At 59.3% G+C, this 57,671-nt stretch carries 41 protein-coding genes (1 of these 41 running past the window's edge); 25 read left to right on the top strand and 16 right to left on the bottom strand.

All coding sequences use genetic code 11. The features are described from left to right. Nucleotides 1-7,740, bottom strand: partial view of a GH36-type glycosyl hydrolase domain-containing protein gene (locus PL597_RS12135; protein ID WP_271365240.1) — the 5' portion only. 756 nt of this gene lie to the left of the window's left edge; only the first 7,740 of its 8,496 coding nucleotides appear in the window; it begins with the start codon at nucleotides 7,738-7,740; its stop codon lies beyond the left edge, outside the window. Nucleotides 7,741-8,316: 576 nt separating this feature from the next. Between PL597_RS12135 and PL597_RS12130 the strand changes: the two genes are divergently transcribed. Next, nucleotides 8,317-9,495: a M20 aminoacylase family protein gene (locus tag PL597_RS12130; RefSeq protein ID WP_271365239.1), complete on the top strand. Its 1,179-nt coding sequence runs from the start codon at nucleotides 8,317-8,319 to the stop codon at nucleotides 9,493-9,495. A 76-nt stretch (nucleotides 9,496-9,571) separates the two neighbouring features. On the opposite strand, the gene PL597_RS12125 is transcribed toward PL597_RS12130, so the two are convergent. Then, nucleotides 9,572-9,715 carry a hypothetical protein gene (locus tag PL597_RS12125; protein WP_003505150.1) on the bottom strand — a complete coding sequence of 48 codons (144 nt, stop codon included), beginning with the start codon at nucleotides 9,713-9,715 and terminating at the stop codon, nucleotides 9,572-9,574. A 229-nt stretch (nucleotides 9,716-9,944) separates the two neighbouring features. On the opposite strand from PL597_RS12125, the gene PL597_RS12120 reads away from it, so the two are divergent. After that, complete coding sequence (locus PL597_RS12120; RefSeq protein WP_271365237.1) at nucleotides 9,945-11,048, top strand: NAD(P)/FAD-dependent oxidoreductase; 1,104 nt, start codon at nucleotides 9,945-9,947, stop codon at nucleotides 11,046-11,048. A gap of 8 nt (nucleotides 11,049-11,056) precedes the next feature. Here PL597_RS12120 and PL597_RS12115 read toward each other — a convergent pair whose 3' ends face one another. From PL597_RS12115 to denD, 4 genes are all read right to left on the bottom strand, one after another. After that, complete coding sequence (locus tag PL597_RS12115; RefSeq protein ID WP_137412315.1) at nucleotides 11,057-12,031, bottom strand: threonine ammonia-lyase; 975 nt, start codon at nucleotides 12,029-12,031, stop codon at nucleotides 11,057-11,059. 112 nt (nucleotides 12,032-12,143) lie between these two features. Then, nucleotides 12,144-13,928 carry an IlvD/Edd family dehydratase gene (locus tag PL597_RS12110; RefSeq protein ID WP_269824802.1) on the bottom strand — a complete coding sequence of 595 codons (1,785 nt, stop codon included), beginning with the start codon at nucleotides 13,926-13,928 and terminating at the stop codon, nucleotides 12,144-12,146. A gap of 9 nt (nucleotides 13,929-13,937) precedes the next feature. Next, nucleotides 13,938-14,840: an NAD(P)-dependent oxidoreductase gene (locus PL597_RS12105; protein WP_269826570.1), complete on the bottom strand. Its 903-nt coding sequence runs from the start codon at nucleotides 14,838-14,840 to the stop codon at nucleotides 13,938-13,940. After that, nucleotides 14,837-15,823, bottom strand: a complete 987-nt coding sequence (gene denD, locus PL597_RS12100) for a D-erythronate dehydrogenase (RefSeq protein WP_271365236.1) — start codon at nucleotides 15,821-15,823, stop codon at nucleotides 14,837-14,839. The genes PL597_RS12105 and denD overlap by 4 nt, the downstream gene beginning before the upstream one ends. A 215-nt stretch (nucleotides 15,824-16,038) precedes the next feature. On the opposite strand from denD, the gene PL597_RS12095 reads away from it, so the two are divergent. From PL597_RS12095 to PL597_RS12070, 6 genes are all read left to right on the top strand, one after another. Beyond that, the gene (locus PL597_RS12095) at nucleotides 16,039-17,484 is read left to right on the top strand and encodes an FAD-binding oxidoreductase (protein ID WP_271365235.1); all 1,446 of its coding nucleotides are present in this window, start codon (nucleotides 16,039-16,041) and stop codon (nucleotides 17,482-17,484) included. 116 nt (nucleotides 17,485-17,600) lie between these two features. Beyond that, nucleotides 17,601-18,317 (top strand): FadR/GntR family transcriptional regulator, encoded by a 717-nt coding sequence (locus tag PL597_RS12090; protein WP_077981316.1) that lies wholly within the window; start codon nucleotides 17,601-17,603, stop codon nucleotides 18,315-18,317. 201 nt (nucleotides 18,318-18,518) lie between these two features. Next, complete coding sequence (locus PL597_RS12085; protein ID WP_271365234.1) at nucleotides 18,519-19,679, top strand: fumarylacetoacetate hydrolase family protein; 1,161 nt, start codon at nucleotides 18,519-18,521, stop codon at nucleotides 19,677-19,679. A 21-nt stretch (nucleotides 19,680-19,700) separates the two neighbouring features. Next, complete coding sequence (locus PL597_RS12080; protein WP_077981314.1) at nucleotides 19,701-20,231, top strand: TRAP transporter small permease; 531 nt, start codon at nucleotides 19,701-19,703, stop codon at nucleotides 20,229-20,231. A 4-nt stretch (nucleotides 20,232-20,235) separates the two neighbouring features. Then, nucleotides 20,236-21,513 carry a TRAP transporter large permease gene (locus tag PL597_RS12075; RefSeq protein WP_077981313.1) on the top strand — a complete coding sequence of 426 codons (1,278 nt, stop codon included), beginning with the start codon at nucleotides 20,236-20,238 and terminating at the stop codon, nucleotides 21,511-21,513. A 41-nt stretch (nucleotides 21,514-21,554) separates the two neighbouring features. After that, on the top strand, nucleotides 21,555-22,562 hold the full coding sequence (locus PL597_RS12070) for a TRAP transporter substrate-binding protein (RefSeq protein WP_137412319.1): 1,008 nt from the start codon (nucleotides 21,555-21,557) through the stop codon (nucleotides 22,560-22,562). Nucleotides 22,563-22,668: 106 nt separating this feature from the next. Here PL597_RS12070 and acs read toward each other — a convergent pair whose 3' ends face one another. Continuing rightward, complete coding sequence (acs, locus tag PL597_RS12065; RefSeq protein WP_077981324.1) at nucleotides 22,669-24,621, bottom strand: acetate--CoA ligase; 1,953 nt, start codon at nucleotides 24,619-24,621, stop codon at nucleotides 22,669-22,671. Between the two features lie 230 nt (nucleotides 24,622-24,851). On the opposite strand from acs, the gene PL597_RS12060 reads away from it, so the two are divergent. Beyond that, a complete protein-coding gene (locus tag PL597_RS12060) occupies nucleotides 24,852-25,553 on the top strand; it encodes a DUF1013 domain-containing protein (RefSeq protein WP_162520501.1) in 702 nt (233 codons plus the stop codon). 59 nt (nucleotides 25,554-25,612) lie between these two features. Here PL597_RS12060 and PL597_RS12055 read toward each other — a convergent pair whose 3' ends face one another. Continuing rightward, complete coding sequence (locus PL597_RS12055; protein ID WP_269824800.1) at nucleotides 25,613-26,272, bottom strand: YggS family pyridoxal phosphate-dependent enzyme; 660 nt, start codon at nucleotides 26,270-26,272, stop codon at nucleotides 25,613-25,615. 193 nt (nucleotides 26,273-26,465) lie between these two features. On the opposite strand from PL597_RS12055, the gene leuS reads away from it, so the two are divergent. From leuS to holA, 3 genes are read left to right on the top strand one after another with little or no spacing between them, the layout of a single operon-like run. Next, nucleotides 26,466-29,096 carry a leucine--tRNA ligase gene (leuS, locus tag PL597_RS12050; protein ID WP_142912926.1) on the top strand — a complete coding sequence of 877 codons (2,631 nt, stop codon included), beginning with the start codon at nucleotides 26,466-26,468 and terminating at the stop codon, nucleotides 29,094-29,096. After that, nucleotides 29,089-29,634 carry an LPS assembly lipoprotein LptE gene (gene lptE, locus PL597_RS12045; protein WP_162520500.1) on the top strand — a complete coding sequence of 182 codons (546 nt, stop codon included), beginning with the start codon at nucleotides 29,089-29,091 and terminating at the stop codon, nucleotides 29,632-29,634. The genes leuS and lptE overlap by 8 nt, the downstream gene beginning before the upstream one ends. A gap of 11 nt (nucleotides 29,635-29,645) precedes the next feature. Next, the gene (gene holA / locus PL597_RS12040) at nucleotides 29,646-30,683 is read left to right on the top strand and encodes a DNA polymerase III subunit delta (RefSeq protein WP_142912925.1); all 1,038 of its coding nucleotides are present in this window, start codon (nucleotides 29,646-29,648) and stop codon (nucleotides 30,681-30,683) included. 74 nt (nucleotides 30,684-30,757) lie between these two features. Here holA and fdxA read toward each other — a convergent pair whose 3' ends face one another. The 4 genes from fdxA to PL597_RS12020 all read right to left on the bottom strand — a co-directional run bounded on the left by fdxA (nucleotide 30,758) and on the right by PL597_RS12020 (nucleotide 36,472). Next, nucleotides 30,758-31,096: a ferredoxin FdxA gene (gene fdxA, locus PL597_RS12035; RefSeq protein ID WP_035222116.1), complete on the bottom strand. Its 339-nt coding sequence runs from the start codon at nucleotides 31,094-31,096 to the stop codon at nucleotides 30,758-30,760. A gap of 158 nt (nucleotides 31,097-31,254) precedes the next feature. Beyond that, nucleotides 31,255-31,671, bottom strand: coding sequence for an RNA-binding S4 domain-containing protein (locus tag PL597_RS12030; protein WP_077981306.1), 417 nt, complete (start codon nucleotides 31,669-31,671; stop codon nucleotides 31,255-31,257). Nucleotides 31,672-31,675: 4 nt separating this feature from the next. Continuing rightward, nucleotides 31,676-34,741, bottom strand: a complete 3,066-nt coding sequence (locus tag PL597_RS12025) for a helicase-related protein (RefSeq protein ID WP_271365233.1) — start codon at nucleotides 34,739-34,741, stop codon at nucleotides 31,676-31,678. A gap of 456 nt (nucleotides 34,742-35,197) precedes the next feature. Continuing rightward, nucleotides 35,198-36,472, bottom strand: coding sequence for a ubiquinone biosynthesis hydroxylase (locus tag PL597_RS12020; protein WP_416372226.1), 1,275 nt, complete (start codon nucleotides 36,470-36,472; stop codon nucleotides 35,198-35,200). A gap of 26 nt (nucleotides 36,473-36,498) precedes the next feature. Here PL597_RS12020 and tesB point away from each other — a divergent pair, with 26 nt between their 5' ends. The 6 genes from tesB to PL597_RS11990 all read left to right on the top strand — a co-directional run bounded on the left by tesB (nucleotide 36,499) and on the right by PL597_RS11990 (nucleotide 43,952). Next, nucleotides 36,499-37,383, top strand: a complete 885-nt coding sequence (gene tesB, locus PL597_RS12015; protein ID WP_271365231.1) for an acyl-CoA thioesterase II — start codon at nucleotides 36,499-36,501, stop codon at nucleotides 37,381-37,383. A 212-nt stretch (nucleotides 37,384-37,595) separates the two neighbouring features. Next, nucleotides 37,596-37,946: a P-II family nitrogen regulator gene (locus PL597_RS12010; RefSeq protein ID WP_004444057.1), complete on the top strand. Its 351-nt coding sequence runs from the start codon at nucleotides 37,596-37,598 to the stop codon at nucleotides 37,944-37,946. 29 nt (nucleotides 37,947-37,975) lie between these two features. Continuing rightward, nucleotides 37,976-39,322: an ammonium transporter gene (locus tag PL597_RS12005; protein ID WP_089153197.1), complete on the top strand. Its 1,347-nt coding sequence runs from the start codon at nucleotides 37,976-37,978 to the stop codon at nucleotides 39,320-39,322. Between the two features lie 214 nt (nucleotides 39,323-39,536). Next, entirely contained in the window at nucleotides 39,537-42,209 is a 2,673-nt protein-coding gene (locus PL597_RS12000; RefSeq protein ID WP_271365230.1) for an FtsK/SpoIIIE family DNA translocase, read from the top strand. A 50-nt stretch (nucleotides 42,210-42,259) separates the two neighbouring features. Then, a complete protein-coding gene (locus PL597_RS11995) occupies nucleotides 42,260-42,985 on the top strand; it encodes an outer membrane lipoprotein carrier protein LolA (RefSeq protein ID WP_165691077.1) in 726 nt (241 codons plus the stop codon). 163 nt (nucleotides 42,986-43,148) lie between these two features. Further along, nucleotides 43,149-43,952 carry an exodeoxyribonuclease III gene (locus PL597_RS11990; RefSeq protein WP_137412327.1) on the top strand — a complete coding sequence of 268 codons (804 nt, stop codon included), beginning with the start codon at nucleotides 43,149-43,151 and terminating at the stop codon, nucleotides 43,950-43,952. Between the two features lie 15 nt (nucleotides 43,953-43,967). On the opposite strand, the gene PL597_RS11985 is transcribed toward PL597_RS11990, so the two are convergent. Next, nucleotides 43,968-44,423, bottom strand: a complete 456-nt coding sequence (locus PL597_RS11985) for a cyclic nucleotide-binding domain-containing protein (RefSeq protein WP_006310945.1) — start codon at nucleotides 44,421-44,423, stop codon at nucleotides 43,968-43,970. Between the two features lie 139 nt (nucleotides 44,424-44,562). Next, nucleotides 44,563-45,246 (bottom strand): response regulator transcription factor, encoded by a 684-nt coding sequence (locus PL597_RS11980; RefSeq protein WP_077981300.1) that lies wholly within the window; start codon nucleotides 45,244-45,246, stop codon nucleotides 44,563-44,565. 286 nt (nucleotides 45,247-45,532) lie between these two features. On the opposite strand from PL597_RS11980, the gene PL597_RS11975 reads away from it, so the two are divergent. Continuing rightward, nucleotides 45,533-46,036: a L,D-transpeptidase family protein gene (locus tag PL597_RS11975; protein WP_089153196.1), complete on the top strand. Its 504-nt coding sequence runs from the start codon at nucleotides 45,533-45,535 to the stop codon at nucleotides 46,034-46,036. Between the two features lie 72 nt (nucleotides 46,037-46,108). Here PL597_RS11975 and PL597_RS11970 read toward each other — a convergent pair whose 3' ends face one another. After that, nucleotides 46,109-46,678, bottom strand: a complete 570-nt coding sequence (locus tag PL597_RS11970; protein WP_003505223.1) for a CarD family transcriptional regulator — start codon at nucleotides 46,676-46,678, stop codon at nucleotides 46,109-46,111. 541 nt (nucleotides 46,679-47,219) lie between these two features. Between PL597_RS11970 and PL597_RS11965 the strand changes: the two genes are divergently transcribed. Continuing rightward, a complete protein-coding gene (locus PL597_RS11965) occupies nucleotides 47,220-51,980 on the top strand; it encodes an NAD-glutamate dehydrogenase (protein WP_271365228.1) in 4,761 nt (1,586 codons plus the stop codon). A gap of 104 nt (nucleotides 51,981-52,084) precedes the next feature. Continuing rightward, nucleotides 52,085-53,461 (top strand): MFS transporter, encoded by a 1,377-nt coding sequence (locus PL597_RS11960; RefSeq protein WP_271365227.1) that lies wholly within the window; start codon nucleotides 52,085-52,087, stop codon nucleotides 53,459-53,461. A gap of 56 nt (nucleotides 53,462-53,517) precedes the next feature. Here the strand turns inward: PL597_RS11960 and phaR are convergent, their stop codons facing one another. Then, nucleotides 53,518-54,093 (bottom strand): polyhydroxyalkanoate synthesis repressor PhaR, encoded by a 576-nt coding sequence (phaR, locus tag PL597_RS11955; protein WP_003520279.1) that lies wholly within the window; start codon nucleotides 54,091-54,093, stop codon nucleotides 53,518-53,520. Nucleotides 54,094-54,336: 243 nt separating this feature from the next. On the opposite strand from phaR, the gene PL597_RS11950 reads away from it, so the two are divergent. From PL597_RS11950 to bfr, 4 genes are all read left to right on the top strand, one after another. Next, nucleotides 54,337-55,518, top strand: a complete 1,182-nt coding sequence (locus PL597_RS11950) for an acetyl-CoA C-acetyltransferase (protein WP_142912917.1) — start codon at nucleotides 54,337-54,339, stop codon at nucleotides 55,516-55,518. Nucleotides 55,519-55,689: 171 nt separating this feature from the next. Next, the gene (phbB, locus tag PL597_RS11945; protein ID WP_003520276.1) at nucleotides 55,690-56,415 is read left to right on the top strand and encodes an acetoacetyl-CoA reductase; all 726 of its coding nucleotides are present in this window, start codon (nucleotides 55,690-55,692) and stop codon (nucleotides 56,413-56,415) included. A 266-nt stretch (nucleotides 56,416-56,681) separates the two neighbouring features. Further along, nucleotides 56,682-56,993, top strand: a complete 312-nt coding sequence (locus PL597_RS11940; protein ID WP_077983626.1) for a (2Fe-2S)-binding protein — start codon at nucleotides 56,682-56,684, stop codon at nucleotides 56,991-56,993. After that, nucleotides 56,959-57,444: a bacterioferritin gene (gene bfr / locus PL597_RS11935; RefSeq protein ID WP_131829419.1), complete on the top strand. Its 486-nt coding sequence runs from the start codon at nucleotides 56,959-56,961 to the stop codon at nucleotides 57,442-57,444. Before PL597_RS11940 ends, bfr begins: the two co-directional genes overlap by 35 nt. The last annotated feature ends 227 nt before the right edge of the window (nucleotides 57,445-57,671 follow it).

Genomic DNA, 57,671 nt, shown 5'->3' with positions numbered 1-57,671 from the left:
ATTGCGCAGCCTTTCCCGATGCGACGACCATTTGGCGACGCGGTCAGTATCGCCACGCTTCTCGGCGATCTCGACGAAGTCTCGCAATGCGCCTGACAGGAACCAGCCGAGCCAGACGCTCGTGCCCTTGCCGCCAACGCCGACACGGTTCATGCCGTCGTTCCAGTCTCCGCCGAGGATCAGCGGCAGGCCGTTCTCCCCGGTACGGTGAATGGCGAGATCAAGCGCTAGCGCCGCATGTTCGTAAAGCGTGACGGACCTGTCGCTCGTCTCCGGCTGGAAGAAAGCATCGTGCTGGCCGGGCATCAATGCCGGGCCCTTCAGGAAGGGAATGCTCTCATCGAGGATGGCGACATCGCCCGTGGCTGAGACGTACTGGTTGATCGCATAAGCGAGCCAGACCACATCGTCCGAGATGGTCGTGCGGACACCGGCACCAGTCAGCGGCAGCCACCAGTGCTGTACATCGCCTTCCGGGAACTGGCGGCCAGCCGCGCGCAGGATCTGCTTGCGGGCAAGCTCCGGCTGGTAGAGCAGGAAGGCCAGCGTATCCTGCAACTGATCGCGGAAGCCGAAGGCGCCGCTCGACTGGTAGAAAGCCGTGCGCGCCAGAATGCGGCAGGCCAGCGCCTGATAGGGCAGCCAGTTATTGACCATGTGGTTGAAGCCCGCATCAGGCGTGGAAACCTGCAACTGGCCGGTAAAGCCCGTCCAGAATTCCTTGCTCGCGTCTAATACCGTCTGGAAGTCCGCCTGGCGGGCATCCTTCACCAGTACTTCGGCCTCTTCCGCATTGTCGGCATCGCCGAGAATGAAGGTCATGTGCCGTTCTTCGCCGGGCTTCAGGTGGATTTCCTGCATCAGTGCCGCGCAGGGATCGCCATCGACCTCGGTGGTGCCACTTAGCGCCGCACCGGACACGATGCCCTGCGGCGCCTGTGCCGAACCGAAACGACCGATGAATTCCCGGCGGCTGGTGGTAAAGCCGCTTGCCTCGCTATCGAGTGTCAGGAACGAAGTGCGGGCGCTATAGTCGATGCTGTAGGGATTCGACGCGAAGATCGCGTTGCTGCCCGCATCATGCCTGCTCAGGATGAACGGCGCGGATTTCTGGCCGTTATTGCCGAGCACCCACTCGACATAGGCATAGACCTTGAGACGGCGGCTTTTCGAACCCTTGTTGCGCACGATGACCTGCGAGAACTTGACCGGTTTTTCACGGTCAACGGTCTGCGTCAGCTCGACTTCGAGCGTATCCGCCACGCCGGTCAGGATCGAATAACCGAGACCATGGCGAGTTTCGAACATGGCTGCAGGATCGCGCGACAAGGCGGCACAGGGCGTATAGAGCTTTCCTGTTTCCACATCGGCGACATAGAAGGCCTCGCCCGGCCGGTTGATAACAGGGTCATTGATCCAGGGCGTCAACTGGTAGTCACGCGAATTGCGGCTCCAGCTGAAACCGGCGCCTTCGGCCGAAATATGGAAGCCGAAACTCTCGTTCGAGATAACGTTGATCCATGGATGCGGCGTGGACTGCCCGCCATTCAGACGCACCACATATTCCTGGCCGGTTTTGGCAAAGCCGCCGAAACCATTCCAGAAATCGAGATCGCCGGCGTCCTCGACCGGTTCCGTAACAGGGAAGGCCGGGACCGGCAGACGGGCCTGTGCCGCGTCACTCGTGCCATCCGGGCCGCGATGGGCCGCAAACAGCGAGACTGCGCGGTTGATCTGGTCAACGATCTTGCCGTTGCGAACATGCAGCACGACACGCGACGCGGCGAGAAGCGCATTCCATGTTTCCTCGTCCATCAGGTCGCGGCGTACCGAGAAGACATGTGGGCGTCCGCCATCGGCAGGATTGATACGACGCTGCGCCTCGGAGATATGATCGAGCGCATGCTGCATGTCCTGGGCATAGGACGCAGCGCGTTCGTTGACGATGACGAGATCGAAGATCACGCCGCGTGAACGCAGATATTCGTGGGCGCTCAGCGCCTCACGGGCGATATCCATGTCCATGTCGTCGTTGATGCGCAGGCTGAAGATCGGGAAATCGCCCGAAATGGCAAGCGGCCACAGAGAGCGCTGCGAGGCGAGGCCTGTTTTCAGCGTTTCCGAATCCGCACGCAGATGCATGTCGGGATAGGTCAGATAACGGCCGAGATGTTGGAAGGCGGCCGCCTGCTGCGAGGTGACACCCACATGGCGCATCTGCACCTGCGTGCGTGTCCAGGCATGCACGAGTTCATGGGCGAAAGCGTCCGGATGACGATAGCGATCGATCGCCTTGTCGACTTCCTCGCGGCTTGGCGCGGCAATCGTCCAGAAGATCACGCTCACCTTCTTGCCGGCCGGCACGCGCACGGTGCGCCGAAGGGAGAGGATCGGATCGAGCGTGAAACCGTCGGTGCTGGAGAGCGTTGCACCGGCATCGAAAGCCGCGGCTTCGCGCAGCGACCGTCCGCGACCGATGAACTTGGCGCGATCCGTTTCGAATTCCGTCGGGCGCGACGGGCCGGCATTGTCGGCGGCCAGATGCGCGATGACGGTGCCAGGCTCGTTCGGGCTGCGACGGTTGCGCCAGGCGCGGATGACGTCGCCGCGGCGGCCGATTTCCGTCTGCACAAACATGCGCGAGAAGAGCGGATGAGCGTTGTCATCATCCTCAGACGCGATGACCGGCTCCATATAGGATGTCACTTCGATGTAGCGATCCTCGGAACCGACGTTCAGCAGGGTGATACGGCGGCCTTCGGCATCATGCTCAGTGGCGACGATGCATTCGACAACACTCTGCAGATCGCCTGTTGTCTTGTGGAACTCGGCCTTGTCATCGGTAAAGATCGTCTTGGTCTTTTCACCCTCGATGACACGCGGCTCCGCCGTCGCACTCCACCATTGTCCATTGGTGGTATCGCGCAGGAAGATGAAGGTGCCCCATCGATCGTCTGTCGGATCCGCCTTCCAGCGGGAAATCGCCTGTCCGTTCCACTTCGAATAACCCGCACCCGTCGAGGTGAGCATCGTCGAATAATGGCCGTTCGAGAGGAACACCACTTCGCGGTCGCGCACCGCCGGATCGGCAATGGAGCGCACTTCCGCACGCAACAGGTCGGCCTGTTCCTTGCCGGGGGTTTCCGGCTCGTATTTGGCGCTCATGACGGGCACTTCGCGTGGCGCCTTTTCCTGCAACAGCAGTTCGGCCGCCTCGATCACCGGATCGGAATGGAAGAGTTCGCGCAGCACGCCGTCGAAAGCGACGTTGGCGACGGCCGCAATCGACATGCCGTGGTGGTGAGCATAATAGTTATAGACCACCGCACAGACCTTGCCGTCCGGTACGCGCGTCGGCGTGAAATCCACCGCATCATGGAAACCATATTGTCCAAGCGCGCCCAGCTTGCGCAGCTTGTCGAGGTTTTCGAGTGCACCGTCGGGATCGTACTGGCTGGCGAGGATCGACGCATAAGGCGCGATCACCGCATTCTGGCCGAGACCACGCTTGAGGCCAAGGGTCGGTACACCGAAGTTGGTGTACTGGTAGTTCATGTTGTGATCGCGGGCGTTGAACGCCGCTTCGGAAATGCCCCATGGCGTGCCGAGACGGCGGCCGTGGTTCATCTGTTCCTTGACGATCAGATTGTTGGTCTGGTTGAGAATGCCGCCCTGACGCTCCTGCATGACGAGCGGAGGCATCAGATATTCGAACATCGAACCCGACCACGACACCAACGCGCCCTGCGCACCGATTGGCACGACCTGACGGCCAAGACGATACCAGTGTTCCGTCGGCAGATCGCCTTTTGCGATGGCAAACAGGCTGGTCAGGCGGCATTCGGAAGCCAGAAGGTCGTAGCAGGCCTCGTCGAGCTCCTTGCTTTCGACGCGGTAACCGATCGACAGAAGACGGCGATCCTTGCGGTAAAGGAACGTGAAATCCATCGAGAAGGCGAGGTTGCGGCTGCGGTCGCGCAGCGATGCGAGACGCTGTCGCAGCGGCTCCATGTTGGTGAGGTCGATGGCGCTGTCTGAAATATGCGCCTCGCAGCAATCGACGAGCAATTGCGCCCAGCGCGTCACTTCCGCGCTCTGCGCGGATTTCACCTCGTGATCGACGTTGGTGGCGAGTTTCTGGATATCACGCGCAAGAACCGCGAGATTGATGACACGGATCGAGGCGAATTCATGCTCGCGCTTGACGGACGCAAGGGCGTTCGAGAAGCCGATGATGCGCTCTTCAAGCCGGCGATGCAGCGGTCGCAGGTTCTTGCGATCGTCCGGCAATGCCTTCAGCGTTTCGCGCAGAATGCCGGCAAGATCACCAATACCGTCCAGATTACCCTGAAGATGCGCGGACGGCGCCTCCGCCCAATCGCGGCAGGCGGACGAAACCGCAATCAGATGGCCGGCGAGGTTGCCGCTATCCACTGCCGAAACATAACGCGGCCCAAGCGTCTGCAAGGTGTCGGTATGATACCAGTTGTAGAGATGGCCGCGATACTTCTCCATCTTCTCGACGGTCTGGATCGTGTTCTCGATCCGCTCCAGCGTATCGGCAAAGCTGATCCAGCCGAACTGGCGCGCCGAAATGATGGAAAGCAGATAGACGCCGATATTGGTGGGAGAGGTACGCGAAGCGACAATCGGCTCCGGCGTTTCCTGGAAGTTGTCCGGCGGCAGGTGATTTTCCTGCGCTGTCACGAAGGTCTCGTAATAACGCCAGGTGCGACGCGCGATCTTGCGAAGTTCGAAGGAGACATGCTCCGAAACGAACAATCGGTCTTCGGTTTCAGCAGACTGGCTGACATACCAGGCGACGGCCGGGGACAGAACCCAAAGAAGCGTAAAAGGGATACCGATCAGGAAGGCGTTGTCGCCCGGCAGCGACGCAAACAACAGCCCCAGCATGGCCACGACAGGCGCATGCCACATCTGGCGGTAATAATCGACGATGCCGCCCTGTGCGCTCGACTGCATGCTGGCGGCGGTGCGCCATTCCAGCATCAGCTTGTGGCTGACGAGCAGGCGGTACAGCGAACGTGCAATCGCATCCGTCATCATGCAGGCGGCATCGGCGATGAAGACGATGCGCAGCGCAACCTGTGCGTTGGTGGCGCGGATTTCGGACCAGATGGTGTGGAAATGCGCCTGTGGCACGATATCGGTGGAGCGCGGCACGAGTCCGGACAGCAAGGAAAGCGTGGGCGCGACGAACAGCGAGAAGATCAGCAGAATCTGCCAGATCAGCGCACCGAGCGGATCCATGAAATACCAGCCGAGGATCGAGGCGAAGAACCAGGCGATCGGCGTCAGCGAGCGACGCAGATTGTCGACCATCTTCCAGCGGCCGATGGCGGTAACGCCACGGGCACGGTCAAGGATGAAGGGAAGCAGCTGCCAGTCGCCACGCGCCCAGCGATGCTGGCGCGAGACTTCAACCTCGTAGCGGGTCGGGAAATCCTCGACCAGCTCCACATCGGTCACCAGCGCGCAGCGCGCGAAGGAACCTTCGAGCAGATCGTGGCTGAGGATGGAATTCTCCTCGATCCGGCCCTTCAGCGCCGCTTCGAAGGCGTCCACATCGTAAAGACCCTTGCCGGTGAAAGTGCCTTCGGAAGTCAGGTCTTGATAGACGTCGGAAACGGTGAAGACATAAGGGTCGATACCGCGATTGATCGAGAAGACGCGCTGGAAGACGGAGGCGTCCTTGCCCGTCGTCAGCGAGGGCGTCACACGCGGCTGCAGCAGACCGTAGCCTTCGACAACTCGTCCGGATTCCGGATCGATCCTCGGGCGGTTGATCGGATGGTGCATCTTGCCGACGAGCTTGGTCACCGCATCGCGCATCAGGCGCGTGTCGGCATCCAGCGTCATGACATATTTGACATCGGTCGGCACGATGTTCGCACCGCCAAGGAAAGTCGTATCCTTGTCGCCGCGCAGCAGCATGTTCAGCTCATGCAGCTTGCCGCGCTTTCGCTCCCAGCCCATCCAGCAGCCTTCGGCCGGATTGTAGAGGCGGCGGCGGTGCAGCAGGTAGAAGCGCGTCTTGCCGTCAAAGGCATAACGGCTGTTCAGCGCCGCAAGCTCGCGCTTGGCATAATCGAGAATTTCGAGATCGTCGTCGGACTGTTCATATTGCGCATCACGCCAGTCGCCCACCAGCGAGAAGTAGATCTCGCCATGCGGATTGGCGAGATAATGCACCTCGATATTGCGCATCATCTCGTCGACGCTATCGCGGCTGGTCAGCATGCAGGGCACGGCAACCAATGTGCGGGCATCCTGCGGGATGCCATTCTTGAACTCGTATCCGACAAGCCGGAACGGTTTCACGAAGAAAGTGACGAGCGTGTTGAAGAGGCCGGTTGCGCCTTCGGATGCGGGCAATGCGAACATCAGCAGGAAGGCGGTCACAACATACCAGGGCATACCGGCTTGCGCCAGGAACCAGCCGACGGCGAGCATGGCGAGCGCGGTGATCAGCAGCACCGGCGCCGCAATCGCGAGCCAGTTGAACTTGCGCATGGCCCGGACAATATGCTGCGACACCAGGGGCCGGTACCCCAAAGCCTTTTCGAGTTCGAAGCGGCGCTGGCCCACAAGCACGGAGCCGACATTGACGCGATGGGTTTCATCCGCACCGGCCGGCGTCTCCGAACGCGCCATTTCGACAGCGGCGCGCGCAACCTCGACTTCGGTCTTGGGTGAGCGACGCGCCAGAAGCTCGATTGTATTGCGGTAGGTGTTGCGTGAACCGAAATCGAGAACCTCGTAGTCGGTCTCTTCGCGCAGGACCTTGTCGATGTGGCTGACTTCCTCGAACCACACCGACCATTCGGTGTCGTCGATTTCACGCAGGCTCTTAACGATGTTGCCCATCGTCACATTGCCGGATGCTAAGCGATTATGTTCCGACATCATGATGTTTTCGGCGTCGGTACCGGCAGCATGAAGACGCTCTTCAAGCCAGGCAACGGCAAAACCTGAGGTTTGCGAGCCGTTCCTCAGACGATAAAGGAACTGCGTCGCGAAAGTCGGGTCGTCGACCAGCGAATCGACCTGCTTGAGAAGCGCTGCCGAGGCTTCCGCATCGTTGAGGCGAATGATTTCATCGACGACTTCATTCGCCTTCTGGCGCATGCGACGCGAACGTTCCACACGGATGGAAATGCGGCGAAGATTTTCGATGAGCACAAAACGGATGATCGACGGCAGAGCCCACAATTCGCCGATCTGCAGCGTCTTTGACGTCTGGTAGCCATCCACCAGCGCCGTCATGTTCTCGCGCGAAACCGTGCTGTGGGTATGGGCGACATAAAGCCAGCCGAGCGCCACAACCCGCGGGACAGTCACCCCGCCAACCGTCATCGTCGGCAGCTGGCGATAGAACTTGCGCGGAAAATCGCGACGGACTTCCTGGATCGCCTCTTCGATGACGTAATGGTTGTCGAGCAGCCATTCCGCCGCCGGCGTTATTGTCGCGCCATTTTCCGCATCGACGGCAGTCGTACGATAGACCCTGAGGATTTCCTTCTCGTTCTCGCGGTGACGCTCGAAGAAATCGAACTCCATGAAGCCGGGAAGGCTGTCGGCGCCATCGCGCGAAAGCGCGGCGCCCGCATCATGCAGTTCCTCGACCGTCATATAGGACGCGCGGATCGAATCGTTGTGATCGATCTGCTTCGTCTCTGAATCACGGGCGGCGGCGGTCGGGGTAATATGAAATGACATCGGGCTCGTATTCTGAACTTTATGGAAACTGGTTCAACTTGACCGGCAATTCGTCCGTGGCGGGAACACACACGAAAATCGGGCCACGCTATATTTATGACTTATCCTGAACCTTCGGTGAACCGGACCAGACGCTGTGCGGAACGGATCGTCAAGCGCATAACATCCGCAGGCACATCATGCTGCAGCGTCATTATTCCGGGATGTGTGCGAAGCTGGAGATCGACGCGGACGGGGCGCTTTCGATGAAGAGAAGAAAGCGGCGTCGTTCGGCCCGGCATTGCCGTTCCGACCGGATTTCGCACCCTCCCCGATGGCGAAAATTGTTGGCGCAACGTCCGATAATCCCCCGTTGACAACCTGAAAGGCAACACGAACCGAGAAGGTCCGCGCCACATCCGAAAGAAGCTAATGCCCCAGGACGTCAATAGTTCCATGCCACCTGTCGCGGCACGATGCAAGCGCTGAATTTCAGCGCGTTTCAGGGCAGGCCACGCCCCTTACGCATGGTTGCATATGCTGCTATGTCATTTGCAAAAGGCGCCGGAAAAACGGCCGAACCCGGGACTTTAAAAAATGACCAAACAGACCGCAAATCTCGTATCCTTTGCCAATCATATGGCGGATGTGGTGGCCATTCGCCGCCACCTGCACCGCAATCCCGAAATCGGCCTTTCGGAGTTCAAGACGTCGGATTTTATTGCCGAACAGTTGGCCGCGCTGGGCTATGAGGTTACGCGGGGGCTGGCCGGAACGGGTGTCGTTGCTACCCTGCGCAATGGCGACAGCACCCGCACGCTCGGCATCCGCGCCGATATCGACGCCCTGCCGATCCACGAGGAAACCGGGGTGGATTATGCGAGCGCCAATCAGGGCGTAATGCACGCCTGCGGCCATGACGGCCACACCGCCATGCTGCTCGGCGCGGCGAAGATCATCGCGGAGCGTAAAAATTTCAACGGAACCCTGCATCTGATTTTCCAGCCCGCGGAAGAGAATTTCGGCGGCGCCCGCATCATGATCGAGGACGGGCTGTTCGAACGTTTTCCCTGCGATGCGGTTTTTGCCCTGCATAACGATCCCGGTGTGCCCTTCGGGCAATTCGTGCTGCGTGACGGGCCGATCCTTGCCGCCGTCGACGAGTGCAAGATTACCGTCAACGGCTACGGCGGCCACGGCGCCGAACCCCAGGATGCAGCCGACCCCATCGTTGCCGGCGCAAGCATCATCATGGCGCTGCAAACCGTGGTGTCACGCAACATCCATCCACAATTATCGGCGGTCGTCACGGTTGGCGCGTTCCATGCCGGTGCTGCCAGCAATGTCATTCCCGAAACGGCGGAAATGCTGCTGACCATCCGCTCCTTCGATCCGGGCGTGCGCGACGAGCTGGAAAAGCGCATCCGGGCGATAGCCGAAGGCCAGGCCGCCAGCTACGGCATGAGCGTCACCATCGACTATGAGCGCGGATATAACGCAACGATCAACCACAAGACGGAAACGGACTATGTCGCCGATCTCGCCCGGCGTTTTGCCGGGGCTGACAAGGTGGCGCAGATGCAGCGGCCGTCGATGGGTGCGGAAGACTTCGCCTATATGCTGGAGAAACGGCCCGGCTGTTATTTCTTCCTCGGCACCGCCCGCACCGATAACGACCCGCCGCTGCATCATCCGAAATTCGATTTCAACGACGATATCCTGCCGATCGGAACCGCATTCTGGGTCGATCTGGCGGAAGATTACCTGAAGGCGTGAATGGGCATGAAAAAGGCCGGTCGGAGGAGCGACCGGCCTTTTATTCTCAAATTACCTGATGAGAAAATCGGGAGGATTAGGGAACGAGACCGAAGATGACGGCGGCGACAAAAGCCACACAGACGCCGACAAGAGCCGCATGTACCGAATCTTTCCAGTTGCGCGGCGACTGGGGCTGCGAGACAAAGTCTTTTACTTTTCCTGCCTTGGAATAAGACATTGTATACTCCTTGCCTGCTCGGCCCTTCAAAGCGGGCATTGCTTATCTCGCTTGTAAAATAGCTTTATTCCCCACTGTTTCCGTAGAGATAAAATTCCATAAGATTGGCGCATCGGGAAAAATACCGATTGCGACTTGCCCACCGGCAAGCATCAATCTACCCATGGCGCAGGATCAGCGCGGCGGAGGGCATCTCCTCTCAAAACCACTGGCGGGCACGGAAAACACCATGACGGATATCGACGCCATCATCATCGGAGCCGGGGTGATAGGGCTGGCGACAGCGCGCGAACTGGCGATACGTGGCCTTTCCGCCATTATCCTCGAAAGCGGGAAGGAATTCGGCTCGGCCACCTCCTCCCGCAACAGCGAAGTCATTCACGCCGGGCTCTATTATCCAACCGGAAGCCTCAAGGCCCGACTTTGCGTGGAGGGCAAGGAGCGGCTTTACGCCTTCTGCCAAAGCCACAGCGTTTCACATCGCCGCTGTGGCAAGCTCATCGTCGCCACGCGCGATGAAGAGGTGGCCATGCTCGCCGCCCTGCGCGAAAAAGGCATAGCTAACGGCTGCGACGACCTCGAGCTAGTCGATGCGCGACAGGCGCTCCTGCTCGAACCCGCACTCGCCTGCGTCGCAGCCCTGATATCGCCCTCGACCGGTATCATCGACAGCCATGGTTATATGCTGGCGCTCCTTGGAGACGCGCAGGATCACGGCGCTGCCCTTGCCCTGAACGCACCCTTCGAAAAGGCAGAAGTGATCCGCGATGGTTTCCGGATTCACGTCGGAGGCGCAGAGCCCACCAGCCTGACATGCCGGCTGCTCGTCAATTCTGCCGGCCTTGTCGCACCGATGGTGGCGAGGAAGATCGAAGGAGTGCCGGACGAAGTGATCCCGCAGGCGCGTTTCGCCAAGGGCAGCTATTTTTCGCTGGCTGGCAAGTCGCCCTTTTCACGGCTGATCTACCCCGCGCCGCACACCCATGGTCTCGGCGTGCATCTCACGCTCGATCTCGCTGGCCAGACCCGTTTCGGGCCGGATGTGGAGTGGGTGGACACAGTCGACTATGCCGTCGATCCCCGCCGCATGGAGGGTTTTGGAGACGCTATAAGGCGCTATTGGCCAGGTCTTCCCGATCACGCGCTGATCCCGGCCTATTCCGGTATCCGGCCAAAGATTTCCGGTCCGGACGAACCGGCCATGGACTTCCGCATCGATGGGGCGGAAACACACGGTCTTGCCGGCCTCGTCAATCTTTTCGGCATAGAAAGCCCCGGACTTACCGCCTCGCTGGCAATTGCCGGGGAGGTCGCAGCACGCTTCGAGGCCTGATCTCAACCTCACCCGAAACGGGACAGCGCGCCGGCCATGATCTGCGGATCGATATTGCCGCCGGAAGCAACTGCGATCACCGTTTCGCTTTCCAGTTCATCGCCATGAAATAGCGCCGCCGCCAGGGCCACCGCGCCGCCGGGTTCAACAACGATCTTCAGCCGGTTGAAAGCGAGAACCGTCGCACGCAGCGCCTCATCTTCGGTCACGACGACGCCTTTTCCGCAAAGCCCCGCCATGATCGGGAAGGTGATATTGCCGGGCTGCGGCGTGACGATCGCGTCGCAGATCGAACCCGAGGTCGTGGCGTTACGCTCGATCCTGCCCGAGGCAAGGGAGCGGGCCACATCGTCGAACCGTTCCGGTTCTGAAGTTCTGACCTTGTAGTTCGGCGCTTTTGCCGAAAGCGCAAGGGAGACGCCGGATGTGAGGCCACCGCCACCGCAAGGCACCAGAACCTCCGCCGCATCGATGCCCAGTTCCGCGCCCTGTTCAGCAATCTCCAGTCCCACTGTTCCCTGCCCGGCAATGACCAGCGGTTCGTCATAGGGCCTTATAAGCGTCAGCCCACGCTCGTTCGAAAGGCGATCTCCAATGGCATCGCGATCTTCGTTTGCCCGGTCATAAAGCACGACCTCTGCGCCATAAGCGCGGGTATTTTCGATTTTGATCTTCGGCGCATCCGACGGCATGATGATAACGGCAGGAACATTGTGCAGCTTCGCGGCAAGCGCCACACCCTGCGCATGGTTGCCGGAGGAAAAGGCGATCACGCCCTTGGCGCGCACCTCCGCCGGAAGGCCGGAGACGGCCGACCAGCCGCCGCGAAACTTGAAAGAACCGGTTCGTTGCAGGCATTCAGCCTTCACGAACAGCTTTCGCCCGGCAATTTCGTCCAGAAAAGAGGATGAAAGAAGCGGTGTGCGAACCGCATGGTTGCCGATGCGCCCACGCGCGGCTTCTATCATCGAAATATCTGTCATGTCATGCCCCTGTGATGCGGATTTGCGGGTACATTAAGAGGTCGCACTCAATTGCGAAACCGCCTGGAAAAGAAAAATCCCCAGGCATGGCCGGGGATTTTGTCCTATGCGATCAATGATTGTGCCGGGGCATCTTCTCGGCAATCCGGCGGAAATCTGCGGCACCTTCCAGAACCGCGCCATCCGAAAGCTGGGTTACGGATTTACGATAGATGCGCTGCCATGGTGTCGCATCCGCGGGAACAGCGGGAATGCCGTCAGCCTTGCGCGCTTCCAGCTCCGCCTCCGCCACCAGCGCATTGCACTCGCCTTCATTGAAATCGATGCGGATCACATCGCCGGTGCGCAGCCATGCCAGTCCGCCGCCCGCCGCGCTTTCCGGCGAGGCGTTGAGGATGGACGGGCTGTCCGCCGTTCCCGACTGCCGGCCGTCGCCGATCGTCGGCAGGCTGGTGATACCCTTTTTCAACAACGCATCCGGCGGCTGCATGTTGACGACCTCAGCCGAACCCGGCCAGCCGAGCGGCCCCGCACCGCGAATGACGAGAATAGTGCGCTCATCGATATCAAGGGACGGATCGTTGATACGGGCGTGATAGTCTTCCGAACCGTCGAACACCACACATTTGCCCTCGAAAATTCCCTCGCGGCCCGGCTCGCTCAGATAGCGCTGGCGGAATTCCGCCGAGATAACGCTCGTCTTCATGATGGCGAAATCGAACAGATTGCCCTTGAGAACGAGGAAACCGGCCCTTTCTTTGAGTGGCTTATCGTAAGGCAGGATCACGTCACGGTCGGTGGATTCCCGGCCTTCAAGATTTTCCGCCATGGTTTTGCCGGTTACGGTCGGACAGCCTCCATCGAGCTTGCCTGCGTTGAGAAGCTCCCACATGATGGCGGGCGTGCCGCCGGCGCGGTGATATTTCTCTCCCAGCCATTTACCGGCCGGCTGGACATTGGCAAGGAGCGGAATGTCGTAGCCGTGAACCTGCCAGTCCTCCTCGCGAAGCTCCACGCCCGCATGTTTCGCCATGGCCGCCAGATGTGGCTGGGCATTGGTGGAGCCGCCAATCGCCGAATTGACGCGGATCGCGTTCAAAAACGCCTCGCGCGTCATGATGTCGGAGGGCTTGATGTTCTCGACAACCAGCTCGACGGCACGGCGGCCGGTGCGATAGGCCATCTGGCCGCGTTCACGGTAAGCTGCAGGGATCGCGCCGCAGCCGGTGAGCGACATGCCGAGCGCCTCCGCCATGGCATTCATGGTGGACGCGGTGCCCATGGTGTTGCAATGGCCGACCGAAGGCGCGGATTCGAGCGCCGCCTGCAAGAATTCCTCGCGGGTGATTTCGCCAGCACCGTATTTACGGCGCATGCGCCAGATGACGGTGCCAGAACCGACCAGATCGCCGTCATGATAACCGTCGAGCATCGGCCCGCCGGATAGAACGATGGCTGGAATATCCACCGTGCTTGCCGCCATCAGCGCCGAAGGCGTAGTCTTGTCGCAGCCCGTGGTCAAAACGACGCCGTCGAGCGGATAACCGTAAAGCACCTCCACGAGGCTCAGATAGGCAAGATTGCGGTCGAGCGCCGCTGTCGGGCGCTTGCAGTTTTCGAACATCGGATGGGTCGGAAACTCGATGGGAATGCCGCCCGCGTCACGAATACCGTCCCGCACCCGCTTGACCAGCTCCACGTGGACGCGGTTACAGGGCGTCAGGTCGCTGCCGCTCTGGGCGATGCCGATGACCGGCTTGCCGGAGCGCAGTTCTTCCGGCGTCACGCCGTAATTCATGAAACGCTCCAGATAGAGCGCCGTCATGTCGAGATGGTCGGGATTATCGAACCAGTCCTGCGACCGCAAACGGCGCATCGGTGTCTTGTCGTCGCTCATGAGATCGCTTCAGCCCTGTTCCCGGTTGTTCAGTTTTTCGAGGTAAAGCAGGATGCCGCTATGATCGATATCGGCCCCGCCGTCACCGACGAAATCATCAAATTCCCGCGTGACTTGCTGGGTGAGCGGCAGGGTGAGAGCGAGATCCTTGGCCGTCGCCAGCACGCCGTTCAGATCCTTGAGCTGGAACTTGGACGGACCGCCCGGCACAAAATTGCGCTTCACCATGCGGTCGCCATGCAGTTCCAGGATCCGGCTTTCGGCAAAACCGCCGCGAATGGCGTTACGGAACCCTTCACGCGATGCGCCGCCCGCTTCCACCAGCATCATCGCCTCGGCAACCGCGCCGATGGTGATGGCGACGATCTGCTGGTTGGCGAGCTTGCACAGTTGGCCGGCACCCGAGGGACCGACATAGGTGAGCCGGCCCATCGGCGCGAAAACATCGGCAAGACCCGAGATCAGCGTCTCGTCCCCACCGGCCATGATGGCGAGCGTACCGGCCGTCGCGCCCGGCACACCGCCGGAAACCGGCGCATCGACGTGATGGATGCCCAACGACTGAAGCCGGGAGGAATGTTCTCGCGCAATCGGCGGCGCAATCGAGCTGCTGTCGATCACGACAGCACCCTTTTTCAGCGCTTCGGCCACGCCAGCCTCGAAAAGCACCTCGCCCACGGCCTTGCCGTCGCTCAGCATGGTGATGACGATATCGGCGCCCCTGGCTGCCTCCGCCGGCGATGCAGCGACGACCGCGCCATCGGCAACAAGCGCCTCGGCCTTATCGGCGCTACGGTTCCAGACGGTGACCGAAAAGCCGGCGCCCAGCAGACGCCGGGCCATCGGCCCGCCCATCAGGCCCGTACCGATAAAGGCGACAGACCGCTTCTTCTCCTCCCCGCCAGCACTCATTTCAGTGAACCTCCCAGTTCGTCCTCGATATGAACCTGAATGATTTCTTCGAACGAGCTTTCAGCCGTAAAGCCGAGTTCGCGGGCGCGCTTGGCTTCGAAACCGGGGGCCCAGCCTTCACACATGCGCATGATCATTTCATTCGGCTCGCGGCGGATGAGGGCAACGGCCTTTTCGCCGGCGACCTTGCGCAGCGCTTCGATCTGCTCGCCGACGGTGGCGCTGAGGCCTGGCATCGACAGGTTGCGACGCGGGCCGACCTTTTCCACGTCAATCGTTGCGCCATGGATGAGGAAGCCGACGGCGGAACGCGGCGAAGCGTGCCAGTGGCGAATGCTCTCAGGCACCGGCAGCACCGCTTCCTGGCCGACCAGCGGCTCGCGCAGAATATTGGAGAAGAAGCCGGAGGCGGCCGCATTCGGCTTGCCGGGGCGGATGCAGATGGTCGGCAGGCGAATGCCGATACCATCGAAGAAACCGCGACGGCTGTAATCGGAAAGCAGCAGCTCGCAGATCGCTTTCTGCGTGCCGTAGCTGGTCAATGGCGTGGAGTGGAACTCGTCCGGGATCGGATAGGGCAGCGGCGCGCCGAAGACGGCGATAGACGAGGTGAAAACCACGCGCGGCTTGTAACCATCCTTGCCGTTGGCGATGCGGATGGTGTCGAAGAGATAACGCGTGCCGTCGAGGTTGATGCGGTAGCCCTTGTCAAAATCGAGTTCAGCTTCGCCGGAGACGATGGCGGCAAGGTGGAAGATGACGTCCGGCCGGACTTCGACCAGCTTTTCAGCCTCACCCGGTGCGGAGAGGTCGGCCGCGCGTGCATCGACAGCACCAGAAAAGCCGGTAGGCGCTTCAGGCTGGAACACGTCGATAAGCGTGAATTTCTCGACCGGCTTGCCGCCCAGCGATCCATCCTTGACGAGACGCTGCGTCAGCTTGCGGCCAACCATGCCTGCGGCGCCGATGATTGCGATATGCATGTCTTCCTCCTCTTTGTCCCGACCATTCTCCCGAGACCGAAAAAACATCATCGGCCGACCGACCGATAAATTAGCTTGTAAGGTTGTCTGATAACCTTATATGATCGAGTTGAAAATAGTATTTTTTTACAAACTGGAAAAAGCAAGGGCGCCGGCAAAATCAAGGCACGTCCCTTGCCCGGGCACTTTAGGGCGGATTGGACGGAGAGGGTGAAATGACGATCGTGAGCGAACACGACATCGAGGAACTGCGGTTCTCGCTGAAGAACAGGCTGGGCGAAGCTTTGCTGCTGACATCGCAAGAGGACATGCTGCGCTATTGCCGCGACTGGCATGGCGACGTCACCAGCTCGGCCGTGGCCGTTATCCGCCCCCGTTCGACGAAGGAAGTTTCCGACACGGTCAGCGCCTGCGCCGAACTCGGCCTCTCCATCATCCCCCAGGGCGGGAATACCGGTCTGGTGCTCGGCGGCATTCCCGATGCCCCCAAGCGTCAGGTCGTATTGAGCCTCGAGCGCATGAACGCCATCCGCACCATCGATAGCGACGATTTTTCCGCCGTCGTGGAGGCCGGCTGCATTCTCTCGGAATTCAAGGATGCGGTTGAGGAAAAGGGTATGTTCTTCCCGCTGTCGCTCGGCGCACAGGGCAGCTGCCGCATCGGCGGCAACGTCTCCACCAATGCGGGCGGCATCAATGTCCTGCGCTACGGCATGACCCGCGAACTCGTGCTGGGTCTGGAAGTGGTCCTTCCAGATGGCACCATCTGGAACGGGCTTTCGACGCTGCGCAAGGATAATCGCGGCATCGATCTGAAGCAGCTCTTCATCGGCGCGGAAGGAACGCTCGGCATCGTCACAGCCGTTGCCGTCAAGCTTTACCCTAATCCTGAACATGTCGAGACGGCGCTGCTCGGCCTCGATTCGCTTGATGATGCCATCAAGCTTTACCGCCGCGCGCGCCGCGAATGCTGCGACCTGATGTCCGCCTTCGAATTCATGCCGCCTGTCGCCTTCACGCTGGCGATCGAAGCTATACCCGACCTGAAAATGCCGATTGCCGGCGATTACCCCGCTTACGTGCTGATGGAAATTTCAGGCTCCGGTCTGGTGGACACGGCCGACCTGATGGGCCGCTTCCTTGAGGGTGTGATGGAAGACGGCTTGGTGCTGGACGGCGTGATCGCTTCTTCACGGACACAGGCGCAATCGCTGTGGCTGTTCCGCGAAGGCATGAACGAAGGGCAGGCGCTGCGCGGCGCACATATGCGCACCGACATTTCCGTGCCCTTGTCGAAACTCGCCGCTTTCGTGGCAGAAGCCGAGGCGGAACTGGCGGAAAAACTGCCGGAGTGCCTGGCGGTTTCCTACGGCCATGTCGGAGACGGCAACGTCCACCTCAACGTGCTGCCGCCGAACGGTTCGACGCCGGAAGAGCGCGAAGCATTTATCTACAAGTCCAAGACACTCGTTAACGAGGTCCTCGACCGCTACATCGGCAGCATCAGCGCCGAACACGGCATCGGCCGCCTGAAACGCTCTGATTTCGAAAGCCGGCTATCTGATGTGCAGCGCCGGATGATCACGGGTCTGAAAAACGCCTTCGACCCTGATTTGCGGATGAATCCCGGTTGCCAGATAACCCTGCAACCGGATAGCTAATCGAGGACGGCGAAGGCGGCTGAAAGCGCCGCCTTTGAAAACCCCGCGGACGGCGAAGGAGGAAGTCGCCTACCGCGGGAAAACGAACCAATCGTTTCTGTGGAACGGGAGCAACCATGACGCTGGAGTTCAGTCAGATTCATCGCAACGACCATCTGCCCGGCCGGATCGCTGCGGAGATTGCGCGCGAAATCAATGATTCGAAGCTCGGACCGGGCGACAGGTTGCCAACCGAACATGTTTTGGCAAAAACCTTCGGGGTCAGCCGCTCGGTCATCCGCGAGGCGATCGCGCAATTGCGCAACGAAGGTTTTGTTGAAACCCGGCAGGGCGTTGGCGCATTCGTCACCGATCCCCGGCAAAGACTGTCCATCCGAATCGAGCGATCGCGGCTGAATGATCCGGAAAATTTCCGCGATCTTTTCCAGCTTCGCATGCCACTGGAAATAGAAGCAGCCGGGCTGGCCGCACTGCACCGCAGCCCGCAGCAGTTGACGCGGCTGGCGGCAGCTTTGGAAAAGATGAAAACCGCCGACGATTGGTCGACGGAAGGCGTCGCGGCCGATCTTGACTTCCACCGCATTCTGGCGGAAGCGACTGAGAACGAATATTTCCTGATGTTCCTCGGCTTCATCGCGGAACGCATCAGCTCCGCCATCAATATTGCTTTTTCGCGTGCAGTTTTTGGTGAAATTCTCGAGGTGACGATCGCCGAGCATGTGGCAATCTACGAGGCCGTCGAGAAGGCCGATGCCACAGCTGCCAAGAACGCCATGCGCAAGCACCTGATCGGTGCTGCAAGTCGGGTCAATCTCGAACTCGACATCTTCTGAGCCGCAAATGAGCAGGCCGGAAAAGCTATAGGACAGGTTTACGATTTTCCGGTAATTGAGGCACGGAACACGATAATTTTGTCGGCGTAGCCGCTAGACTCGCAGCAAAAGTCATACTAAGAAGAATGGGATTAGGTTGTCAGACATCCAGACAATAAGACCGCAGGAGGCGGCCTGTGGGGTGCTGAAGGGGAGAACTACATGACCGGAAAAAGGTCCATCGACGCTGCCGCAATTTTGCCTGAAGATTTCGAAAACGCGCTGCTCGTCGGCCGCGTCTGGTCGAAAAGCGAAGACGGCCCCTGCCCTGTCCTGCTGAAGGGCGGCGTGCTTTATGACCTCACTTCGATTTCCCCAACCATGTCCGAACTTCTGGAAAAGACGGATCTGGTGGCGCGGCTCGCCGACACCGGCTCTCTTGTCGCACTCGGCGCGCTGGAAGCGTTTCTGGACGGTTCCGCCGGCGAACTCCTTGCCCCCAACGATATTCAGGCGGTCAAGGCCGCCGGTGTCACTTTCGCCGACAGCATGCTGGAACGCGTGATCGAGGAGCAGGCCAAGGGCGATCCGCTGCGCGCGCAGGAAATTCGCGGACGGCTGGCGCCGGTTCTCGGCGACAATCTCAAGGGACTTGAGGCCGGCTCCGAAAAAGCTGCCGAAGTGAAGAAACTGCTCCAGGAAATGGGCCTCTGGTCGCAATATCTGGAAGTGGGCATCGGCCCGGATGCGGAGATATTCTCCAAGGCGCAGGCCATGGCTTCTGTCGGCTGCGGAGCGCTGATCGGCGTTCACCCGAAGTCGCAGTGGAACAACCCGGAGCCGGAAGTGGTGCTCGCCATCACCTCAGACGGCCGCATCGTCGGCGCAACGCTCGGCAACGACGTCAACCTGCGCGACTTCGAAGGTCGTTCCGCCCTGCTGCTCAGCAAGGCGAAGGACAATAACGCATCCTGCGCGATCGGTCCCTTCATCCGCCTGTTCGACGGAAACTTCACCATTGAAGATGTGAAGAGGTCGCAAATCTCGCTTTTGGTCGAGGGCGAAGACGGTTTCACCATGACGGGCGTCAGCCCGATGGAGGCGATCAGCCGCACGCCGGAAAACCTTAGCTCCCAGCTCTTGAACCGTAACCACCAATATCCTGACGGCGCCGTCTTCTTCCTCGGCACGATGTTTGCGCCGGTCAAGGACCGCCATGGCCCAGGCCTCGGCTTCACCCATTCGAAGGGTGACCGTGTCGAAATCTCCACGCCCAAGCTCGGTAAGCTGATCAACTGGGTCACGACGACGGACGAATGCCCGGAATGGACGTTCGGCACCGCGGCCCTGATGCGCAACCTGGCGAAACGAGGGCTGCTCTAGATATTTCTTCGGGAGGGGAAAATGCAGAAGATCATCAATCTCTTTTACCGGATTCTCGAAATCATTCTCGTCCTGCTGCTTGCCGGCATGGCGATCATGGTCTTCGTCAACGTCGTCATGCGTTACACGATGAATTCGGGCATAAACGTCTCGGAAGAATTGTCACGCTTCTTTTTCGTGTGGCTCACCTTCACCGGCGCCGTCGTCGCCTTCAGGGAACATGGTCACATGGGTATCGAAACCATGGTGATGTTCCTGTCGCGCCGCGGCCGCATCCTTTGCATGATCTTATCAAACATTGTCATCCTCACCTGTTCCGCCATCTTCTTCTGGGGGACGTGGAAGCAGTCTGGCATCAATGCCAGCATGCATGCGCCAGTCACCAAGCTATCGATGATCTGGGTCTACGGCATCGGTATGTTCACCGGCGCCCTGATGTTCATCATTGCGCTGGAACGTCTGTACCGGCTCGTTACGGGCCGCGTGACGGAAGACGAAATCGCCCAGTTCGCGGGCGAAAACATGACGATCGAACAGCTTTCGGAGCGCTGATACCATGACACTCCTCGTTTTTGTCGGCTCTCTGCTCGGCGCTATGGCGATTGGCGTTCCCGTCGCTTTCTCGCTGATGTTCTGCGGCGTTGTGCTCATGTGGTATATGGGCATGTTCAATACCCAGATCATCGCTCAGAACATGATCGCCGGCGCGGATACATTCACGCTGCTCGCCATCCCTTTCTTCATTCTGGCCGGTGAACTGATGAACTCTGGCGGCCTCTCCCGCCGCATCATCGATTTTGCGATCGCCTGCGTCGGTCATATCAGGGGCGGTCTCGGGATCGTCGCCATCATGGCGGCCATCATCATGGCCAGCATCTCCGGCTCGGCCGCAGCCGATACCGCGGCGCTTGCCGCAATCCTCATCCCGATGATGGCGAAGGCCGGTTACAACGTGCCGCGCTCGGCAGGTCTCATTGCTTCCGGCGGTATCATCGCTCCGGTCATCCCCCCCTCCATGGCCTTCATTGTTTTCGGCGTTGCCGCCAACGTCTCGATCACCCAGCTCTTCATGGCGGGGATCGTACCGGGCCTGCTGATGGGCCTTTCATTGGTCGCAACCTGGTTGTTCGTCGTCCGTAAGGACAACATAACGCCGCTTCCGAAGACCACGGCCAAGCAACGCATGCGGGCAACAGCACGTGCCGGGTGGGCGCTCGGTATGCCGGTTATCATTCTCGGAGGGATCAAGGCCGGCATCATGACCCCGACAGAAGCCGCTGTCGTGGCCGCTGCCTACGCCCTGTTTGTCGGCATGGTGGTCTACCGCGAACTAAAGCCGAGTGAGCTTCCGCACGTGCTCCTGCGCGCAGCCAAGAGCACCTCGATCATCATGTTCCTGGTCTGCGCCGCACTCGTCTCCGCATGGCTTATCACGGCTGCAAACATTCCGAACGAGGTTGTCGGTTACATCGAACCGCTGATCGACCGTCCGATGTTCTTGATGTTTGCGATCATGGTCCTGATCCTGGTCGTCGGTACTGCGCTCGACCTGACACCCACCATCCTGATCCTGACGCCCGTTCTGATGCCGATCATCAAGCAGGCGGGCATCGACCCAGTCTATTTCGGCGTCCTCTTCATTATGAATACCTGTATCGGTCTCATCACGCCCCCTGTTGGCGTCGTGCTGAACGTCGTCAGCGGCGTCGGTAGGGTTCCGTTGGGCCGCGTCACGGCGGGCGTACTGCCTTTCCTGCTGACACAGGTCGCCGTGCTGTTCCTTCTGGTGATTTTCCCGGACATCGTCCTCGTACCACTGCAGTATCTCCGTTAACCCGCAACCCGCTTCTCGCAAACAATCCAAGGGAGGATATTATGAGAAAGCTTCTTCTGACCACCACGGCAATCGCTTTCGCAGTTGGCACTGCTGCCCCGGCAATGGCCGAATTCAACAGCCGCAACATCCGTGTTTCCAACGGCATCAACCAGGACCATCCGGTCGGCAACGGCATCAAGGCCATGCAGGCCTGCCTCGACGACAAGTCGGGCGGCAAGCTGAAGCTAACCGCATTCTGGGGCGGCGCGCTCGGCGGCGACCTCCAGGCGACCCAGGCCCTGCGCTCCGGCGTTCAGGAAGCGGTCGTAACGTCCTCGTCGCCGCTCGTCGGCCTGATCCCGTCGCTCGGCGTCTTCGACCTGCCGTTCCTGTTCTCCAACGCCAAGGAAGCCGATGCCGTCATGGACGGCGCCTTCGGCGACATGATGAACAAGAAGCTGGAAGAACAGGGCCTCGTAAACCTGGCCTACTGGGAAAACGGTTTCCGCAACCTGTCGAACTCCAAGCGTGCCGTGAACAAGTGGGAAGATTTCTCGGGCCTCAAGGTCCGCGTGATGCAGAACAACATCTTCCTCGACACCTTCCAGAACCTCGGCGCCAATGCAACGCCGATGGCCTTCGGCGAAGTCTTCTCGGCGCTGGAAACCAACGCGATCGACGCGCAGGAAAACCCCTATGTGACGATCGACACCTCCAAGTTCTACGAGGTGCAGAAATACGTCACCGAGACGAACCACGCCTATACGCCGTTCCTCTTCCTCTTCTCCAAGCCGATCTTCGACAGCTACACGCCCGAAGAACAGGCCGCCCTGCGTGAATGCGCGGTCGTCGGCCGCGACGAGGAGCGCAAGGTCATCCGCGAGCTGAACCAGAAGTCGCTGGAAAAGATCAAGGCGGCTGGCCTCGAAGTGAACACGCTGTCTCCTGAAGAACAGGCGCGCATTCGCGAAAAGTCGATGGTTGTCTACGAAAAGCACAAGGCTGAAATCGGCGCCGACATCGTCGACGCCGTTCTGGCGGACCTGAAGAAGATCCGCGGCCAGTAATCCTGACTGAATACAACTAAAAACACCCGGAGGTTCCGCCTCCGGGTGTTTTTGTTTGTGAAAATCGCCAATAGAAAAAAGGCTGCCGGAGCAGCCTTTCAACAGATCACGCCGTACGGTTCTGCCGGTTGGCGATGAGGTCGTCGACAACGGCCGGATCGGCGAGCGTCGACGTATCTCCCAGCGCACCAAAGTCATCCTCGGCGATCTTGCGCAGAATACGCCGCATGATCTTGCCGGAACGGGTCTTCGGCAGACCCGGCGCGAACTGGATTTTATCCGGTGTCGCAACCGGGCCGATTTCGTTGCGGACGTGCTTCACCAGCTCCTCGCGCAATGAATAATCGCCGTTCTGGCCCGCCATCAGCGTGACATAACAATAAATGCCCTGCCCCTTGATGGGATGCGGATAACCGACAACGGCTGCCTCCGAAACAAGGTGATGCGACACCAGCGCCGATTCCACTTCAGCGGTGCCGAGACGGTGGCCCGACACGTTCAGAACGTCATCCACGCGGCCAGTGATCCAGTAATATCCATCCTCGTCACGACGGCAGCCGTCACCGGTGAAATATTTGCCCTTGTAGGTGGAGAAGTATGTATCGACGAAGCGCTGGTGATCGCCATAGACGGAGCGCGACTGGCCCGGCCAGCTGTCGATGATGCACAGATTGCCGTCCGCCGGTCCTTCCAGCACATTGCCTTCGGCATCGACCAGCTGCGGCTGCACGCCGAAGAACGGCCTTGTGGCCGAGCCGGGTTTCAGATCGGTCGCGCCCGGCAGCGGCGAAATGAGAATGCCGCCGGTTTCCGTCTGCCACCAGGTATCGACGATCGGGCTCTTGTCCTCGCCGACCACATGGTAATACCACTCCCAGGCTTCCGGATTGATCGGCTCGCCGACCGTGCCGAGAAGCCGCAGGCTGCTGCGCGAGGAGCGCTTCACGAACTGGTCGCCCGCCCCCATCAGCGATCTGAGCGCTGTCGGCGCCGTATAGAAGATATTGACCTTGTGCTTGTCGATGACTTCCCAGAAGCGGCCCTGATCCGGGAAGTTCGGAACGCCTTCGAACATCAGCGTCGTCGCGCAATTCGCAAGCGGCCCGTAGACGATATAGGAATGGCCGGTGACCCAGCCGACATCGGCCGTGCACCAGTACACCTCGCCGTCCTTGTAGTCGAAGACATATTCATGCGTCATCGACGTATAGACGAGATAGCCGCCCGTGGTGTGCAGCACGCCCTTCGGCTTGCCGGTGGAGCCAGACGTATAGAGGATGAACAGCGGATCTTCCGCGCGCATCTTCACCGGCGGGCAATCCGGTTTCACGGTAGCGATTTCCTGATGGTACCAGATGTCACGGCCCGGCGCCCAGCCGGTCTTGCCGCCGGTGCGGCGTACCACCAGAACCTTGTTAACGATGACATATTGCTTGGCGGCAATATCGATCGCCTTGTCGGTGTTTTCCTTGAGCGGGATCGGCTTGCCGCCGCGCACGCCTTCATCGCAAGTGATGACGAAGGTCGATTCGCAGTCGACGATACGGCCGGCCAGCGCTTCTGGCGAGAAGCCGCCAAAGACGACGGAGTGCACCGCACCGATGCGCGCGCAGGCGAGCATCGCATAGGCCGCTTCCGGAATCATCGGCATATAGATCGTGACGCGGTCACCCTTCTTGACGCCGTGCTTCTTCAGCACGTTGGCCAGACGGCAGACATAGTCGTAGAGCTGATTATAGGTGATCTTCTTGTCGATATAGGGGTTGTCGCCTTCCCAGATGATCGCCGTGCGCTCGCCATGCGTCTTCAGATGCCGGTCGATACAGTTATAGGAAACGTTGGTCAGGCCATCCTCGAACCACTTGATCGGCACGCGCCCCTTGAACGACGTATTCTTGACCTTGGTATAAGGCTTGAACCAGTCGATCCGACGGCCGTGCTTGTCCCAGAACTTTTCAGGATCCTCGACGCTCTCCTGGTACCATTTCTGGTAACGCTCATTATCGATGAGCGTGCGGGCTTTCGCCGACTTGAGCACCGGGTAGATTTTGGCAGACATGAACTCCTCCTGGAACCGGGTATGGCTTCTGACGCGGCCCGAGACTCCCACCTCAGGCATGTGTTGAATTCATAGCAGGTCAATTGCGCACGGCAATTAGACAAAGGTCATTTGTTTCGCAAAGAATTGCAATTATGATGCAATCCGGTTATAGAGCGGCAATATCCCGGAAATCAGTGGTTGATACCACGCCCGCGACACCGGCGCGGACGGACAGAAGGACTGTATCTATGGCTCAACAATTGCTCATGCCAAAGGCAACGGCTGTATGGCTGGTTGACAACACCGCGCTGTCGTTCGATCAGATCGCCACGTTCTGCAAACTGCATCCGCTCGAAGTCAAGGCCATTGCCGACGGTGAAGCCGCGCAGGGCATCAAGGGTCTCGATCCGATCGCGACCGGACAGCTCTCCCGTGACGAAATCGCCCGCGCGGAAGGCAATCCGAACCACAAGCTCAAGCTTTCCGAGCCTAAGGTTCGCGTGCCGGAATCCAAGCGCCGCGGCCCGCGCTACACCCCGGTTTCCAAGCGTCAGGATCGTCCGAACGCTATTCTCTGGCTCGTTCGCAACCACCCGGAACTGAAGGATGCGCAGATTTCGCGTCTCGTCGGCACCACAAAATCGACGATCGAACAGATTCGCGACCGCACCCACTGGAACTCGGCCAACCTGACGCCGATGGATCCTGTGACGCTCGGCCTCTGCAGCCAGATCGATCTCGACCTCGAGGTCGAACGCGCCTCGCGCGGCCGTCCGCTGCCGACTGCCGAAGAACTGGATAACACGCTGCAGCCGGCAACGGCGACGGAAGGTCTGGACTACAGCTTCCAGCGCGAGGAAGACGAGCAGATCGACGCCGATGCGGTCTTCAAGAAGCTCAGCTCGCTGAAATCCACGCAGAAGGACGAAGACGAGGACGATCACTACTGATCGGACGTCTTTTAGAGTTTAAAAACCCGGCCTCAGCGCCGGGTTTTTAATTTGCAGCCTTATCGCGCACCGAAGATCGCCGAACCCACACGAACACTCGTCGCGCCGAATTCCACGGCAGTTTCGAAATCGCCCGACATGCCCATGGAAAGCTTCTCAAGCCCACATTGTTTGGCAAGCTTCGCCAGAAGCGCAAAATGCGGGCCCGGATTTTCATCCGCCGGCGGAATGCACATCAGTCCTTCGACCTGCAATTTCAGCTCATCCCGACAAAAATCCACGAAAGCTACGGTCTCACGCGGGTCGATACCCGCCTTTTGCGGCTCAAGGCCAGTATTGACCTGCACATAAAAACGAAGGCTGCGACCCTGTTTACGGCATTCTTCGGCAAGCGCGCGGGCGATCTTCTCCCGGTCGACACTTTGCACCACATCAAACAGCGCCACGGCGTCCGCCGCCTTGTTGGACTGTAGCGGGCCGATCAGATGCAACTCGATATCAGGCGTCTTCTGCTTAAGCGCCGGCCACTTGCCCTGCGCTTCCTGCACGCGGTTCTCGCCGAACGCGCGCTCACCGGCATCGATGACCGGCTGGATCGCCTCCGCGTCGAAGGTCTTCGAGACCGCGACGAGGGCAACATCCGCCGCCTTGCGTCCGGATTTTTCCGCAACATCGGCAATGCGCTGCCTGACATCCTCGAGACGTGCTTCGATTTCCATCACAAGACCTTCATTTGAACCATTCGCAACGCTAACTAGCCACCGATTGCCTTGATGCCAAGCGCCTTTAGCACCATTTGAGGCACGCTGGCCAAGATTGAACGTCCGAACGTCCCGCCAAACTTGACGCCCCGGTCGTTTCATGGTGAAGGTCAGCGCACATTTTTCCCCTCGATACCCGGAATTTTAGACAATGGCCATCGAACGTTACAATCCTCGCGACGCCGAGCCGCGCTGGCAGCAAAAATGGAACGAGGACAAGGTTTTCGTCACCGACAACAGCGATCCGCGTGAGAAGTATTACGTTCTAGAGATGTTTCCCTATCCGTCGGGACGCATCCATATGGGCCATGTCCGCAACTACGCGATGGGCGACGTCGTCGCCCGTTACAAGCGCGCCCGCGGTTTCAACGTCCTGCACCCGATGGGCTGGGACGCCTTCGGCATGCCTGCCGAAAATGCGGCCATGCAGAACAAGGTTCATCCCAAGGACTGGACCTACCAGAACATCGCCACCATGCGCGGCCAGCTGAAATCCATGGGCCTGTCCTTGGACTGGACCCGTGAGTTCGCCACCTGCGATGTGGAATATTACCATCGCCAGCAGGCGCTGTTCGTCGACTTCATGGAAAAGGGCCTGGTTTACCGCAAGCAGTCGAAGGTCAACTGGGACCCGGTCGATCACACGGTTCTGGCCAATGAACAGGTCATCGATGGCCGCGGCTGGCGCTCCGGTGCGTTGGTCGAACAGCGCGAACTGACGCAATGGTTCTTCCGCATCACCGATTTTAGCCAGGACCTGCTGGACGAGCTGGATACGCTCGACCAATGGCCGGAAAAAGTACGCCTGATGCAGAAGAACTGGATCGGCCGTTCCGAGGGCCTGTCGCTGCGCTGGCGGACGGTTGCCGACACGGCGCCGGAAGGTTTCTCCGACATTACCGTCTATACGACACGCCCCGACACACTGTTCGGCGCCTCCTTCCTGGCGATCGCCGCCGACCACCCGCTGGCCAGAGAACTGTCCGCGAACAATCCGGCGATTGCCGAGTTCTGCGACGAATGCCGCCGCCATGGCACCTCGCTCGCAGCGCTCGAGACGGCTGAAAAGAAGGGTATCGATACCGGCGTCAAGGTCGTGCACCCGCTGGACCCCAGCTGGGAACTGCCGGTCTATGTCGCCAACTTCGTACTGATGGACTATGGCACCGGTGCGATCTTCGGTTGCCCATCCGGTGACCAGCGCGATCTGGATTTCGCCCGCAAATACGGCCTGCCGGTCGTGGCCGTCGTAGCCCCTGAAGGCCCCGATGCCGCAAACTTCACCATCGATGATACCGCCTTCACCGATGACGGCGTGATGATCAATTCGGGCTTCCTGAACGGCATGAAGACGGCTGACGCCTTCGAGGCCGTCGTGCAGAAGCTTTCCACGCAGACACTCGGCAATACGCCGCAGGCAGAGCGCAAGGTCAATTTCCGCCTGCGCGACTGGGGCATTTCCCGCCAGCGTTATTGGGGTTGCCCGATCCCGGTCATCCATTGCGAAGTCTGCGGTGTGGTCCCGGTTCCGAAAAAGGACCTCCCGGTCAAACTGCCCGATGACGTGACGTTCGACGTGCCCGGCAACCCGCTGGACCGGCACCCCACCTGGCGCCATGTCTCCTGCCCGCAATGCGGTCATGACGCGCGCCGCGAAACCGACACGATGGATACATTCGTCGATTCCAGCTGGTATTACACGCGCTTCACCGCGCCGTGGGAAGACGCGCCGACCGACCCGAAGGTCGCCAATCACTGGCTGCCGGTAGATCAATATATCGGCGGCATCGAGCATGCGATCCTCCATCTGCTCTATTCGCGCTTCTTCACCCGCGCCATGCGCGAAACCGGCCATGTCGGCGTCAAGGAACCCTTCAAGGGCCTGTTCACGCAGGGCATGGTGGTGCACGAGACCTATAGCCGCGGCGAGGGCACGGCGCGCGAATGGGTGCCGCCTGCGGAACTGCGGATCGAGGAAAGCGACGGGGCTCGCCGCGCATTCCTGCTCTCGTCCGGCGAAGAGGTGAAGATCGGCTCCATCGAGAAGATGTCGAAGTCGAAGAAGAACGTGGTTGACCCGGATGACATCATCGCATCCTACGGCGCCGATACAGCACGCTTCTTCGTCCTGTCGGACTCTCCGCCCGATCGTGACGTCATCTGGTCCGAAGCCGGTGTGGAAGGCGCAAACCGGTTCGTCCAGCGCGTCTGGCGCATCATCGGCGAAGCGGCGGAAGAGCTGAGAACCGTCCAGCCGAAGCCTGCGACCGAAGGCGAAGGGCTGGCGGCCTCCAAGGCGGCCCACAAAACGCTGAAAGCTGTGCAGGAGGATCTGGACAAGCTCGCCTTCAACAAGGCCATTGCCCGCATCTATGAACTGGTCAATGCACTCGCCGGTCCCCTTGCGGATGTCGCTGCGGGCGGCAAGTCTAATGACGTCAAGGCGGCAGCGCGTGACGCCGTCGAAATCCTCATCCGCATCATCGCCCCGATGACGCCACATCTGGCGGAAGAATGCTGGTCCGTACTGGGTAACACGGGCCTCGTGGCCCAGACGCCGTGGCCTGCCTTCGTCGCTTCGCTGGTCGAGGAAAACGATGTCGTTATGCCCGTGCAGGTCAACGGCAAGAAGCGTGGCGAATTGACAATCGCGCGCGATGCGGATCAAGATGCGGTCCGCACGGCCGCCCTTGCGCTGGATGCCGTCAAATCCATTCTTGCCGGTGGCGAGCCCAAGAAAGTCATCGTGGTTCCGCAGAGGATTGTAAACATTGTTGTCTGACGTTTTTTCAAGATGGAGCCGCGCCGCGGCAGCGATTTCCGTCGTGACGATGGCTGGTCTTCTGGCTGGCTGCCAGGTGCGCCCGCTTTATGGGGAAGCTTCCGGCACCAAGGAAAGGCTGGCGGCCGTCAGCGTCTCCGATATCGGCGGCAGGGCCGGGCAGGAAGTCCGCAATCAACTGATCTTTCTAATGGCTGGCGGCGCAGGCCAACCGGCCACGGCTCAATATAACGTCAAGGTTTCCGTAAGCTCGAGCGCTACCTCGACGGAAGTGCAGAATTATGACCTGACGACCCGCTCGAACAATAATTACGATGGTCCTTACCCTGGTCGTGTCGTGATGAGTGGTCAATATGTGCTGACGCGGGTTTCCGACGGTCAGATCCTGCGCTCCGCACGCCGCAGCGTAACGGCGCAGGTGGATCTGCCGCAGCAGGAATTCGCCAAGATCCGGGCAACTCGCGACGCCGAAAACCGTGCGGCCCGGGAACTTGCCGAAATCATCCGCACCGATATCGCCGCCACCCTCGGCCGCTGAGAGCGGCGGCCGTGACGGAGATAAAGTCCCATGAATTTGAGCGCTTCGCCGAAAACCCGGCGGAGCGCTTTCGTGTTTTCGTGCTTTACGGCCCGGATCGCGGTCTCGTGTCGGAACGCGCAGGCGTCATCGCCAAAAAGACCGGTATCGATCCCGATGACGCTTTCGCATCGCTGAAACTGACCGCATCCGATCTGCAGGGCGACCCCGGCCGTCTACTCGACGAGGTGAATGCCATCGGCCTTTTCGGCGGCGAAAAACTCGTCTGGGTTAAAGGTGCTTCGTCCGAAAAGGCGCTGGTGGACGCCCTCCAGATTCTGGCGGAAACGCCACCGGAAGCGAGCTTCCTCATCATCGAAGCAGGCGACATCAAGAAGGGTACGGGACTGCGCAAGATCGCAGAACCGGCGCGCTCCATCGCAGCCATCCCCTGCTATGCCGACGATGCGCGCTCGTTGAACGCATTGATCGATCAGGAACTCTCAGCCGATAATCTGCGTATTGCGCCGGCCGCACGGCAGAGGCTGATCGAATCCCTTGGCGGCGACCGTATCGCCTCGCGCAACGAAATCCGCAAACTGGCGCTCTATTGCCGTGGAGCCGACGTGGTCGAGGAGGACGATGTACTGGCGATCATCGGAGACGCCAGCACGGTTTCCGCCGACGATGCTGTCGACGCCATTCTGAAAGGCGACAGAAACGCCTTCTTCCACGCAACGCAGAAGATCGTCTCTTCGAAGACCCCGATCTTCCTCGTCCTCCAGGGATGCCTCAGGCAGTTCCAGTTGCTCGACCAGATGAGGGCCGAAATGGATGAGAAAAAACTGCAGGCCGGTCAGGTCATGCAGACACTTGGGCGCCACATTCATTTCCGCAGAAAACCCATCATCGAAAGAGCGCTGCGAACATGGCAGCCAGCGGCGATCGCCCGCGAGATGAACCGTCTGCAGGCCGCTATCCTGCAAAGCCGTCAGCGGCAAAGCCTGGAGGAAAGCGTGGCCCTTCTGACATTGCTGTCGACCACGCTGCAATCCGGCCGCAGTGGATGACGCTCAGCAAAAAGCCCTCGCAGCAACAACTCGAGGGCTTTTTAAATCATGGTTTCGCTGTCAGGCCGTAAAAATCAGTCGCCCTGGCCGGGTTCGGCGGAGAAATAGAGATCGAGCTTACCTTCGACGCCGTCCATCTCCTTGGCTTCCGGCATCGGGTCACGCTTGATGGTGATATTAGGCCAGATCGCCGCATATTCGGCATTGAGCTTCAGCCATTTGTCGAGGCCCGGCTCCGTATCGGGCTTGATGGCTTCGGCGGGACATTCCGGTTCGCACACACCGCAATCGATGCATTCATCGGGATTGATCGCGAGGAAATTTTCACCCTCGTAAAAGCAGTCGACGGGGCAGACCTCAACGCAATCGGTATATTTGCAGCGGATGCAATTGTCGGTCACGACATATGTCATGATGAACTCCAGAATATGCAGGCCGGGTCTTTGGGCTTCGGAACACAAGCCGTCGCCCGGAATTCAGACAGGGCAATTTCGCAAGTGACGTAATGCCTTTGCTTACAGATAGCAAGGATAAACAATTCTGAAAAAGGGGTGTGACCCGGAGGTTTATTCTAATCTTTGCTTCCGTCGCTGTCAGACAGAAACCTGTCGAGCGCCCTGCGCTCTTTTTTAGTGGGACGCCCGCTGCCCGGCTGGCGCAACGCCTGCTCAAGAGGCGTCATACTGTCGGAAGGTTCCCGTGGCGGCGTCTCGTCCTCATAGAGAAGTCTGGCTTCCTCATAGGGTCCACGCCGTGTTCCGCCGGACTTGACGACGAGTACCTTGTCCATCCGCTCAAAGCCAATCTCCAGCCTGTCCCCCACCTTCAGCATGTGGCTGGGCTGGCGGATGGCAGCACCGTTGACCTTGACGTGGCCCGACTGAATGTAGCTCTGGGCCAGCGAACGGGATTTGGCCATGCGGGCAAAGAACAGCCACTTGTCCAGACGCTGACGCGTGCTTTCGAGTGGCTGTTCGCTGCTTCCCATGGGCTTACTTCTTCAGCTGCTCCTTGAGAGCAGCGAGCTTTGCGAAAGGCGAATCCGGATCGAGCGGCTTTTCCTTGCGCGGCGGCTTGGCTTCGAAGCGCTGCTGACCCTGCGGCTTACCACCACGGTCATTGCGTTCCGGCCGGTCCTTGCGCTCCCCGCGATCGTGACGATCGTTATTGCGGTTGTTGCCACGGTCCGGACGGCCACCATCGCGCTTGCGCTCGCCGTCGCCGCTGCGATTGGCACTTGCACCGTCACGATTGTCGCGACGGCCTTCACCGCGACGCTCGCCCTGTTCGCGCGCTCCATCACCACGGCCCTGACCGCGATTGCCGGGACGACGGTTTTCGCCACGCTGATTTTCGTTGCGGCCACCCGGACGCCACAGAAGAACGGGCTTGGGCTCGGCGGCCTCAGCGCTTTCCGGCGCAGCCTCGGCTGCGACAACCTCTTCGCTGGCAGCCACCGGCGCCTCGACAGCTTCGCCTTCGACAGCAGCCGCCGTCTCGGACACCTGTTCTTCGGAAGCCGGCTCGTGTTCCTCGGTCTCGACGCTTTCCTCTTCAGCCGTCGCCGCTTCCGCGGCAGCCGGAGCAGAGGCACCGGCGTGGCTGGCGAGGAAGGCCTGTGCCTCTTCCGCCGTCACCTGATCGGCGCGGTAACCGAGGCCCTTGAGAATTTCTTCCATGTCATCAAGCGTCGCGCCGAGAATGGAAAGCATGGCGGTCGTCGTCGTGAAACGGCGACCGTCATAAGCGCCTTCCGGGCGCGGCTGCTGACCGGGTTTCCACTGCAGCAGCGGGCGGATGAGATCGGCCAGACGCTCGAGAATGTCGATACGCACGGCACGCTTTCCGAGGAAGCGGAAACCGGCGAGCTTGTAGAACATACGCTCGAAGCTGGCATCGGTGACGACCGAAGTACGGCCTGCGGCCAGCACCGGAATGAGATCGCCGTAACCCGGCTTTCCAAGGCCATCATTTTTTAAAGCCCAAAGCAGCGTCACAAGCTCCGCCGGAGCGGGCTTGAGAAGTGCGGGCAGGAAAACGTGATAGGCGCCGAAACGCACGCCATAACGGCGCATGGAGGCGCGCGCGTCCTGATCGAGCGACTTCACGTCCTCGGCGACGTCGCGGCGGAACAGCACGCCAAGATTTTCCACGAGCTGGAACGCCAGACCCTTCGCCAGGCCCTGAAGATCTTCTGCGCGGGAAATATCGTCCAGCGGCTTCAGCACGGTCGCAATCTGGTGATTGACGAAACGCTCGACGCGCGCCAGCGCGTGATCACGGGCATTGCCGTTCAGCTGTTCGTCGGCAAGCAGGATCACCCGCGGCTTCATGATGTTGTCGCCGGTCGAAAGCCGGGCAACCGGCTCGCCCAACCAGCGAACCAGACCATCGGAGCTCAAAGCGAGATCGCCGTTTCCACTGGCATGCAGACGCGCGGCGCGCGCCTCGTATTCGAGCGCGAGCGCTTTTTGCGCCGCAGCCTGCACGGCCTTCTGATCCGGCCCTTCCATTCCCGGCACCGGGGTGAACCGGAACCCGGCCAATTGGCCGACGTGATGTCCTTCTACGAAGACATCACCATTTACACTGATTTCAGCTTCAAGCATCGCATTCTCTCTCAGGCGCCTCATGAGCACAGATGTCCTGCGATCAACAAAGCGTTTCGTCAACCTTTCATGTAGCGCATCGGACAATCGATCCTCGATTTCCCGAGTCTTTTCTTGCCAGTGTGTCGGATCGGCAAGCCATCCTGGGCGGTTCGATACATAAGTCCATGTTCTGATCTGCGCAATCCTCGCAGACAAGGTATCGATCTCCCCATCCGTGCGATCGGCGCGACGCACCTGCTCGGCCATGAAATCCTCGTTCACCGCCCCGCGCTTGACGAGATCGAAATAGAGCGTGGAGATGAGGTCGGCATGCTGTGCGGGGGCGATGCGGCGATAATCGGGCAGCGCGCAGGCCTCCCAGAGTTTTTCCACCCGCACATCCGTCGTGGTCACGTCGATGATTTCAGGGTAACGCGACAGATATTCCAGCGCCTGCTGGTCGATGGCCGGCAGGGCGCGCGAAAGCCCCTGGATCGTCGGCGCGGCGTCAAGGCTCGCGCGCAGATTGGCGATGGAGGAAAAATCGAAATTTTTCGTCCGCCACTGCAGCACCTTCACCGCATCGAACTGATGGGTTTCGATCCGCTCGACCAATTCGTCATCGAACGGCTCGACACGCCCCGTCACGCCAAACGTACCGTCGCGAAGATGGCGGCCAGCGCGGCCGGCGATCTGACCGATCTCGCCGGGATTGAGATTACGGAACTGATAACCGTCGAATTTGCGGTCCTGCGCAAAGGCGACATGGTCGACATCGAGGTTGAGTCCCATACCGATGGCGTCCGTAGCGACAAGATATTCGACGTCGCCCGACTGGTAGAGGCCTACCTGCGCATTGCGCGTGCGCGGCGAAAGCGCGCCCAGCACCACAGCCGCGCCGCCGCGCTGGCGGCGCACCAGTTCAGCGATGGCATAAACCTCATCGGCGGAAAAGGCGACGATCGCCGTGCGTTGCGGCAGGCGGGTGATCTTCTTCTGACCCGCATAAAAGAGTTGAGACAGGCGCGGCCGCTCGACCACGGTTATTCCCGGCAGCAGTTTTTCAAGGATAGGGCGCATCGTGCCCGCGCCGAGCAGCAGCGTTTCCTCCCGCCCGCGCAGATGCAGCACCCGGTCGGTGAAGATATGCCCGCGTTCGAGATCGCCCGCCAACTGCACCTCGTCTATCGCAACGAAGGCGGCCGTCGTTTCACGCGGCATGGCTTCCACCGTGCAGACGGAGTATTTGGCTTTGGGAGGCGCGATTTTTTCTTCGCCGGTAATCAGCGCCACATTCGGCGCACCCACTTTTTCAACTAGGCGGGTATAGACCTCCCGCGCCAGAAGACGCAGCGGCAGGCCAATGACACCGCTTCCATGCGCGACCATCCGCTCGATCGCGTAATGGGTCTTGCCGGTATTGGTGGGGCCGAGAACGGCCGTGACACCGCGGCCGCTCAGGATCATGGGGCGAAAATTCAACGTACTATCCGCGAATCGACTTCATCTGCTTGCTTTGCCGCCCGACATTGCTGATGGGCCGCAGGCCTCACACATGGCAACGCCCGCAGCCAAAGGCAATAGGCCTCACCCGCAAAGTGGCGCGGGGCGACCAGTCGACGGAATTTTCCTTTCAGATTCAGCCAGTTGAACGAACAAAAAGAATCCGGCAAAAATGAAATCGATTCGGCTGCGGAACAGTCTGCGAACGAATCGAATACGAATCGCTGACTCGATGGGATTCAGCTTTTGTTCTCCGCAATATCTGGTTGGTCAGGGCGCAGACCATACCAGATTGTGAATCCGGATAAGTCCTTGGCCGGATTCGGCTTTACAGCAAAGCCACCGGGCAGAAAATCCCGGAATCGGCTGTCAAGCGGCAATCCCGGAAAAACCGGTCCGAAACATGCATGAGGGACTGGATCAGAGCGCCTCGCCGGAAAGCAGACGCGGCGCATTCGCATCCGTCGTGCCGGCCGCCTGACCGATGAAATAGGATTTGAGACCCGGCAAACGATCCACGACCCCGAGACCGAAATCGCGCATGATACGGATAGGGCCAATATCGTTGGAGAAAAGCCGGTTCAGCACATCCGTCGTCACGCCCATCCGCAACGTGTCGAAGCGCCGCCAGGACTGATAGCGCTCCAGAACGTTGAGTGAGCCGATATCGAGGCCGAGCCGGTCGGCCTCGACCACGGTTTCGGCGAGAGCCGCCACGTCCTTGAAGCCGAGATTGAGGCCCTGCCCGGAAATCGGGTGAATGCCGTGCGCCGCATCGCCCGCAAGCGCGAAACGCGGCGCAACGAAAGAACGCGCCAGCGTCAGCCCCAATGGGAAACCGCGGCGGGGGCCGACCGGACGAAGAGGACCGAGCTTGTGACCGAACCGGCGTTCCAGCTCTTCCTCGAACACCAGGTCGTCGGAAGCCACCAGCCTGTCGGCATCGGCCGTGCGTTCGGTCCAGACGAGCGAAGAGCGGTTTCCCTTCAGCGGCAGGATGGCGAAGGGGCCCGATGGCAGGAAATGCTCCTCGGCGCAGCCCTCATGCGGTCGCTCATGCTCAACGGTCGTCACGATACCGGACTGATCGTAAGCCCAGTGCACGGTCTTGATTCCGGCCATGTCCCTGAGCGCGGAGCGAACGCCGTCACAGGCAATCAGCAATCGCGCTTCGAGCGTCGATCCGTCGGAGAGGCGAATGGCCGTCGATTGCGGACCCGCGGTAAAATCGGAAACACTGACACTGTGACGGATTTTTATGTCAAGACGCTCGCACAGGCCTCGCAATGCGCCCACAAGAGCAACGTTCGGAACCATATGGGCAAACGGCCTGCCTTCTTCCACGGCGCCGTCGAAAGTCAGGAACACGGGACGCACCGGATCGGCGGTCTTCGAATCGGTGACGATCATCTTGTGTATTGGCTGGGCTTCCGGCTCGATCTCGTTCCATATGCCGAAAACATCGAGCATCCGGGTGGCCGCTGCTATGATGGCGGATGCACGAACGTCCTTTGCCCAGACATCCTCGGGAGCGGCCTCAACCACCTGCACATCGAGATGCCGGGCCGCCTGCTTGATTGCGACAGCAACGGAAAGACCGACATATCCGCCGCCTGCCACCACTACGTCCAGCATCGCGCTTCTCCTCAAATCTTGTGCACGCATCATCCGGGCACTATAGACCATGTGACGTATTCCTACAGCCGGAGCAGGCCGAAAAAATGTCGCATCCCTCGCAAACGTCAGATCCGATGGCCAATCTCATCGCCACACTCGATCTTGAGAAGCTGGAAGAGAACCTGTTCCGGGGCGAAAGCCCGCAGATCGGCTGGCAGCGGGTTTTCGGCGGCCAGGTCATCGCGCAGGCACTGATTGCCGCGCAAAGGACCGTGGATGACGACCGTTTCGTGCATTCGCTGCATGCCTATTTCATGCGTCCCGGCGATCCGCTGGTGCCTATCGTCTACCAAGTGGAACGCATCCGCGACGGCGCGAGCTTCTGCACACGCCGCGTGGTCGCCATTCAGCATGGCAAAGCCATTTTTTCCATGTCGGCCTCGTTTCAGATTTTCGAGGATGGTTTCGACCATCAGATCAAAATGCCTGACGTGACGCCGCCCGAAAAACTGATGAGCGAAGAGCAGATGCAGGCGGCCTTTCTTGCCAAGGCACCCGCTTCTATCCGCAAATACTGGAGCAACAAGCGGCCGATAGAGATACGGCCGGTTTCGCTGACCCACTATATCTCGAAAGAAAAGCTGGAACCGCAGCAGGATATCTGGGTTCGCGCCGTCGGTGATGTGCCCGATGATCCGCGTCTGCAGTCGGCCATTCTCGCTTATCTCTCAGATATGACCCTACTCGACACCTCGCTCTACGCCCATGGAACAACGATCTTCGATCCCTCCATTCAGGTGGCTAGCCTTGATCACGCCATGTGGTTCCATCGCCCCTGCCGTCTGGACGACTGGCTGCTCTACACACAGGATAGCCCCAGCGCTGCCGGCGCACGCGGTTTGACCCGTGGCAATATTTTCACCAGACAGGGTGAACTGGTCGCCTCGGTGGCGCAGGAGGGTTTGATCCGCAAAAGGGCAAATGATTAAATAATGTGCTTTTTTCTAAAATCGCACATTTAATAGACGCAAATTTTGGCGACAAATGCTCCTTTTTCAGACGTCTTTCATATAAGTTTTATATTTCAATAGGTTAGATACACACTCAAAACTGGCACGCCCTTTGAATGTATGTCCGCAGTCGCTGTTACTGATCTGCCAGCGGCAGGAGAGTCGGCTCCGTGCCGAGGACAAAACAAAGGATGGGAAACCAGATGAAAATTGTGATGGCCATTATCAAGCCGTTCAAGCTGGATGAAGTGCGCGAAGCGCTCACCGGCGTCGGCATCCAGGGCCTGACCGTGACCGAGGTAAAGGGTTACGGACGCCAGAAGGGGCATACCGAGATTTATCGCGGCACGGAATATGCGGTGAGCTTCCTTCCCAAGCTGAAGATCGAGATCGCAGTTCCATCCGACGTCGTCGACAAGGCCGTTGAGGCGATCGCATCTGCGGCAAAGACCGGGCAGATCGGTGACGGCAAGATCTTCGTTTACTCTATCGAACAGGCCGTGCGCATCCGTACCGGCGAAACCAACACAGAAGCGCTTTGAAGCACGGCTGACAGGGGAGTTTACTAGCTATGCAACTCAACAAGTTTTCAACGCTCGGCAAGCTGGGCGCCGCAGCGGCGGCCCTGATGGCTCCGGCCATCGCCTTCGCCCAGGACGCCGCGCCGGCAGCAGCCGCAGCGCCCGTTCCGGAAAAAGCCGACACCGCATTCATGTATGTCGCGACGATCCTCGTGCTTTTCATGATCATTCCGGGTCTGGCCCTGTTTTACGGCGGTCTCGTCCGCACCAAGAACATGCTCTCCGTTCTCATGCAGTGCACGGTTGTCGGCGCAGTCATGATGCTCGTCTGGGTCATCTACGGTTACTCCTTCGCCTTTGGCGGCGGCACCGGCCCCTATTTCGGCGGCTTCGGCAAGCTGTTCCTGTCGGGCGTTTCGCTTGACAGCACGTCTGCGACCTTTTCCGAAGGCGTGGTGATCTACGAATACACCTTCATCGCCTTCCAGATGACCTTTGCGGCCATCACGCCAGCGCTGATCGTCGGCGCCTTTGCAGAGCGCGTGAAGTTCTCCGCCGTCATTCTGTTCACCATCCTGTGGGCCACCTTCGTTTATTTCCCGATCGCTCACATGGTCTGGGACGCAAACGGCCTGATCTTCGGCATGGGTGCTCTCGACTTCGCCGGCGGCACCGTCGTTCACATCAATGCCGGTATCGCAGGCCTGATCGGCGCGATCATGGTCGGCAAGCGCACCGGCTTCGGCAAGGACATGATGGCCCCTCACTCCATGACGCTCACTCTCGTCGGTGCAGCCATGCTGTGGTTCGGCTGGTTCGGCTTCAACGCCGGTTCCAACCTCGAAGCATCGGGCGGTGCGGTTCTCGCAACCATGAACACCTTCCTCGCAACTGCGGCCGCCATCGTTTCCTGGTCGCTGGTTGAAAGCTTCACCCGCGGCAAGGCCTCCATGCTTGGCGCCGCCTCGGGCATGATCGCCGGCCTCGTCGCCGTCACCCCCGCCGCCGGCTCCGTCGGCCCGATGGGCGCCATCGTTCTCGGCCTCATCGTCTCGCCGATCTGCTACTTCTTCGTCTCCGTGGTGAAGAACAAGTTCGGTTATGACGACACTGCCGACGTCTTCGGCGTCCACGGCATTGGCGGCATCATCGGCGCTCTCGGCACCGGCATCTTCACCTCACCGCTGCTTGGCGGCACGGGCAAGGAAGATTTCTCCATCGCCTCGCAGGTCTGGACGCAGTTCGTCGCCGTCGCCATCACCATCGTCTGGTGCGCCATCGTCTCCGCGATCCTCTACAAAATCGTCGACGTGATCGTCGGTCTGCGGGTTCCGGTCGAAGCCGAACGCGAAGGTCTCGACCTCGCAACCCACGGCGAAGCCGCCTATCATTCCTGATATCCGGGAAAAGGGGTTCTCCATCCCCTCTCCCAAAAGAAGGCCCGCTCCGGCGGGCCTTTTTCTTTGCCATAAATCCGAAGCGCTTCAAAAAACCGCATGGTTAACACGACATTAACCAGCAAGCGGTTAGTTTTCCCTGTCAATCCGGGATCAGGTCTCTTGCCGGATCTTGCCGAAACCACAAAACAACGGGTTCAGGGACATGGGCAGAATGCATTCTCCGACATTCGATGGTCGTCACACGCGCTTCGTGTTGACGGCGTTTTTCGTACGTCAGATCATGGCTCTCGCCGGTTTCGCTCTGCTGGCCACGATTGCACTGGGCATCGCAGCGCTCGCGACATGGAATGTCGCGGATCCGAGCCTTTCCTATGCGACAGGAAACCAGCCCACCAATCTTCTGGGCTATGGCGGTGCGATTTTCGCCGATATCGTGATGCAGTTCCTCGGGCTTTCTGCAATCATCTCCCTCCTGCCCGTCATCGCCTGGGCGATCGCGCTGATCGCCGGCCACAAATTCCACCGCATACCCGCTCGCCTCGTAGCCTGGGTCGCAGGCGCCATCGTCTGCGCCGCCTCGCTCGGCTGTTTTCCGGCCCCCGTGACATGGCCGCTGCCGAACGGCATCGGCGGCGTCATCGGAGACATGATCCTGCGTTTTCCCGCCCTTTTCATCGGTGCTTACCCCACCGGCACGATCGCCACGGTACTGGGTGTCATATTTGCGGCGCCTGCCGCATGGCTGATGCTTTTTGCCGCCGGTGTCGTTGGCGGTCTGGATGACGAGCTGGAACGCGAAGAAGCGGCTCCCGTCGCCACCAGCAAGGCCCGCGCAGCCCGTGAGGCCGAGGAGGAGGAGGAGGATGAAGACGACGGCGAGGGGTTCTTTGCCAATATGCTCGCCTTCGGCGCGCTGGCACATTACTGGTATACCACCCAGGCGCGCTTCCGCCGCCTGTTCGGTTTGAAGTCTAAATCCCTGCACGATGAATTCGAGCATCCTTATGACTTCAACGAATATGAATTCGGCACGCTGAACGAACCCTCACGCCTCAAGACCGCGATCAACCGCCTCGACCAGCGCGCGGAACCGTCTTTCGAAGAACGCGCCGCATCGCGTCGCCAGATGTCACCTCCCTCCATCGCGCTCGATCATGACGAGGACATGGATGACGAATCACGCTTCGACGCGGATGGACGCCGGCTGCCGGACGGCATTCTCTCCGACGACGAAACCGACCAGAAATTCACCGCCAGACAGGCGCCTGGTCGCGGGCAGACCAGAATAACCGCCCCTTCCGCACGCCCGAAACCCAGCGAACGCGTGGCGCGCGAAGCCCAAGCCTCCTTCATCGCCGCCGACGGCTTCCAGCTCCCCACCGTCCATCTTCTGGCAGAGCCTAAGAACGTCGTTCGCGACAATATGTTGAGCGAGGAAGTGCTGGAACAGAACGCCCGCCTTCTGGAAGGCGTTCTCGAGGATTTCGGCGTCAAGGGAGAAATCATTCATGTCCGCCCCGGTCCGGTCGTCACGCTCTACGAACTGGAACCGGCACCCGGCATCAAGTCCTCGCGCGTCATCGGCCTTGCCGATGACATCGCCCGCTCCATGAGCGCGATTGCCGCCCGTGTCGCCGTCGTTCCCGGCCGCAACGCCATCGGCATCGAACTGCCGAACCAGACACGCGAAACCGTCTTCCTGCGGGAACTGATCGGCAGCCGCGATTTCGAAAACAGCAAGGCCAAACTCGCCATGGCGCTCGGCAAGACCATCGGCGGTGAACCCGTCATCGCCGATCTTGCCAAGATGCCGCATCTGCTCGTCGCCGGCACCACCGGCTCGGGCAAGTCGGTCGCCATCAACACCATGATCCTGTCGCTGCTTTACCGCATGTCGCCAGAACAGTGCCGCCTGATCATGATCGACCCGAAAATGCTCGAACTGTCGATCTATGACGGCATTCCGCATCTGCTCTCTCCCGTCGTTACCGATCCGAAAAAGGCCGTCGTGGCGCTGAAATGGACAGTGCGCGAGATGGAAGAGCGCTACAAGAAGATGTCGAAGATCGGCGTGCGCAATATCGACGGCTTCAACAGCCGCGTGCAGCAGGCGCTCGACAAGGGCGAAATCCTCACTCGCACGGTGCAGACCGGCTTCGACCGCCAGACCGGCGAGGCGATATACGAGACGGAAGAATTCGATCTGAAGCCCCTGCCTTACATCGTCGTCATCATCGACGAAATGGCCGACCTTATGATGGTCGCCGGCAAGGACATCGAAGGCGCGGTGCAGCGTCTGGCGCAAATGGCGCGCGCCGCCGGCATCCATGTCATTATGGCAACCCAGCGCCCCTCCGTCGACGTCATCACCGGCACGATCAAGGCCAACTTCCCGACCCGAATCTCCTTCCAGGTCACGTCGAAGATCGACAGCCGCACAATCCTTGGAGAGCAGGGCGCCGAACAGCTGCTCGGCATGGGTGACATGCTCTATATGGCAGGCGGCGGGCGCATCCAGCGCGTACACGGTCCCTTCGTTTCCGACAACGAGGTGGAAGAGATCGTCGCCTATCTGAAGACGCAAGGCGCACCGGAATATCTGGAAGCGATTACCGAGGAAGATGACGAGGAAGGCAATGGCGGCGGCCCGGCCGGTGCCGGCAATTTCTCCGATTCCGAAGACCCATACGATCAGGCCGTGGCCGTCGTGCTTCGAGATGGCAAAGCCTCCACCTCCTACGTGCAGCGGCGCCTCGGCATCGGTTACAACCGCGCCGCCTCGCTGATTGAGCGCATGGAGCAGGAAGGCATCATCGGCCCCGCCAACCACGCCGGAAAACGCGAGATCCTCGTGCCGACGGAAGCAGACATCATCGAGCGGTAACGTCCGCAACCAAGCGGGGCGAAGAAGCGTTATTACACGCTTTCAACGTCATGAAGCCGCCGCCTTTTATGGGGACAATCGCTGCGATGAAGGAGAATAGAATGAACGACCTCACCACCGGCGAAACGGCCAACGCAAACACACCGCAAAACGGCGTGACGCGTCGTGGCGTGCTGACGGCATTTTCCATGGCCGCAATCATGGCCAGCCTGTCTCCGCTTGACGCTTTCGCCCAGGCGGCCGGCAATACCGCGACAGCGCAGAAAATCGCCAATCACTTCTCGTCGGTCAAAACCATGATGGGGGAATTCGTCCAGTTCGGCCCGCGCGGGGAACAGACCGGCGGAAAATTCTACATCGAACGCCCCGGCAAACTCCGCTTCAATTATGAAGACCCCTCGCCCATGCGTGTCATCTCCGACGGCAAGAATGTCGTCATCGGCAATATGAAGCTGAAGACGTGGGACCTTTATCCGCTTTCCAAAACGCCCCTCAGCCTGCTTCTTTCCGACAAGATCGATCTCAGTAACCAGAAGGTTCGGAACGTGAAGGAAGAATCCGACCTGACCACCATCGTACTGGGCGACAAGAGCGTCTTCGGTGATTCCACTATTACCCTGATGTTCGATCCGAAGACCTTCGATCTGAGGCAATGGACCACGACCGATGCCCAGAACAAGGACACGACCGTCATGATCTTCAACGTCCAGACCGGCGTGAACCTTGATGAGCGTGTCTTCAGCATCAATTACGAGGAAGTCCGCAGAGGCGGCTGACACATAAAAGCCGGTGGAAATTTTTCGAGAGGCGGCCCTGCGGTCGCCTTTTTCATTTTACCGCTAAAATACATTCCCGTTTTCGTCACGATGTTATAAGCCTGCGCCCCGGAAACTTGTCCCCGAACCGTGCGGTTTGCGGCAATAAAAGCGGAGCGGATGCATGTCGTTTTCGATAACCACCTGGAACATCAACTCGGTCAGGCTCAGAATGCCGATCGTTGAGCAGTTTCTGGTACGCTACAAACCGGACATTCTCTGCCTGCAGGAAACGAAATGCCCGAATGGCGAGTTTCCGATGAAGCCGCTGAAGGCGCTCGGTTATGAGCATGTCATCATCCATGGCCAGAAGGGCTATCACGGTGTCGCCATCGCCTCGAGGATCCCGCTGACCGAAGATCACCGACAGGACTATTGCGGTATCGGCGACGCACGCCACATTTCCGCAATTTTTGAGGTCGGATCGCGTCGCGTGCGGCTGCATAATTTCTACGTTCCTGCTGGCGGCGACGAGCCGGATCGGTCGATCAACCCGAAATTCGGCCACAAGCTCGATTTCATCGAGGAAATGAAGGCACTGCGCGCCGATGGCGTGCCCGGCACCTCCTCCATTCTCGTCGGCGACCTCAACATCGCGCCGCTCGAAAATGACGTCTGGTCGCACAAGCAGCTTTTGAAGATCGTCAGCCATACACCCGTCGAAACCGAAGGCATGCTGGATATCATGAGGAAGGGCAACTGGCTCGATCTGATGCGCCTGAATGTGCCGGAGACGGAAAAGATCTATACGTGGTGGAGCTACCGCGCCAAGGATTGGGAAGCTGCCGACCGCGGTCGCCGTCTCGACCATATCTGGTCCTCACAGGATCTCGGTTCCTCGCTTGAAAAAATCGAGATATTGCGTGAAGCCCGTGGCTGGAACCGACCATCGGACCACGTCCCCGTCACGGCCCATTTCCGCTTCTGAACGATAGAGTTTGCGTCACACGAAGCGGTTCTGCAAACGGGCCGCACCCGCCGCCAGCGCCGCGATATTGTCGCGAATGCGCGCCGACACGATATCGGCAACCTCCGGAAACTCCTCCACCAGCCGGTGAAAGAGGATGCGCGTTATCCGGATGACTTCGGAATCTTCCACTGCAATGGCGGTGAACTTCCTTTCACAGAGGGTAAAAAGCGCCAACTCCGAAAGCAACGCACCCTTGCCAGGCGTCGCCTGCAACAGGGGTTTGCCATCTCTTCCAGCCGTGAAAAGTTCGAAATGACCCGATGTCACGGCAAAGGCGCATTCTGCCGGCGAATGTTCCCGGAACAATGTCTGCCCTGCCGACACCCGGCGGCGTTCCGCACCGAAGGCGATGAGCCGCAACTGATCGTCACTGAACCCAGCAAATAACGGCACTTGCCCCAGCAGAATAATATCGTCCGTCAAGGCCATGTCGATCACTACTCCGGAAAGCTGCCTGCATCACTATAGCGGTTTTCCAATATCGGTCCTCAAAATACAAGACGTTGAAACGCCGCGCATCTTTTCAGGAGGCGCGGCGTGAGTTTTGCAGCGATGACAGAGCCTCGTCTCAGGGAACGATCTTGTAACCACCGTTCTCGGTCACCAGGATTTCGGCGTTGGAGGGATCCCGTTCGATCTTCTGGCGCAGACGATAGACATGCGTTTCGAGCGTATGCGTCGTCACACCGGAATTGTAACCCCAGACCTCTTCCAGCAGCACATCGCGCGTTACCACCGTGCTGCCGGCGCGGTAGAGATAACGGATGATGGCCGCTTCCTTTTCCGTCAGACGAATTTTCTTGCCGTCTTCAGTCGTCAGCAGCTTCTGGCTAGGCTTGAACTGATAGGGACCGACGGTGAAAACCGCGTCCTCGCTCTGTTCATACTGGCGCAGTTGGGCCCGGATGCGCGCAAGCAGCACGGCGAAGCGGAACGGCTTCGTCACGTAATCATTGGCGCCTGCTTCCAATCCGAGAATCGTATCGGAATCGGTGTCGTGCCCGGTGAGCATGATGATCGGTGCCTTGAAGCCGCCCTTGCGCAACAGCTTTACCGCCTCGCGGCCGTCCATGTCCGGAAGGCCGACATCCATGATCAAAAGATCGACCTGGGCGGTCTTGGCGGTCTGAATGGCCTGTGCGGCATTGGCGCCGTTGAGCAGCGAGAATTCCTCATAGGGAGACAATTGCTCGGTCAGCGTCTCCCGAAGATCGTCGTCATCGTCCACCAGAAGGATAGTGCGAGCCGTCATTCGGATTCTCAGCCTTTCTTACTTTAGCGCATCGGCCCAAAAATCAGGCTCGATTTTCGAGAAGCACGATACGTAGTTTAAAAGAGTTAGAGCGTCGCTTACGCATCCCAAAAGAGGCCCGGCGCTCTAATTATCAGCCAATTCAGCGGTTTGCCGATGAAAGGTCAACCCATTGCCATGATATAACGAAGTGCTATGACTTCACGTTAAATAACCTGCAAAGCAAAATCTCGTGAAAAACATGAGCACACAGCCCGTAAGACAACGTAAACGCGCATCGACGCTCATGGTTCGGCCAGCTCCCTCGAAAATCAGTCGCGCCATAGTCCAACTCGGGCACCTCAACTTTCCCGCAGCGATCGGCCGCAACGGCCGCACCGCATTGAAACGCGAAGGAGATGGAAAGTCTCCCATCTCCACCATCGGCCTGATGCACGGGTTTTACCGCGGCGACCGCCTTACCGGCATCGTCACGGCATTGCCGATGCAGCGAACACGCAAGTCCATGCTGTGGTGCGACGAGCCCCGCAGCCCGAATTACAACCGACTGGTTAACGCGCCCTTCGCCCCGAGCCATGAAGAGATGATGCGAAACGACAGCCTCTACGACGTCTGCCTGGTACTCGACTGGAACATCACCTCGAGAAGCCGCAACCGCGGCTCGGCGATCTTCATGCATCTTATCAGACCGGGATATGAGCCGACCGCAGGCTGTGTCGCCCTCCATCCCCGTGATATGCGGCGCATCCTGCCGCATCTGCGCAAAGGCACGAAAATCCGCATCCTGTGAATTTCAGACCGCAACCGGGCAACAAAAAACCCGCCATCAAGGCGGGTTTTTTTAGAGGGAAAAAGCCGGTTATTAAGCGGCTTCGTCCTGAGAATCGTCCTCTTCGACGGTCTTGCCGCGCTTGGGGCCCTTGGCAAGGTTGACTTCCACCAGGCGAACAGCCTCGGTTTCAGACATCTTGTTGACGGCGGCGATTTCGCGCGCCATGCGGTCGAGAGCAGCTTCATAAAGCTGACGCTCGGAATAGGACTGCTCCGGCTGGTTTTCCGCACGGTAGAGATCGCGCACGACTTCCGCAATCGCGATGAGATCGCCGGAATTGATCTTTGCATCATATTCCTGCGCGCGGCGCGACCACATGGTCCGCTTCACACGCGCCTTGCCCTGCACCACTTTCAGCGCCCGCTCGACAAAATCGCCTTCGGAAAGCTTGCGCATGCCGATGCTGACGGCTTTGGCGACAGGAACTTTAAGACGCATCTTGTCTTTTTCGAAATCAATGACAAAAAGCTCAAGCTTCATGCCGGCGACTTCTTGTTCCTCGATGGCAGAAATGGTACCGACACCATGAGCGGGATACACAATCGCTTCACCGGTCTTGAAACCGTGATGTGCTGGAGATTTCTTCTGCTGGGTCGTCATTCGTTCTAAAAACTCCCTGTTACATACCCGGGGATGCCGGGGTTGGGTCGGTCAGGCCCTGATGAGACGGGGGAACCGTCAGGTGACTCCGCACTGGTCCAGCCGTGCACGCAAAAACACACCTTCCCGTCTTGCGGGGTTCGATAACGTAAACGCTCGATATGTCACGGAAACCGCGTGCAAAAGAGGTGTTGCTTTCGTGGTGTTTTTGGGCACACAAATGCCACGCTGTGGATCAGTGTCGTTGGTGTACCACAAAAATAGGTGCAAATCAATAATTTGCTTCAACCGTGGCCGCAACATCACATGGCGGCCCGAGAACCGCCTAAAAATTAGCCGCAAAAATACTGTCGTCTGCTTCTAAACCGAGCCTTACGACAAAAGAAGCAAAAAAATTTCACTTACCGGGTGAAGAAACACGATAGCCTCTTAAACTCTTCGTAATTCCACGCCAATATCCGATTCGACTGAAAAGGCAAAATCCGCAAATTGGCGATGCTTTTTTATATTAAAGTGTGATTTTTGGAGGAATCCACGTCAAATGGGCTACAGAAACAATCCAAAACGCGAAAAACAGATCGAAAAAGCGCGCCAGCAGGCAATTGCCGAAAATGTCCAATTTCTTGATCCGGGTATTCTTTATGGAAGGGCAAGTACCGACGATATAGAATATTATTCCGCAGAGATGCTGGCTGCGAGCGCCGCTCACAGTTTCGAGGCGCTTTCACACTGGACCGGAGACGCTCCTCATATCAGCATTTCCCAGGTGGAGGGCGTTTCACCGCGGGATATTCCGGTAACGGTCCTGACCATTATCGGCCGCAATATGCCTTTCCTGTACGATTCTGTCATGGGCGAGGTCACCAGCACCTATCGCGGTCTTTACCTCGCGGTGCACCCGATCCTGGTGCCCGACGAAAGCGCGCAGGCGGGCTATCGTCTTGCGGAACCCGAGGATGATCCCGCTGAAAACGTCAGCCTCATCCAGCTGCATATCGCCCCACTCACACCGCAGGCCGTAGCGGCGCTGGAAGAAAGGTTGCGTTTCGTGCTGACGCAAGTCCAGTTTGCCTATCGCGACTGGCGGCCGATGCTGGCGAAACTCGATGAGGCGCTGGATGAATTGTCCAAGCGCGGTTCGTCACGGCGCAAGACCGAGCGTGCGGAAGCCGTCGAGTTCCTCAACTGGCTTCGCAACGACAATTTCACCTTTCTCGGCATGCGCGACTACACTTATTCCGGCAAGGGAAAGAACGCGAAGATCGAGCGCGGTGACGGCATCGGTCTCGGCAGCCTCAGCGATCCGGATGTACGCGTGCTGCGCCTCGGCAAGAACGCCGTGACGACGACGCCAGAAATCCTCGCCTTCCTCGACGGCCCGGATTTCCTCATCGTCACCAAGGCCAACGTGAAGTCCATCGTGCATCGTCGCGCCTATATGGACTATATCGGCATCAAGCGCTTCGACGAGGACGGCAATGTCATCGGCGAACTGCGCATCGTCGGCCTCTTCACCGCCACCGCCTATACGCGCTCGGTCAAGCAGATACCGCTGCTGCGCGCCAAGGTCGCGGAAGTCGAGCGGCATTTCGGCTTCGACCCGAACAGCCACTCCGGCCGCATCCTGCAGAATACGCTCGAGGCCTATCCGCGTGACGATCTCTTCCAGATCGAGACCGATCTTCTGATCCGCTTCGTCGAGCAGATCATGGAACTGAGCGACCGGCCGCGCGTGCGCGTGCTTGCGCGTATCGACCGTTTCGACCGTTTCGTTTCCGCCATCATCTTCGTTCCGCGCGAGGAGTATAATTCCTATGTACGCGAGAAGATCGGGGACTATCTGAGCAGGGTCTATGACGGGCATATTTCCGCCTATTACCCCGCCTTCCCTGAAGGCGCCGTCGCCCGCGTCCACTTCATCGTCGGCCGCACGGAAGGCAAGACGCCGCGCATCGCCCAGGACAAGCTCGAAGACGCCGTCAGCGACATTGCGGCGCGCTGGATAGACCATTTCGTCGCCCTCTCCGAGCCGGGCGCACCGGTGCTGGAGGTCGATCAGGCCTATCAGGAAGCCTACACGCCGGAAGAAGCGATCGGTGACATGCCGGATATTCTGGGCGCCGCAAAGGGCGAACCGGTCCGCATCGAATTTTACCAGCAGGAAGGTCAATCGGCGGAAACGCTGTCGCTGAAGATTTTCCACCGCGACGGCCATCTGCCGCTTTCGCGCCGCGTGCCTTTGCTCGAAAATCTCGGTTTCAACGTCATCAGTGAGCGCACCTTCGATATCGGCGTTGTTTCGGACGGCAAAAAGCGTGACATCGTGCTGCACGACATGGAACTGTCCGTCGCCAAGGGGACGACGCTCGATCTGGTGCATTATGGAGAGAAACTCGAAGAAGCGTTCCTAGCCGCCTTCTCCGGCAAGGTCGATAATGACAACTTCAACCGCCTGATCCTCGCCTGCGGCCTGACCGTGCGCGAAGTCTCCGTGCTGCGCGCCTATGCGCGTTATCTTCGCCAGACCGGCATCGTCTATTCACAGGAGCATATTTCCGAAACGCTCTATAAGTATCCGGCGATTTCCCGCAATATTTTCGCGCTGTTCAAGGCCGGCTTCGATCCGTCCGTCGACGAAAAGAAGCGGCTGAAGAAACTCGCCGAAATACACAAGGCAATCGAAGCGGCGTTGAGCGGCGTTCCCAATCTCGATGAGGACCGCACGCTCAGGCGTTACGTCAACGCCATCGATGCGACGCTGCGCACCAATTACTTCCAGAAAAATGCCGATGGCACGCCGCGTGACCTGTTGGCATTCAAGTTCGATCCCAAGCATCTGGACGGCCTGCCCGACCCACGGCCTTTCCGCGAAATCTTCGTCTACGGAACAGAAGTCGAAGGCGTGCATCTGCGTTTCGGCAAGGTCGCGCGCGGCGGTCTGCGCTGGTCGGATCGCGGTCAGGATTACCGCACGGAAGTGCTCGGTCTCGTCAAGGCGCAACAGGTCAAGAATGCGGTGATCGTTCCGGTCGGCGCCAAGGGCGGCTTCTTCCCGAAGAACCTGCCGGCCGGCGGCTCCCGCGACGAAGTCTTCAATGCCGGCCGCGAGGCCTACAAGACCTATATCCGCACCCTGCTGTCCATCACCGACAATATCGTCGACGACGCCATCGTGCCGCCAGCCGACACGTTACGGCTCGACGGTGACGACCCCTATTTCGTCGTTGCCGCCGACAAGGGAACGGCGACCTTCTCCGATACGGCGAACGGTCTTGCCCATGAGGCCGGTTTCTGGCTGGACGACGCCTTCGCATCGGGCGGTTCGGCCGGTTACGACCACAAGAAGATGGGTATTACCGCCCGGGGCGCCTGGGAAACGGTAAAGCGCCATTTCCGCGAAATGGATACCGACATCCAGACGACGCCCTTCACCGTGGCCGGCGTTGGCGACATGTCCGGCGACGTTTTCGGCAACGGTATGCTGCTGTCGGAAAAGATCAGGCTGATCGCGGCCTTCGATCACCGCGATATCTTCATCGATCCCGACCCGGATACCGACGGATCCTTTACTGAGCGCAAGCGGCTTTTCGAACTGCCGCGTTCCAGCTGGCAGGATTATGACCGTTCGACCCTCTCGGCCGGCGCGATGATCATCTCGCGTGCCGAAAAATCGGTGACACTGACGCCGGAAGCCGTGGCCGCCATCGGTCTCGATAAATCCGTCGCCACACCCTTCGAGATCATGACCGCCATCCTGAAAGCGCCAACCGATCTTCTGTGGTTCGGCGGCATCGGCACCTACATCAAGGCGGCGGTGGAAACCAATGCCGAGGTGGGTGACAGGGCGAACGACCCCATCCGCGTCAACGCAACTGAGCTGCGCGCCAAGGTCATAGGAGAAGGCGCCAATCTCGGCATCACCCAGAAGGGGCGCATTGCCTATGCGCTTTCGGGCGGGCGATGCAATTCCGACGCGATCGACAATTCGGCCGGCGTGAACTCCTCAGACGTCGAGGTCAACATCAAGATCGCGCTTGCCTCCGCCGTTAACAGCGGTCGCCTGACGATGCCGAAACGCAACCAGCTTCTCGCTTCCATGACGCCGGAGGTGGCGCAACTGGTGCTGCGCAACAACTACCTGCAATCGCTGGCGATTTCATTGACGGAGCGGCTGGGGCTCGCCAACCGCGAAGAACTCGGCCGCCTGATGAGCGCGCTGGAGGCGACCGGACAACTGAACCGCAAGGTCGAGACCCTGCCGGACAATGCCGAATTCAGCGAAAGATACGCCATCGGCAAACCGCTGACCCGGCCGGAAATTGGCGTGCTCCTCTCCTATGCCAAGCTCACTTTGTTCGATGCATTGGTGGCAAGCCCGCTTCCGGACGAACCCTATCTCCAGCATCTGCTGGTCGATTATTTCCCGGCCAAGATGCAGAAGAATTATGCGGACGACATCAAGGCGCATCGTCTGCATCGCGAAATCGTCGCGACCGCGCTCGCCAATGCCGTCGTCAATCGTGGTGGCCCGGGCTTCGTGCAGAAACTCGCCGATGCGAGCGGCCTTCTGGCGGCCGACGTCGTCAAGGCGGCGGTGATCGTCGAGGATGGTTTCGGTCTCAAACGCCTGTGGAGCGAAGTCGACGCGCTGGACGGCAAGGTCGGAGGGGAAGTCCAGAACGGGCTTTATGCCATGATCACGCGCATTTTCTCCGACGCGAGCAGGCTTTACCTGCAAACCGGGAGCGCAGGTGCGGCCGCGGGTGACATGGCGACCGAAATCGAGCGACTGAAAACCGCAATCAAGACGCTGTCGCCGGCAGCGGCGAAGTATCGCCGCGAACTCGGCGTGACGGAAATCGATGGCGTTCCTTCCGGTCTTCTGGAGGAACTCGATACGCTTTCCCTACTCGTCTATGTGCCAGAGATCATGCGCATCGCCGAAAGCGCTGGCACAACGCTCGCCCGCGCTGCCGAAAGCTATGCCACCGTCTCCTCGACCTTCCGTGTCGCGCGCCTCTTGGATGCAAGTCAGCGCATCACCCCGGCGGATCATTATGAGAGCCTGGCTCTCCTGCGCAGCCAGGACCAGATTTCCTCGTCGCGACGCCGGATTGTTATCTCCGCACTAACAGAATATGCCAAGGAGAAGGATCCGGTCCAGGCCTGGTATGCGGCGGACCGCGTGCGGGTCAACCGCATCGTCTCCGAACTCGGCGCACTCAGCGACAGCGGTGATACCAACCTTGCCCGTCTGACGGTCGCGGCCGGGCTGCTTGGCGATATCGTTCAGGTACGCTGATCGGCAGCCTCAAAAACGCCATCCGGGTCCCCCCGGATGGCCCCAGACAAGGCGGATGCGCCTGCATCACACATTTTATTCCTGATTTTCCGATAGGACGATGAATGACTGTCCCTCCCCCAAATGCGGAAACAGCAGTTGCCAAACGCGGCATCTGGGGCTGGGTGATGTTTGACTGGGCGGCGCAGCCGTTTTTCACGGTCGTCACGACCTTCGTTTTCGGGCCTTATTTCGTCGCGCGGCTCACCGACGATCCGATTTCGGCGCAGGCGACATGGAGCAACATGGCGACGGTGTCGTCGATCATCATCGCCCTCTTCTCCCCCATTCTCGGCTCCATCGCCGACCAGTCCGGCGCACGCAAGCCCTGGATCGCCTTTTTTGCCGTCATCAAGATTGTCAGTCTCTTTTTCCTCTGGTTTGCCGCGCCCGGTTCGCCGCTCATCCTTCCAATCGTCTGCATGATCCTCGCTTCCATCGCAGCGGAATTTTCCATCGTCTTCAACGATTCCATGATGCCGCGCCTGACCAACCCGCAAAATGTCGGGCGCATTTCCAATCTCGCCTGGGGACTCGGTTATCTCGGCGGTATGGTGGTGCTGATTGCCGTGGTGACGCTTCTCGCCGCCAATCCACAGACCGGCGTGACCATCGCCGGTATCAAGCCCCTTTTCGGCCTCGATCCTGCAACCGGCGAGGACGCCAGAATAACCGGCCCGCTCGCCGCACTCTGGTATCTCATTTTCATTCTACCGATGTTTCTTCTCACTCCCGATGCTGAAAAAGGTCTGCCCTTTGCCGCCGCAATCCGCTCGGGATTGGGGGAACTGAAGATCACGCTGCGCGAACTGCGATACCGCCCGATGCTGTTGCGGTTTTTGATTGCGCGCATGCTCTATCAGGATGGCGTCAATGGCGTTCTTATTCTGGGCGGGGCCTTCGCCGCCGGCATGTTCGGCTGGGCGACGATGGAAATCGGCCTCTTCGGCATCCTGCTCAATGTCGTCGCCATTGCCGGCTGCTTTGCCGCCGGACGTGTCGACCAGAAACTCGGGTCGCACATCACCATCCTCATCAGCCTCGTGCTCCTGTTGCTGGCCACGCTCGGAATCGTCTCGACGGAAAAGGGCTCGACGCTGTTTGGCTGGATACAATTATCCACGGCGGACAATGGCGGCATCTTCGCGACAGGCGCGGAAAAGGCCTATCTGCTCTATGGCGTTTTGATCGGCCTCGCCTTCGGCCCCGTCCAGGCATCGTCCCGCTCTTATCTCGCCCGAAATATCACCGTGGCAGAAGCGGGTCGTTATTTCGGCATCTACGCGCTTTCCGGACGCGCCACCAGTTTCATGGCGACACTGTCATTTTCCATAGCAACCTACATAAGCGGCTCCGCCCATATCGGCATGGCCACGCTCATCGTATTTCTGGGGGCAGGTTTCCTGCTCCTGTTGCGCGTACCGGAAAGAACGGCAGGCTAAGAGCCAGAAGCAAAAGCCGATGCGGTTTGCTGAAACCGGTCATCGGCCCGACAGGATCAAAGCTGATCGAGCTTTTGCTGCAATGCGCGCAACTGCGCCTTCAACTCATCGATTTCGGATGCATTCGGCTTGCGGGTTTCCTTGGGCGCCTGCGGCATTGCGAAAGGTGTGAAACCCTGCATCGCCTGCCGGAACAGTTCCGTATTGCGGCGGATCTGCTCTTCCATCATTTGCAGCGGCGCCTGAAAATTGCGGGCAAGCGAACCATCGCCGAAAGCCTTGGCCATATGCTCCTGCATCTGGCTCTGCTGATCGGAGAAGGTCTTCATAGAATGTTCGAGAAATGTCGGCACGACCATCTGCATCTGGTCGCCGTAATAGGAGATCAATTGCCGCAGAAACGCCGTCGGCAGCAAGGTATTGCCGGTTTTGGCTTCCTGTTCGACGATGATCTGCGTCAGCACCGCATGCGTGATGTCTTCGGACGACTTGGCATCCTGAACCTTGAAGTCCTCGCCGCGCTTGACCATCTGCGCCAGATCATCGAGCGTCACATAGGTGCTGGTGCCGGTATTGTAGAGCCGCCGGTTGGCGTATTTTTTAATGATTGTTTCGCCGTCGTGTTTCGCCATGCCCGCCTCCTCGCGATGATGGTATTTTCTTGTTTTTTGGTGTTATTGCTCTTCCCGGCGCAAAGTGTATGCGCAAAACGAGCCCTCTGACAAATGTTTTGTGCATCGCAACAGTTTGTTTTTTGCGCAGCAATTTTCCGCAAGATTTCGGCGTGATTTAGCAACATCTTTTAAAGCAACTTTCGCCATTTGACTTGTATTGAAAGCTTTGCCAGTCTCCGCCCGCAAGTGAGGAGAAAACTGATGACCCTGCCTTCAATCGTGATTGCCAGCGCCGCGCGCACAGCCGTCGGCTCCTTCAATGGCCACTTCGCCAATACGCCAGCCCATGAGCTCGGGGCGTCCGTCATCAGCGCCGTGCTGGAGCGCGCCGGTGTCGCGGCAAACGAAATCGACGAAGTCATTCTCGGTCAGGTCCTGACGGCGGGCGAGGGGCAGAACCCGGCGCGGCAGGCTGCCATGAAGGCCGGCATACCACAGGAAGCGACCGCCTTCGGCCTCAATCAGCTTTGCGGCTCCGGTCTACGCGCCGTGGCCCTCGGCATGCAGCAGATCGTCACCGGCGACGCGAACATCGTCATTGCCGGCGGCCAGGAATCCATGTCCATGGCGCCCCATTGCGCGCACTTGCGCGGCGGCGTGAAGATGGGCGATTTCAAGATGATCGACACCATGCTGAAAGATGGCCTCACCGACGCCTTTTACGGTTATCACATGGGCATCACCGCCGAAAACATCGCCCGCCAATGGCAGCTTTCCCGTGATGAGCAGGACCAGTTCGCAGTCGCATCGCAAAACAAGGCCGAAGCCGCGCAAAGCGCCGGCCGTTTTGCAGATGAGATCGTGGCTTTCACGGTGAAGGGCCGTAAAGCCGATATCGTCATCGATACGGATGAGCATATCCGCGCTGGAGCTTCGCTGGAAACCATGGCCAAGCTGCGCCCCGCCTTCGACAAGGAAGGTACGGTCACGGCCGGCAACGCCTCCGGTCTGAACGATGGCGCAGCCGCTACACTTCTGATGTCGGAACAGGAAGCGGCAAAGCGTGGCATCAAGCCGCTGGCGCGTATTGCCTCCTGGGCGACGGCCGGTGTCGATCCGCAGATCATGGGCACCGGCCCCATCCCTGCGTCGCGCAAAGCGCTGGCCAAGGCCGGTTGGTCGATCAACGATATCGGCCTTGTCGAAGCCAACGAGGCCTTTGCCGCCCAATCCTGCGCGGTCGTGCGCGAACTGGGCCTTAACCCTGACATCGTCAACGTCAATGGCGGAGCGATTGCCATCGGCCATCCGATCGGCGCTTCGGGCGCGCGCGTCCTGAACACGCTGATTTTCGAAATGCGCCGCCGTAACGTGTCGAAGGGTCTCGCAACGCTCTGCATCGGTGGTGGCATGGGTGTCGCCATGTGCATCGAAGCACTCTGAAACCGCCTCACGACTTGCCAAAAAGCAATTCCGGTTCAGCGCGCAATAGGGTAGAAGCGGCCTCCCATTGGCCGCATTTCTGTGGCCGGTGAGCACGACGAACAAGTTCTGCAAGATATGGAAGCATCCTCGTATATGCAGGCGCTTCAGTGACAGGTCATGGAGGCCGATATGAGCCGGGTTGCGTTGATTTCCGGCGGGACGAGCGGCATAGGCGCCGCAATTGCCCGCGCCCTGCAGGCGGCCGGCTACCGGGTGGCCGTCAATTACGCCTTCACGACGGACAGGGCGGAAGCATTCCAGAAAGAAACCGGCATCCCCGCTTTTCAATGGGATGTGCGCGACTATGACGCCTGCGTCAATGGCATAGCCAGGGTAGAAGAGACCTTCGGTCCCGTCGAGGTGCTCGTCAACAATGCCGGCATCACCCGCGATGCGATGTTCCATAAAATGTCGCCGCAGCAATGGCGCGAGGTGATCGACACCAACCTCACCGGTGTGTTCAACATGACCCACCCCGTATGGCCGGGCATGCGCGACCGCGGCTTCGGCCGCATCGTCAACATCTCCTCCATCAATGGCCAGAAAGGTCAGGCGGGACAGGCCAATTATTCCGCCTCCAAAGCGGGCGACATCGGCTTCACCAAGGCGCTCGCCCAAGAAGGCGCCAGCCGTAACATCACCGTTAATGCCATCTGCCCCGGCTATATCGGCACGGAGATGGTAAGAGCGATACCGGAAAAGGTTCTGGCTGAGCGGATCGTGCCGCAAATTCCCGTTGGACGGTTGGGCGAACCGGAAGAAATCGCGCGCTGCGTTCTGTTTCTGGTGTCGGACGAAGCGGGCTTCATCACCGGCTCCACCATGACCGCCAATGGCGGGCAATATTTCGCCTGAGATCAGCTGCCCTTCCCTCTAATGGCAGTTCAGTCAGTAAACTTTTCGTGATAATGATGCTGCTCGATCTGCCACGCACAAAAACTTGACCAGGAAATACTGGAAAGTATAAATCGCTAAACTAATGAAAATACGATAGTTTTCGTTTAGTTTAGAATGAGTCTAGAAATGTAGCATCGATTCAAAAATAGGTTTTTCTTGACAGTGGGTGTCCTGTTTTGGTTTAAGAATGAAAACAACGTGTTGCGTCATACAGGCAGTCCATCATGCTGGTTTGCAGCTGCAATTACATTACCGATCACGATATCCGGGACGTCATCAACGAGCTCCTCGATGAGGACTGTTGGCAATTGATCGTTCCTGCAAAAGTGTATCACGCCATGGAAAAACGCGGTCGCTGCTGCGGCTGTTTTCCAACCGTTGTTGACCTGATCATCAAGACCACTGAAGAATATCACGCCCGTCGCCACTCGACTGAGGCCGATGTTTTTGATTTTATGTCCCGCCTGAAGAGATTCCATGAAGACAACAGGAGAGCGGACATTGAAAGGCGACAAAAAAGTCATCGAGCGGCTTAACGAGGCCCTTTTCCTCGAACTCGGTGCGGTGAACCAATATTGGCTGCACTACCGGCTGCTGAACGACTGGGGCTACACCAAGCTCGCAAAGAAGGAGCGTGCCGAATCCATCGAAGAGATGCAGCACGCTGACAAGATCATTGATCGTATCATCTTCCTCGAAGGTCATCCCAACCTTCAGACGCTGGCGCCGCTGCGGATTGGCCAGAACGTGAAGGAAGTGCTTGAAGCCGATCTGGCTGGCGAATACGACGCCCGGACCTCCTACAAGAAATCGCGTGACATCTGTTCCGAGGCCGGAGACTATGTCTCCATGAAGCTGTTTGAGGCCCTGCTGATCGACGAGGAAGGCCATATCGACTTTCTCGAAACCCAGCTCGAACTGCTCGGCAAGATCGGCGAGGAAAAATACGGCCAGCTCAACGCCGATTCCGCCAACGAAGCAGAATAAGCACTGGCGACAAAACAGAAAAGGCGGCCAAGGCCGCCTTCAGACCGCTGACAAACCCGTCGATATTTTCGGCGGGTTTTTTCTTTTTCGGGATGATGACGTTTTATTGTCGTCTTTTGCGGGTGAACGGGAGATAAGATGAGCCTCGTTTCCTCATCCCCAGGCGGGTTTGGGTGCTTTCGTGAGCGCCATCGCTATTTTCTTGATGTTCTGGGCGCTCGCGGCGA

It is taken from the genome of Agrobacterium sp. ST15.13.013 (genome assembly GCF_027956525.1).
In the GTDB taxonomy this organism is placed as follows: Bacteria; Pseudomonadota; Alphaproteobacteria; order Rhizobiales; family Rhizobiaceae; genus Agrobacterium; species Agrobacterium salinitolerans.
The sequence above is the reverse complement of the archived record's forward strand: the minus strand, read 5'-3'. Positions and strand labels throughout refer to the sequence as shown.

What these genes read in the sequence shown, in the direction of transcription:
- PL597_RS12130 (WP_271365239.1), top strand. Translation starts at nt 8,317, where the DNA reads ATGACCAAACAGACCGCAAATCTCGTATCCTTTGCCAATCATATGGCG.
- PL597_RS12125 (WP_003505150.1), bottom strand. Translation starts at nt 9,715, where the DNA reads ATGTCTTATTCCAAGGCAGGAAAAGTAAAAGACTTTGTCTCGCAGCCC.
- PL597_RS12120 (WP_271365237.1), top strand. Translation starts at nt 9,945, where the DNA reads ATGACGGATATCGACGCCATCATCATCGGAGCCGGGGTGATAGGGCTG.
- PL597_RS12115 (WP_137412315.1), bottom strand. Translation starts at nt 12,031, where the DNA reads ATGACAGATATTTCGATGATAGAAGCCGCGCGTGGGCGCATCGGCAAC.
- PL597_RS12110 (WP_269824802.1), bottom strand. Translation starts at nt 13,928, where the DNA reads ATGAGCGACGACAAGACACCGATGCGCCGTTTGCGGTCGCAGGACTGG.
- PL597_RS12105 (WP_269826570.1), bottom strand. Translation starts at nt 14,840, where the DNA reads ATGAGTGCTGGCGGGGAGGAGAAGAAGCGGTCTGTCGCCTTTATCGGT.
- denD (WP_271365236.1), bottom strand. Translation starts at nt 15,823, where the DNA reads ATGCATATCGCAATCATCGGCGCCGCAGGCATGGTTGGCCGCAAGCTG.
- PL597_RS12095 (WP_271365235.1), top strand. Translation starts at nt 16,039, where the DNA reads ATGACGATCGTGAGCGAACACGACATCGAGGAACTGCGGTTCTCGCTG.
- PL597_RS12090 (WP_077981316.1), top strand. Translation starts at nt 17,601, where the DNA reads ATGACGCTGGAGTTCAGTCAGATTCATCGCAACGACCATCTGCCCGGC.
- PL597_RS12085 (WP_271365234.1), top strand. Translation starts at nt 18,519, where the DNA reads ATGACCGGAAAAAGGTCCATCGACGCTGCCGCAATTTTGCCTGAAGAT.
- PL597_RS12080 (WP_077981314.1), top strand. Translation starts at nt 19,701, where the DNA reads ATGCAGAAGATCATCAATCTCTTTTACCGGATTCTCGAAATCATTCTC.
- PL597_RS12075 (WP_077981313.1), top strand. Translation starts at nt 20,236, where the DNA reads ATGACACTCCTCGTTTTTGTCGGCTCTCTGCTCGGCGCTATGGCGATT.
- PL597_RS12070 (WP_137412319.1), top strand. Translation starts at nt 21,555, where the DNA reads ATGAGAAAGCTTCTTCTGACCACCACGGCAATCGCTTTCGCAGTTGGC.
- acs (WP_077981324.1), bottom strand. Translation starts at nt 24,621, where the DNA reads ATGTCTGCCAAAATCTACCCGGTGCTCAAGTCGGCGAAAGCCCGCACG.
- PL597_RS12060 (WP_162520501.1), top strand. Translation starts at nt 24,852, where the DNA reads ATGGCTCAACAATTGCTCATGCCAAAGGCAACGGCTGTATGGCTGGTT.
- PL597_RS12055 (WP_269824800.1), bottom strand. Translation starts at nt 26,272, where the DNA reads ATGGAAATCGAAGCACGTCTCGAGGATGTCAGGCAGCGCATTGCCGAT.
- leuS (WP_142912926.1), top strand. Translation starts at nt 26,466, where the DNA reads ATGGCCATCGAACGTTACAATCCTCGCGACGCCGAGCCGCGCTGGCAG.
- fdxA (WP_035222116.1), bottom strand. Translation starts at nt 31,096, where the DNA reads ATGACATATGTCGTGACCGACAATTGCATCCGCTGCAAATATACCGAT.
- PL597_RS12030 (WP_077981306.1), bottom strand. Translation starts at nt 31,671, where the DNA reads ATGGGAAGCAGCGAACAGCCACTCGAAAGCACGCGTCAGCGTCTGGAC.
- PL597_RS12025 (WP_271365233.1), bottom strand. Translation starts at nt 34,741, where the DNA reads ATGATCCTGAGCGGCCGCGGTGTCACGGCCGTTCTCGGCCCCACCAAT.
- tesB (WP_271365231.1), top strand. Translation starts at nt 36,499, where the DNA reads ATGTCGCATCCCTCGCAAACGTCAGATCCGATGGCCAATCTCATCGCC.
- PL597_RS12010 (WP_004444057.1), top strand. Translation starts at nt 37,596, where the DNA reads ATGGGAAACCAGATGAAAATTGTGATGGCCATTATCAAGCCGTTCAAG.
- PL597_RS12005 (WP_089153197.1), top strand. Translation starts at nt 37,976, where the DNA reads ATGCAACTCAACAAGTTTTCAACGCTCGGCAAGCTGGGCGCCGCAGCG.
- PL597_RS12000 (WP_271365230.1), top strand. Translation starts at nt 39,537, where the DNA reads ATGCATTCTCCGACATTCGATGGTCGTCACACGCGCTTCGTGTTGACG.
- PL597_RS11995 (WP_165691077.1), top strand. Translation starts at nt 42,260, where the DNA reads ATGAAGCCGCCGCCTTTTATGGGGACAATCGCTGCGATGAAGGAGAAT.
- PL597_RS11990 (WP_137412327.1), top strand. Translation starts at nt 43,149, where the DNA reads ATGTCGTTTTCGATAACCACCTGGAACATCAACTCGGTCAGGCTCAGA.
- PL597_RS11985 (WP_006310945.1), bottom strand. Translation starts at nt 44,423, where the DNA reads ATGGCCTTGACGGACGATATTATTCTGCTGGGGCAAGTGCCGTTATTT.
- PL597_RS11980 (WP_077981300.1), bottom strand. Translation starts at nt 45,246, where the DNA reads ATGACGGCTCGCACTATCCTTCTGGTGGACGATGACGACGATCTTCGG.
- PL597_RS11975 (WP_089153196.1), top strand. Translation starts at nt 45,533, where the DNA reads ATGGTTCGGCCAGCTCCCTCGAAAATCAGTCGCGCCATAGTCCAACTC.
- PL597_RS11970 (WP_003505223.1), bottom strand. Translation starts at nt 46,678, where the DNA reads ATGACGACCCAGCAGAAGAAATCTCCAGCACATCACGGTTTCAAGACC.
- PL597_RS11965 (WP_271365228.1), top strand. Translation starts at nt 47,220, where the DNA reads ATGGGCTACAGAAACAATCCAAAACGCGAAAAACAGATCGAAAAAGCG.
- PL597_RS11960 (WP_271365227.1), top strand. Translation starts at nt 52,085, where the DNA reads ATGACTGTCCCTCCCCCAAATGCGGAAACAGCAGTTGCCAAACGCGGC.
- phaR (WP_003520279.1), bottom strand. Translation starts at nt 54,093, where the DNA reads ATGGCGAAACACGACGGCGAAACAATCATTAAAAAATACGCCAACCGG.
- PL597_RS11950 (WP_142912917.1), top strand. Translation starts at nt 54,337, where the DNA reads ATGACCCTGCCTTCAATCGTGATTGCCAGCGCCGCGCGCACAGCCGTC.
- phbB (WP_003520276.1), top strand. Translation starts at nt 55,690, where the DNA reads ATGAGCCGGGTTGCGTTGATTTCCGGCGGGACGAGCGGCATAGGCGCC.
- PL597_RS11940 (WP_077983626.1), top strand. Translation starts at nt 56,682, where the DNA reads ATGCTGGTTTGCAGCTGCAATTACATTACCGATCACGATATCCGGGAC.